General features: G+C 53.7%; 43 protein-coding genes and 1 pseudogene (2 of these 44 cut by a window edge). 16 read left to right on the top strand and 28 right to left on the bottom strand.

The features are described from left to right. The 6 genes from A6A26_RS12230 to cmoM all read right to left on the bottom strand — a co-directional run. Nucleotides 1-506, bottom strand: partial view of a peptidoglycan L,D-endopeptidase MepK gene (locus A6A26_RS12230; protein ID WP_013025254.1) — the 5' portion only. Its footprint begins 43 nt before the window's first position; 506 of the gene's 549 nt are visible here — the first part of the coding sequence; the start codon lies at nucleotides 504-506; its stop codon lies beyond the left edge, outside the window. A gap of 186 nt (nucleotides 507-692) precedes the next feature. Beyond that, nucleotides 693-2510 (bottom strand): L,D-transpeptidase, encoded by a 1818-nt coding sequence (gene ldtD, locus A6A26_RS12225; protein WP_063878958.1) that lies wholly within the window; start codon nucleotides 2508-2510, stop codon nucleotides 693-695. A gap of 169 nt (nucleotides 2511-2679) precedes the next feature. Then, complete coding sequence (mukB, locus tag A6A26_RS12220; RefSeq protein ID WP_063878957.1) at nucleotides 2680-7146, bottom strand: chromosome partition protein MukB; 4467 nt, start codon at nucleotides 7144-7146, stop codon at nucleotides 2680-2682. After that, nucleotides 7143-7868 carry a chromosome partition protein MukE gene (gene mukE, locus A6A26_RS12215; protein ID WP_063878956.1) on the bottom strand — a complete coding sequence of 242 codons (726 nt, stop codon included), beginning with the start codon at nucleotides 7866-7868 and terminating at the stop codon, nucleotides 7143-7145. Before mukE ends, mukB begins: the two co-directional genes overlap by 4 nt. Next, nucleotides 7849-9171, bottom strand: coding sequence for a chromosome partition protein MukF (mukF, locus tag A6A26_RS12210; RefSeq protein WP_063878955.1), 1323 nt, complete (start codon nucleotides 9169-9171; stop codon nucleotides 7849-7851). Before mukF ends, mukE begins: the two co-directional genes overlap by 20 nt. Further along, nucleotides 9168-9953, bottom strand: coding sequence for a tRNA uridine 5-oxyacetic acid(34) methyltransferase CmoM (gene cmoM, locus A6A26_RS12205; RefSeq protein ID WP_063878954.1), 786 nt, complete (start codon nucleotides 9951-9953; stop codon nucleotides 9168-9170). Before cmoM ends, mukF begins: the two co-directional genes overlap by 4 nt. A 125-nt stretch (nucleotides 9954-10078) precedes the next feature. On the opposite strand from cmoM, the gene elyC reads away from it, so the two are divergent. After that, on the top strand, nucleotides 10079-10855 hold the full coding sequence (gene elyC, locus A6A26_RS12200; RefSeq protein ID WP_063878953.1) for an envelope biogenesis factor ElyC: 777 nt from the start codon (nucleotides 10079-10081) through the stop codon (nucleotides 10853-10855). Nucleotides 10856-10978: 123 nt separating this feature from the next. On the opposite strand, the gene kdsB is transcribed toward elyC, so the two are convergent. The 11 genes and pseudogenes from kdsB to serC all read right to left on the bottom strand — a co-directional run bounded on the left by kdsB (nucleotide 10979) and on the right by serC (nucleotide 23962). Next, nucleotides 10979-11728, bottom strand: coding sequence for a 3-deoxy-manno-octulosonate cytidylyltransferase (kdsB, locus tag A6A26_RS12195; protein WP_063878952.1), 750 nt, complete (start codon nucleotides 11726-11728; stop codon nucleotides 10979-10981). Continuing rightward, entirely contained in the window at nucleotides 11725-11907 is a 183-nt protein-coding gene (locus A6A26_RS12190) for a Trm112 family protein (protein ID WP_013025246.1), read from the bottom strand. The genes kdsB and A6A26_RS12190 overlap by 4 nt, the downstream gene beginning before the upstream one ends. An 85-nt stretch (nucleotides 11908-11992) precedes the next feature. Beyond that, nucleotides 11993-13210, bottom strand: coding sequence for a winged helix-turn-helix domain-containing protein (locus A6A26_RS12185; protein ID WP_063878951.1), 1218 nt, complete (start codon nucleotides 13208-13210; stop codon nucleotides 11993-11995). Between the two features lie 24 nt (nucleotides 13211-13234). After that, nucleotides 13235-14236 (bottom strand): tetraacyldisaccharide 4'-kinase, encoded by a 1002-nt coding sequence (gene lpxK, locus A6A26_RS12180; protein WP_063878950.1) that lies wholly within the window; start codon nucleotides 14234-14236, stop codon nucleotides 13235-13237. Further along, the gene (msbA, locus tag A6A26_RS12175) at nucleotides 14233-15981 is read right to left on the bottom strand and encodes a lipid A ABC transporter ATP-binding protein/permease MsbA (protein WP_063878949.1); all 1749 of its coding nucleotides are present in this window, start codon (nucleotides 15979-15981) and stop codon (nucleotides 14233-14235) included. The genes lpxK and msbA overlap by 4 nt, the downstream gene beginning before the upstream one ends. Before the next feature lie 34 nt (nucleotides 15982-16015). Beyond that, nucleotides 16016-18272 (bottom strand): annotated as a pseudogene (locus tag A6A26_RS12170) (DNA internalization-related competence protein ComEC/Rec2). Nucleotides 18273-18473: 201 nt separating this feature from the next. Further along, nucleotides 18474-18758: an integration host factor subunit beta gene (gene ihfB / locus A6A26_RS12165; RefSeq protein ID WP_003849360.1), complete on the bottom strand. Its 285-nt coding sequence runs from the start codon at nucleotides 18756-18758 to the stop codon at nucleotides 18474-18476. 82 nt (nucleotides 18759-18840) lie between these two features. After that, complete coding sequence (rpsA, locus tag A6A26_RS12160) at nucleotides 18841-20514, bottom strand: 30S ribosomal protein S1 (protein ID WP_026021040.1); 1674 nt, start codon at nucleotides 20512-20514, stop codon at nucleotides 18841-18843. 121 nt (nucleotides 20515-20635) lie between these two features. Beyond that, nucleotides 20636-21316 (bottom strand): (d)CMP kinase, encoded by a 681-nt coding sequence (gene cmk / locus A6A26_RS12155; RefSeq protein WP_063878948.1) that lies wholly within the window; start codon nucleotides 21314-21316, stop codon nucleotides 20636-20638. A 192-nt stretch (nucleotides 21317-21508) separates the two neighbouring features. After that, the gene (gene aroA, locus A6A26_RS12150) at nucleotides 21509-22795 is read right to left on the bottom strand and encodes a 3-phosphoshikimate 1-carboxyvinyltransferase (protein WP_063878947.1); all 1287 of its coding nucleotides are present in this window, start codon (nucleotides 22793-22795) and stop codon (nucleotides 21509-21511) included. Nucleotides 22796-22876: 81 nt separating this feature from the next. Next, nucleotides 22877-23962: a 3-phosphoserine/phosphohydroxythreonine transaminase gene (serC, locus tag A6A26_RS12145; RefSeq protein ID WP_063878946.1), complete on the bottom strand. Its 1086-nt coding sequence runs from the start codon at nucleotides 23960-23962 to the stop codon at nucleotides 22877-22879. A 310-nt stretch (nucleotides 23963-24272) separates the two neighbouring features. On the opposite strand from serC, the gene ycaO reads away from it, so the two are divergent. The 4 genes from ycaO to pflA all read left to right on the top strand — a co-directional run bounded on the left by ycaO (nucleotide 24273) and on the right by pflA (nucleotide 30537). Then, nucleotides 24273-26036, top strand: a complete 1764-nt coding sequence (ycaO, locus tag A6A26_RS12140) for a 30S ribosomal protein S12 methylthiotransferase accessory factor YcaO (RefSeq protein WP_063881144.1) — start codon at nucleotides 24273-24275, stop codon at nucleotides 26034-26036. 376 nt (nucleotides 26037-26412) lie between these two features. Beyond that, complete coding sequence (focA, locus tag A6A26_RS12135; protein WP_063878945.1) at nucleotides 26413-27273, top strand: formate transporter FocA; 861 nt, start codon at nucleotides 26413-26415, stop codon at nucleotides 27271-27273. A gap of 72 nt (nucleotides 27274-27345) precedes the next feature. Then, nucleotides 27346-29628, top strand: coding sequence for a formate C-acetyltransferase (gene pflB / locus A6A26_RS12130; RefSeq protein WP_063878944.1), 2283 nt, complete (start codon nucleotides 27346-27348; stop codon nucleotides 29626-29628). A gap of 168 nt (nucleotides 29629-29796) precedes the next feature. Next, the gene (gene pflA, locus A6A26_RS12125; protein WP_063878943.1) at nucleotides 29797-30537 is read left to right on the top strand and encodes a pyruvate formate lyase 1-activating protein; all 741 of its coding nucleotides are present in this window, start codon (nucleotides 29797-29799) and stop codon (nucleotides 30535-30537) included. Nucleotides 30538-30652: 115 nt separating this feature from the next. Here pflA and A6A26_RS12120 read toward each other — a convergent pair whose 3' ends face one another. The 6 genes from A6A26_RS12120 to lrp all read right to left on the bottom strand — a co-directional run bounded on the left by A6A26_RS12120 (nucleotide 30653) and on the right by lrp (nucleotide 39735). Beyond that, a complete protein-coding gene (locus A6A26_RS12120; protein WP_063878942.1) occupies nucleotides 30653-31807 on the bottom strand; it encodes an MFS transporter in 1155 nt (384 codons plus the stop codon). Between the two features lie 322 nt (nucleotides 31808-32129). Then, on the bottom strand, nucleotides 32130-33422 hold the full coding sequence (serS, locus tag A6A26_RS12115) for a serine--tRNA ligase (protein ID WP_063878941.1): 1293 nt from the start codon (nucleotides 33420-33422) through the stop codon (nucleotides 32130-32132). A 90-nt stretch (nucleotides 33423-33512) separates the two neighbouring features. Beyond that, nucleotides 33513-34856 (bottom strand): replication-associated recombination protein A, encoded by a 1344-nt coding sequence (locus A6A26_RS12110; RefSeq protein ID WP_063881143.1) that lies wholly within the window; start codon nucleotides 34854-34856, stop codon nucleotides 33513-33515. A 7-nt stretch (nucleotides 34857-34863) separates the two neighbouring features. Continuing rightward, complete coding sequence (lolA, locus tag A6A26_RS12105) at nucleotides 34864-35475, bottom strand: outer membrane lipoprotein periplasmic chaperone LolA (protein ID WP_063878940.1); 612 nt, start codon at nucleotides 35473-35475, stop codon at nucleotides 34864-34866. Between the two features lie 182 nt (nucleotides 35476-35657). Beyond that, complete coding sequence (locus tag A6A26_RS12100) at nucleotides 35658-39122, bottom strand: DNA translocase FtsK 4TM domain-containing protein (RefSeq protein ID WP_063878939.1); 3465 nt, start codon at nucleotides 39120-39122, stop codon at nucleotides 35658-35660. A gap of 118 nt (nucleotides 39123-39240) precedes the next feature. Continuing rightward, nucleotides 39241-39735, bottom strand: coding sequence for a leucine-responsive transcriptional regulator Lrp (gene lrp / locus A6A26_RS12095; protein ID WP_006118610.1), 495 nt, complete (start codon nucleotides 39733-39735; stop codon nucleotides 39241-39243). Between the two features lie 525 nt (nucleotides 39736-40260). Here lrp and trxB point away from each other — a divergent pair. From trxB to infA, 5 genes are all read left to right on the top strand, one after another. Continuing rightward, nucleotides 40261-41226 carry a thioredoxin-disulfide reductase gene (gene trxB / locus A6A26_RS12090; RefSeq protein WP_063878938.1) on the top strand — a complete coding sequence of 322 codons (966 nt, stop codon included), beginning with the start codon at nucleotides 40261-40263 and terminating at the stop codon, nucleotides 41224-41226. A 136-nt stretch (nucleotides 41227-41362) separates the two neighbouring features. Further along, a complete protein-coding gene (gene cydD / locus A6A26_RS12085; protein ID WP_063878937.1) occupies nucleotides 41363-43132 on the top strand; it encodes a heme ABC transporter permease/ATP-binding protein CydD in 1770 nt (589 codons plus the stop codon). Beyond that, entirely contained in the window at nucleotides 43132-44862 is a 1731-nt protein-coding gene (gene cydC / locus A6A26_RS12080; RefSeq protein WP_063878936.1) for a heme ABC transporter ATP-binding protein/permease CydC, read from the top strand. Before cydD ends, cydC begins: the two co-directional genes overlap by 1 nt. A 33-nt stretch (nucleotides 44863-44895) precedes the next feature. Further along, nucleotides 44896-45588 carry a leucyl/phenylalanyl-tRNA--protein transferase gene (aat, locus tag A6A26_RS12075; protein ID WP_063878935.1) on the top strand — a complete coding sequence of 231 codons (693 nt, stop codon included), beginning with the start codon at nucleotides 44896-44898 and terminating at the stop codon, nucleotides 45586-45588. A 343-nt stretch (nucleotides 45589-45931) separates the two neighbouring features. Next, nucleotides 45932-46150: a translation initiation factor IF-1 gene (infA, locus tag A6A26_RS12070; protein WP_002211347.1), complete on the top strand. Its 219-nt coding sequence runs from the start codon at nucleotides 45932-45934 to the stop codon at nucleotides 46148-46150. 94 nt (nucleotides 46151-46244) lie between these two features. Here the strand turns inward: infA and clpA are convergent, their stop codons facing one another. After that, complete coding sequence (gene clpA / locus A6A26_RS12065) at nucleotides 46245-48521, bottom strand: ATP-dependent Clp protease ATP-binding subunit ClpA (RefSeq protein WP_063878934.1); 2277 nt, start codon at nucleotides 48519-48521, stop codon at nucleotides 46245-46247. A 53-nt stretch (nucleotides 48522-48574) separates the two neighbouring features. Beyond that, nucleotides 48575-48895: an ATP-dependent Clp protease adapter ClpS gene (gene clpS, locus A6A26_RS12060; protein WP_063878933.1), complete on the bottom strand. Its 321-nt coding sequence runs from the start codon at nucleotides 48893-48895 to the stop codon at nucleotides 48575-48577. Between the two features lie 318 nt (nucleotides 48896-49213). Between clpS and cspD the strand changes: the two genes are divergently transcribed. Further along, entirely contained in the window at nucleotides 49214-49438 is a 225-nt protein-coding gene (gene cspD, locus A6A26_RS12055) for a cold shock-like protein CspD (protein ID WP_024470922.1), read from the top strand. Nucleotides 49439-49509: 71 nt separating this feature from the next. On the opposite strand, the gene A6A26_RS12050 is transcribed toward cspD, so the two are convergent. Continuing rightward, complete coding sequence (locus tag A6A26_RS12050; RefSeq protein ID WP_063878932.1) at nucleotides 49510-51159, bottom strand: ATP-dependent nuclease; 1650 nt, start codon at nucleotides 51157-51159, stop codon at nucleotides 49510-49512. A gap of 136 nt (nucleotides 51160-51295) precedes the next feature. On the opposite strand from A6A26_RS12050, the gene A6A26_RS12045 reads away from it, so the two are divergent. The 3 genes from A6A26_RS12045 (at nucleotide 51296) to ltaE (ending at nucleotide 55164) form a co-directional block, all read left to right on the top strand. After that, nucleotides 51296-52195, top strand: a complete 900-nt coding sequence (locus tag A6A26_RS12045) for a LysO family transporter (protein ID WP_063881142.1) — start codon at nucleotides 51296-51298, stop codon at nucleotides 52193-52195. A 122-nt stretch (nucleotides 52196-52317) separates the two neighbouring features. Beyond that, nucleotides 52318-54039 (top strand): ubiquinone-dependent pyruvate dehydrogenase, encoded by a 1722-nt coding sequence (gene poxB, locus A6A26_RS12040; RefSeq protein WP_063878931.1) that lies wholly within the window; start codon nucleotides 52318-52320, stop codon nucleotides 54037-54039. 63 nt (nucleotides 54040-54102) lie between these two features. Continuing rightward, nucleotides 54103-55164 carry a low-specificity L-threonine aldolase gene (gene ltaE / locus A6A26_RS12035; protein WP_244915444.1) on the top strand — a complete coding sequence of 354 codons (1062 nt, stop codon included), beginning with the start codon at nucleotides 54103-54105 and terminating at the stop codon, nucleotides 55162-55164. A gap of 23 nt (nucleotides 55165-55187) precedes the next feature. Here ltaE and A6A26_RS12030 read toward each other — a convergent pair whose 3' ends face one another. Next, the gene (locus A6A26_RS12030; RefSeq protein ID WP_063881141.1) at nucleotides 55188-56012 is read right to left on the bottom strand and encodes an N-acetylmuramoyl-L-alanine amidase; all 825 of its coding nucleotides are present in this window, start codon (nucleotides 56010-56012) and stop codon (nucleotides 55188-55190) included. Next, complete coding sequence (locus A6A26_RS12025) at nucleotides 56009-56329, bottom strand: heavy metal-binding domain-containing protein (protein WP_063878929.1); 321 nt, start codon at nucleotides 56327-56329, stop codon at nucleotides 56009-56011. Before A6A26_RS12025 ends, A6A26_RS12030 begins: the two co-directional genes overlap by 4 nt. Before the next feature lie 105 nt (nucleotides 56330-56434). Between A6A26_RS12025 and A6A26_RS12020 the strand changes: the two genes are divergently transcribed. Then, nucleotides 56435-56974, top strand: a complete 540-nt coding sequence (locus A6A26_RS12020) for a lipoprotein (RefSeq protein ID WP_063878928.1) — start codon at nucleotides 56435-56437, stop codon at nucleotides 56972-56974. 238 nt (nucleotides 56975-57212) lie between these two features. After that, nucleotides 57213-57671: the 5' portion of an arginine ABC transporter ATP-binding protein ArtP gene (gene artP, locus A6A26_RS25485; RefSeq protein ID WP_156506657.1), read on the top strand. 270 nt of this gene lie beyond the right edge of the window; the window shows 459 of its 729 coding nt (coding positions 1-459); it begins with the start codon at nucleotides 57213-57215; the stop codon falls past the right edge of the window.

Here is a 57671-nt window from a genome sequence, read left to right as displayed (position 1 = left end):
CTGCTGGGGTAATATCCTACACCACCGGCTCGCATTTTTAATGCGGCTTTGCGAACATTCGCCAACGTCACCCCTTCAATATGAAAATCCATCGCCTGGCCTTTGGTGTGGTAACTGTGTTTTGCCACACCAGGTCCCGATTCCCGCAGCATATTGTTCGTCGCCAGTGAGCGATAACCGGAGACGAGCTGAACGGGTTTGCGCGTTTCCAACAGCGCCTGAAGACGATAGAGCTGGTCAAACAGATGGGGATCGATACTTTTTGTTTTATTGGCACGGTAGTCGCGGAAAAAGTGGTTCAGGCGTGACAATTCACTTTTGTCGTAACTTTTACCGTTAAAAAATTCAGTTTTAAGGGTTTCACCAGTGTGAAGATTATTGAGCGTTAAAATCCGTGGACGTGAAGTGGACAGTGAAGCCATCGCGGTCTCTGGCAGTAAGGCCAGACCGGCAGCGGCACTTCCGCAAAGCAGCAGTTTGCGACGTAAAGAATCGATTGTAGACATGGAGCGGTTTACCTGAAAACAGAGTCAAAGACATGTGCAAAAAACGTACTGGCGGAACCATAACTTCCTGGCGCTAGCACGTCAACCCATTATGGGCAAGTTTGGAAGGCGGCTCCAGATAAAGCCGCCTTAATGACAGGACTGAATCACACAGAGGCCGTGCGACTAACGATTAAAAATCAACCATTAGAGCAACAACTGTTGCGCACGGCTTAAGACCTGGCTGGCTGAACGCGCCGTATTATCATAATTGTAAATATCTGTACGGAACTGCGTTTTACCGTCATCCGCGACCCAGGCCGTTAAATAATACAGGTTAACCGGGATGCGATGGCGAATAGGCACATAGCGCGTGTCACCCTGCTTAAGCGTGTCAGAGATACGGGCATCGTTCCAGCCGACATCCTGCAACAGAATACCCGCCAGTTCTGAGGCTTTATTGACGCGCACGCAGCCCGAGCTTAGCGCACGAATATCGCGCTGGAACAGGTTGTGGTTCGGCGTATCATGCAGATAAATCGCATCCGAGCTTGGCATATTAAACTTATAGCGACCCAGCGAGTTGGTTTGACCAGGTGCCTGACGTATGCGGTAAGGGAAAGAAGACGCGGACACCATGCTCCAGTCAATCATGCTGGGATCGATGACTTCAGAATCGGCACTCCAGCCAGACAGCAGGGTATAACCGTGCTTATACAGATAGGTGGGGTCCTGTTTCACCTTAGGAATAATGTCCTGACGCACCAGGTTGGTCGGCACATTCCACGGCGGGTTCAGCACCACATTATTCAGTGCGCTTCGCATCAACGGCGTTTTACGATCTGGCCGGCCCACGATAACCCGGGAGGACAGAACTTTTGTGCCGTTGCTGTAATAGTTCAGCGAGTAGTTGGGGATGTTAACCATAATGCCGTTGTGCATATCATCCGGCAGCAGGCGCAGGCGCTGAATATTCAACGCCAGTAAAGCAGCACGCTGCTGGGGTGAGACATTCAGCCATTCACGTGTGCGCAGGCCAATCGCCCCATCGGCGTCAAGTCCCTGCCACTGCTGAAAGCGTTTTACCGCCGCCACCAGGTTGTCATCATAGACGTTCACACCGCCCGGTGCCGCGGGGGCATTTTGCACATTGCCTGAAACATCGGGCGTGGTGGCGGGTATATCATTAACCGTCACTGCCGAAGGACTCACGGCGACAGGCTGCTCGCTGTGGCTGGCAGGAACGGGCGCGGTGGGAACGGCATCCTCGTTGGGCGCAGGTACGGCAACCTGAGCGCTTAACATACCGCTGCGGCGTAATATTTCGCGTAAGGCCGGCACATCGTCACTGACCTGTCCAGGTCGTAAGGTGTCACGATTTTTAATTTGCGGCCAGGGCTGTTTATCTTCAAGCAGACTCTTCAGCGCCTTGTGCATCAAAGGATACTGCGGATGCTGCGGCACCAGTGAATTGACAAAGGCCAGCGAACTGCCCGCATTCACCGCATTCTGCCATGCATTGATCACGGACACCGACGGTACCGCCAGCTTGTAAGGGACGGTGCTGTACAGCCAGGTTTCCCCCTGAACAGGCACCGTTGACACAAACTGCAAATAGCCCAGCATCGCATCGGACAGCGTTACATCGCGGGCGAAATCTGTAATAGTCGGATCGGTCAGGCGATCGACCCAGCGGGTAAACTGCGGCTGGACGCCGGAAAGCGCAACTTCCGCCAGCTGCTGCTGAAACTTTTGCACGGCGTCAGGATCTTGCCAGATCGGCTGCATATTTCGCGCGGCATACAGGGCAGCCAGTGAAGCGCCATAAAAAGGTTGGTTATCGCCTGAAAAAGCCTGTCGGATCTTCTGCTGGCTCTCGCTGACGGACAGGGCTGCATGCGTCATTTGCGTGCCCGGCATGGCAGCGATGATAGCGGCCTGAGCCATGGCACAAGGAATCAGCGTTAGTGCCAGCGCAAGCCACGAACTAACCTGATGAATTTTTAAGCTTTTATTCAGTAACATCCCTGCCCCCTTCATTAATCTACCGCGCAGCATGTCAGGAAACGGCTGCGATCGGGCTGTTACCCATATTATTGAGTATACGAATAAAAACGGCATTTGCCTCCTGTGACAAATGCCGTTACCAGATTAACCAATGGCGCTGTTTTTGACTATCTCTGCATCATGAATATTATGTCGTGGTTTCGCTTGCTGGATCGGCTTCGCTACTGCGTTTCGCAGGCAGCGGATCGGCGGCGAATCCGCGTAATCCCACCACGTGAACGTGCTCGGTATTATTAAATACTTTACGCATCAGTTTATAAGTGGTGCCCTTCTCCGGGCTGATATTCTCAGGTGCCGCAATAACCAGCTGCATCTCCAGACGCTCACAGAGTTCAAACAGCGTCGCGATAGAGCGTGCATCCAGACGTGCGGCTTCATCCAGGAACAGCAGACGGCAAGGTGAAATATCTTTACCACGCAGGCGGCGTGATTCCTCTTCCCAGCTCTGAACGACCATAACCAGAATCGACATCCCGGTACCAATCGCCTCACCGGTAGACAGCGCACCACTTTCTGCGCGCAGCCAGCCGTCCGAACCACGATTGACCTCGACTTCCATCTCCAGGTAATTACGGTAGTCCAACAGCTCTTCACCAATGGTCTGCGGCGTACGCTGGCCCATATCAATATGCGGATTCAGACGTTGATAGAGCTTCGCCAGCGCTTCCGAGAACGTGAGTCGGTTGCTGTTAAACAGATCCTGATGCTGTTCATGCTCTTCAGACAACGTATCCAACAGCATCGCGTGGGTTTCCCGCACGTTAACGTTAAGCCGAACGCTGCGCACCTGACCAAAGCTAACGGTTTGTAACCCCTGGTTCAGCTGACGAATACGGTTCTGTTCACGCTGAATCGTTTTACGAATAATATTCGCCACGCTGCGTGAACTGATCGCCAGAGTTTGCTCACGGGCCGTCAACTCCTCCGTCAGCCGATTGAGTTCAATCTCCATCTGTTCGATGGCTTCAACCGGATCGTCGGTGCGAATAATATCCTGACGGATACGTTCGCGCAGATGTTGATACACGGCGATGAAAAACTGAATCTTACGTTCCGGACGTTTAGGATCTTCAGACAAACGCAGCACGTCGCGCAGATGTTCGTTATCCGCAACCGCCAGGCGCAGTGCGCCCAGTGCCTTATCCGACATGGAGCGCAGTTCATCGCCACTGAGATAAGCCAGTTCACGGCGATGCAGACGGCGTTCCACCCCGTTGTCTTTAACCAGACGCAGTACCAGGCACCAGCCCGCTTTGGCGCTGACCACCTGTTCACGGTTCTGGTGATAGTTACGTTCAAGCTGGCGCAGCTTTTTCTGCAGGTTGTCCATCTCTGCTTCGCAGAAGGTGAGCTGTTTCTCCAGCTGATTGCGGCGGGCGCGGTTGTGGCTCAGCGCCGTATAAAGCTCGTCACGGCGGATTCGCGCGCGTTCTTCCGCACTGGCATCGGCCTGAACCCCAATGTCCTGCATTTCCTGCTGCAGCTCTTTCAGCATGTCGCGCTTGGCATCATAAGCACTTTTTAACGATGCCAGCACCTGCGAATACTGCGTCAGCTGCGACTGATGCGCGCGCAGACGTTCACGCGTGCGGCTCCGTTCGGCTTCGGCCTGCTCCAGCCGCTGCCGCAGTTTATCGCTCAGGTCGTTGTTGCCGCCCAGCATGCCAGCCGAATCGTCATAACTAAAATGCGCCCGGCGCTGTACCACTTCCGTCAGGGCAAACGCCTGCTGACGCGCATTGCGCTGCTGTTGCTGCGCCTGCTGGTAATCCGCCTGCAGCTGTTCGTGCTGTTCAGGATCGCTTTGCAGTACCGCAATCATCGGCTCAAGTTTGGCCAGTTTCGTCCCATGTAAATGCAGGAAACGTGCGGCTTCCTGCGCCTCTTCGACCTGCTCGCGAATCTCTTCACAACGATCCGCCAGGGTCTCATCCAGCAACAGGTTAATGCGCGGCAACAGGCGGTTAAGCTGTGCGACGCCCTCTTTGGCCAGCTCAAACTGCTGACGCTGCTGCTGATTGTTGCTTTCATGTTGATTGAGCGCACGTTCCAGCTCACCGCGACGGGCGCCGAGCTGACGGATTTGCGCTTCAGGATCGTCATCGAAGGCCACCGCAAGGTGACTGCCGATAAAGCGGCTGAAAGACTGGTGTAAACGTTGCGTCTTCTGAACGTCAAAAGATAACGTGGCATAGCGTTCCGCCAGGCGATCGCGCTCATTGTTAAGCAGCTCGAGTTGGTTTTCGCGTGCCGCCCGACCAAATAAAGGAATTTTTGGGAAGCGGGAATAGCGCCACTGACGCTCGGCAACTTTCACCACGACCGCGTTTTGTAGCTCGTCTACGCTGAACACGCTGTCATCGAACGACTGGGGGTCCCCTTCAATCAGGTACAGATCTTCCGGGCACTCTTCTAAGCCATCCAGTTGCTCGCGCACCAGCGACAGGTCGGGCACCACAATGGCGTGGCGCGACGGGCCATACAGCGCGGAGAAGTAAGGTGCATCGTTCAGCGTCACGTCATCATAAATTTCTGACAGCAGTACGCCGCCAAACCGTTCGGCAAGCTGATTCAGACGGGGATCTTCGGCACCGCCCGGCTGGCTGAGACGTTCAATTTGCTGCTCAATTTCACGTTTGCGCGCCGCCACTTCGTCACGTTCAACGGTGGTTTCACGCTCGCGTTCCAGCAACTGCTGCATGTATTCGGTCACGTCCTGGCTGCTGGCCAGTTCCTGACCGGTTTGCTCACTGAGCTGAGTCAGGATTTCTTGTGCTGCCAGCCAGTGCGGCGCGCGCGCGGTCAGCGACGTGATGCGTTCGCGCAGCTGCTCAAGTTCCTGGCGCATCATCATGCGCTGTTCGCCCGCGTCAGCCACGCTGCTGTTGAGCTGCTCGATTTGCGCTTCGAGTTCACGCTGCAAACCTTCCAACGCATCAGGCTCGTAATGCTGGCCCTGACGTTTACAGAACTCTGCCAGCAGACGTTCGGCTTCCTGTTGTTCGCGCAGGCGCTGTTCAAGCTCATTCAGGCGCAGACGCAGTGACGAAAGTTGATCGGCATGGTGACGCTGATTGCTGGCATCGCGCAGCAGGTCGCGGCCGACTTGCCACGCCTCTTTGCGGCTGACGTCACCGGCAATGCTGGTGACCAGCGACAACGCCTGCTCAAACTGGCTGTGAGCCGCTTCCGCTACGCTCAGCTTCTGCTCAAGATGCAACAGTTGCCCCGTGGCTTCTTCTTCTTTCGCCTGGAAGCTGGCCTGCCATTCGGCAGCATTTTCAATATTCAGATCCGGCAACTGGCACAGCGATCGCGCACGTTCCAGCGCCTGTAATGCCTGTTGGTACTGGATCGCCCGGGTTTGTTGCACATCCAGCGCCTGCTGAAAATCGGCCAACTGACTTTTCAGCTCATCGACTTCCAGTTCGGCCGCCTCGGCGCGGGCCTCATTTTCTTCCTGGATTTCACGCGCTTCGGCAACCACTTCGCTCTGCTCTTCCAGACGCAGCGTAAGATCCTCGATATCGCTGTCATACCGGGTAATCTTCTCTTGCTGGCGCATCGCCGTTTGCACCAGATTCAGGTGATCGCTGGCTGCCTGATAATCGATTTCGAGATCGCTTTCCGCCCCGCTGTGTTCGGCCAGCTCACGCGCCATTTCCACATGACGGAACTGTTCAGAGGCCAGCTGTTTGCGGCTGCTGAACAGCTCATTGCGCAGTTGTAAGGCGCTGTCAAGATGAATGCGTCGCTCATTGGCGTGACGCATGTAGTCTGCCGAAACGTAGCTGGTGGCTTCAGAAATCAGATGCTTGAACAGGTCACGATCGGACTGCGTCACGCGGATGGCTTCCAGCGTCATGCGGTTTTCGCGCAGTGCCGCTTCCATATCCTGAAACGCTTTGCGCACGCCGCTGTTTTCCGGCAACAGGTAATCGCGCAGAGAGCGGGTAATCGCACTGGAGATACCGCCGTAAAGTGACGCTTCGATCAGGCGATAAAACTTGCTGCGATCGCTGGCTGAACGCAGGCGACGCGGCACGACACCGAGATCAAACATCATGGCATGATAGTCGGTGACCGAGCTGTACTGACGGAACTGGACGCCTTCCAGTGCCTCAACGCGTTCTTTTACCTCGTTAAGCGGTAAAACACGTGCCTGACGGCTGTTAAGGATTTCCGTGAGCATATCGGTAGGCAGCGTATCCGTGGGCAGCCCATGAATACTGAAAGGCTTGATATCGACCTTCTTATCACGTCCGGCGATCTGCTGCAGTCTGACACCCACGACAACGCGTTGATGACGGGAATTGACTACGTCCAGCATGGCATAGCAGACGCCGGCGCGAAGTTTACCGTGCAGGCCTTTATCGCGTGAACCCGAGGTGGCGCCGGCTTCGGTAGTGTTACGGAAGTGCAACAAGGTTAAGTCAGGAATCAGCGCCGTGACAAAGGCCGCCATGGTGGTTGACTTACCTGCCCCGTTCCCACCCGACAGCGTGGTGACCAGTTCATCAAGATCAAAGGTTCGGGCAAAGAAACCGTTCCAGTTGATCAGCGTTAGCGAACGAAATTTGCCGCGTTCAATCATGCCTGTTCTTCCTCCGCGATATCACCCGCATCGCTGTCATTCTCTTCACTGTCTTCTGCCTCAGTCGTGGCCGTTGCGTTGTCCAGCAACATTGCCTCGCCGTCACGAATCAGGCGCAACTGCGCTTCCCGCGGATCATCACCGCTGCGCACATCGGCACCAAAGCGAAAAACAGACTCGATAATACGAAACTTGCTGCTGTCATTGCCAAAGAACCACACCATACCAAGACGACGCAGGCGGCTTAAGGAAGCCCGCATTTTTTCCTGCAGCTTGGCACGATCGAGATCCGAGCCGGTTGAGCGCTGGTTAACCAGCTTCAGCAGTTTGCTTTCATCAGCCAGGGACAGCAGCTCGTCATACAGCTCCTGCTGGGTAAAAATACCTTCGTTCGCCAGACGTTCCGGGCTGAGATAGAGATAGCACAGGATTTTACCGACCATCATATCCAGCTCAGACAGGACAGAGCGAGGAATCAACGTGGTTGAGCGTGGACGCAGATAGAAGAATCCCTCTGGCGCGCGGATCAGCTCAACGTTATAGCGCGTATAAAACTCTTCCAGATACTGCTGGTAATCCATCAGAAAAGCGTGGTTATCCAGCTCTTCAATGCCAATGTGGCGTCCGGCACGCAACTGACTGTCCAGCGCCGGAAAAATCGGATTTGCCAGTGCCTGTGCCAGTTTAACCGGCATCACTTGTTCAATATTTGTCGATGACATGTGCCTGCACCTTGGCTCCGTAATCATTAATGGCTTGCCATTCCACAGGCAAACCGGCTAAATCGGCTTCCGCTACGCCGAGTCGCACCGCCTGATCCACTACGATGCGCGCAAGGTCAAAGTGACGCGCGCGTGGGTATTGGGCCAGATAGTCGCGCATTACCACGGCGAGGTTGAGCGGTTTTTGCTGCGTTTTGTAACTCTCTAAGGCTTCTTCAATCATGGCCGCCAGCTGCTCGCGAATTTCATTAAATTCTTCAAATTCCAGCTCGGCAGGCAGTTCGCCCATGACTTCGTCATTACGCAGCGTCAATTCGTCATCACGCATATCGTAAAGACGTTCGGCGTTGGCATAGGTCAACGCCCAGGGCGCATCAAAATAGTTCTGTACGGAAACCCGCAACCGCTGAGCAAAAACGCGGTTTTTGTCCATATCGATGGCAGTACGAATAAATTTGTGGACGTGGCGATCGTAGCCAATCCACAGGTCGATGGCCTGCTGCCCCCAACTGGTAATGCGGTCGAGTTTACTTTGCAAATCGAAGACCAGTTTATCGACGAAGCCCAGATCCGGGCTATCCAGCGTCGCATCCTGAATACGCAGCAGATTTTCCTGCAGCTTGTCGCCCGCCGCCTCAAGCGTATCCTGCAGCTCGCGCAGTGTACCTGAGGTTTCCGACAGCAACATTTCACAGCTTGAAATTGCGGCTCGCCAGTCTTTGTTCAGCAGTTCAGCAATATCGGATTTCACCGCCTGCTGTTGCTCATCCATCAGGCGCTGTGTCATATCAATGCTGTCGAAGATTTCGGCCACCGAGTATTTCAGCGGCGCGAACACGTTGCGGTGCCAGTGAAATTCGTCGCCATTTTCCTGAGCGGCATCCGCGGCACGCTTCAGTTCCGCAGCAACAATGGAAAGTTGCATAGACAGACGCAGCGTGGAGAACTCACGCTGGCGGATATAGTAATCGGTGATGCCGATGGCCAACGGCGTCAGGCGATAAATGGCATTGCCCTCGGTTAACTCACTGGTAAAGCGATTTAACAAGCGCTGACGCACCATATCGTTGATGGCGTTGTTGGCACGCACCAGGACGGTTTCACTGGTTTGCTCAAAGGCTTTGCTGACGTGACGAAACGCATCAATCAGATCACCTTCGCTCATCTCTCCGTCCATGCGCTCGCCATTTAGCGTGGCGATAGCCAGCAAAAAAGCCAGACGTTCAACTGGCAGCGCAAGGGAGAAGTCATTCTTGCGCGCCCAGGATACCAGTTCCGGTACCGTCTGGGAAAATTCACTCATAATTCGTCCTTCTGCCCGGGTTTGCGCGCGGTCACGTGGATGTAACGCCCTAAGCTTAAAAAGGGTTCCTGGCGGCAAAAGCGCCGCTCCATCTCAATAATTTCGTCGTCACTCTTCGGCTCGCCTTTAGGCGGCTTCATATAATCGCTGAATACACGAATCCCGGCACGCCGTTCAATCTGGAAACCACAGGCTTCCAGCCAGCGATACACATCATCGGGATCGCGAGGATAATCCGGTGACAGCGTGCGCTTCTTGCGTTTGGTTAAGTTGGTACGCAGATAGCCAAAATTGCCCAACGTCAGGGTGCGTAATGTTAAACCATGCAGGTTGTAAAACATCAACGACAGCACGCCGCCGGGCCGCAGTGTATCAAACAAGGCTTTTAACACGGCTTCAGGTTCAGCAACCCACTCAAGCACAGCGTGAAACAATACCAGATCCACCGGCTTAACCAAATGTTCACCGACCTGCTGCGCGCTAATTTGTTTGAATTGCATGTGGTGGCTCACACCCAGCGCCTGTGCATTTTCCTGCGCGCGGCGTAACATTTCACCTGACAGATCGCACAGCACGACCTGATGGCCCCGCGCCGCCAGCCCGCTGGAAATTTGCCCTATACCGCCGCCCGCATCCAGCACGCTCAGGGAAGAGGAGGACAGGCTGGGAAGAATCGTTTCCAGCTCATCCCACAGGATGGCCTGACGCACCTGGCCTTTGGTTGTGCCGTAAATATTTTGCGAAAATTTATCCGCGAGATCGTCAAAGTTACGATCCTGCATGGCGTGGACTCCGGTATGCTGCGGTGAAACATATGCTATTTTGTCACAGGTACAGTAAGAATGAAGCTTTCATCCCATTCTTGTGCTCTGGCTGCTGTTTTTTCGGACAACAAGAGGTTTTTTAAATGTTTTTTATGCTGAAAAAGGCAGTGGGTAACGTATTACTTCCCCTGCCTTTTCTGCTTTTACTTATGGCAGTGGGCATTTTACTGCTTTGGTTCAGTCGCTGGCAGAAAAGCGGCAAAATAATCATCTCAACCAGCTGGCTGGTGTTATTGCTGATTAGCCTACAACCCGTTGCAGACCGCCTGCTGCTGCCGGTGGAGTCGCACTATCCGACCTGGAATGGCAGCCAGAAAGTGGATTACATCGTGGTACTGGGCGGAGGTTATACCTATAACTCTGCATGGGCACCCAGTTCAAACTTGTTGAATAACAGTTTGCCCCGGGTGACAGAAGGCGTGCGCCAGTGGCGGCGTAACCCGCAGGCAACAATGATATTTACCGGTGCCGCTGCAGGGCATAACCCCAAAAGTAATGCATGGGTGGCCGCACAGGTCGCCGAAAGCCTTGGCGTACCTTCATCACATATCCATACGTTGGATCAGCCCAAAGATACTGCGCAGGAAGCCCAGGCGGTCAGCGCCCTGATCGGTCATCAACCCTTCCTGTTGGTCACATCAGCGAATCATATGCCGCGTGCCATGCGTTTTTTCCAGCAGGCAGGACTCGACCCGACGCCCGCGCCGGCTAACCAACTGGCGATTACCTCCCCGTTAAACTGGTGGGAGCGTGCTTTCCCTTCTCCTCTGTGGATGGGCCACAGCGAGCGCGCTATCTATGAAACGCTGGGCAGCCTGTTACAGCGCTTTAAAACCTCCGCTGAGGGCACAGGCGCGTAAACATGCTGAGTGATACGCCCCATAACGCGCGTATCCCTCAACCATGGTTTTCTGTTTGGGGCCATATCTGGACAGGTGCATCCTCAGGCAAGCGCCGCGCGGGGTAAAGCGCGACGGCTCGACTCAGCCGTGCATGGCAGCACGAACGCGGATCAGATCCTCTGGCGTATCGACGCCAACGCCCGGTACCGTTTTTGCTACCGCGACATGAATCTTTTCGCCATACCACAGCACGCGGAGTTGCTCGAGAAGTTCGATCTGCTCAAGTGGACAAGGTGCCCAGCCTACGTAACGACGAATAAACCCTGCGCGGTAGGCGTAAATGCCAATGTGACGTAACAGCGTATCGCCGATCCGATCGCGCGATTCAGCATAGCGCTCACGGTCCCAGGGAATGGTCGCGCGTGAGAAATACAGCGCGTAGCCTTTTGCATCCATAACGACTTTAACGGCATTGGGATTAAATGCTTCTTCCGCATCGGTAATCGGCACGGCCAGCGTCGCCATACCTGCTTCAGAATGCGCCAGGTTGGTCGCTACCTGATGCACGATTTCCGCCGGGATCATGGGCTCATCGCCCTGAACATTGACGATAATTTGATCGTCTGCAAACTGATACTTCTCAATCACCTCGGCAAGACGTTCCGTGCCTGAATGATGGTCGGCGCGCGTCATGCAGACTTCGCCCCCTGCCGCTTCGACAGCGCTGGCTACATCAGGGTGGTCGGTCGCCACGATCACCCGGCTGGCACCGGATTCTCGTGCACGCTCCATCACATGTACCACCATCGGCTTGCCATGAATATCGACCAAGGGTTTACCGGGTAAACGGGTTGAGGCATAACGAGCAGGAATGATGGCAATAAAACTCATGGATGGATCTCTTCAACCGATAAGGTACGGGCTTCATTTTCCAGGAGAACCGGAATGCCATCGCGCACAGGGAAAGCCAGCGCATCCGGCTTGCAGATCAGTTCTTGCTGTTCGTTGTTGTAGTACAGCTTGCCATTGCAAACCGGGCAGGCAACGATTTCGAGTAAACGGTGATCCATATTTCCTCCATCACGGACCGAGAGCGTAAGCGCTAAAGCATATCACAGCACTGACAAGAGCGGGTAAACCGCACCGGGTGCGGCATCACGGATTATCCAGTTGCCACAACGTTGGCCAGTGCGCCAGTAACGCTGAGGGTGCCTGCTGAATCGCGACCGTCTCTGCGCCCTGCCAGCGCGCAAAGCGGGTTATTGCGCGTTGGGCATCCTGCAAAAATGCCGCAGTGAGCGGGACGTTTTGTTCCAGCCAGATATTTTTGATTTCAAGCTGGCGCGATGCGCGGAGCATCCGTGCATCAAGCCGGGCTTTAATTTGGCCGCGATGCAGCAAGGGTAAGACAAAGTAGCCATATTTACGCTTAGCGGCTGGCGTATAGCATTCAATACGGTAGTCAAAACCAAAGAGTTCCAGCGCCCGTTTCCGATCCCAAACCAGGGGATCGAACGGGGATAACAGCGTGGTATGTGTCGCTTTCAACGGCGTCGCTAATCCGGGCAGCGCACTCTGATGCAGCCACATTTCTCCCATGCCGTTAACCTCGACCGGAATAATTTCTCCGGCCTCCTGCGCCCATTGCATAAACACGTTGACGGGTGCACGTTTCAGCCGGTAATAATCCGCCAGCCACTCACGGCGAAAAATCCCCAGGCTGCGTGCGCTGTTTATAAGCATTAATCGGGTTGCTTCGTCCTCGCTGATGGCATGGATCGCATCCTGCCAGTCAGGCATCACCCGGGCGCGTAAATCGTAGACACGCTGAAAATTTCGCCGTTCCGACACCATCAACTCACCGGCACTAAACAGGTTTTCAAGATGCCGCTTGTGCGGTTTCCAGGCCCACCATCCGGGTTTATGATTTTTTCCGCTGGCAAAATCGGCCGATCTTACCGGTCCGTTATCGCGGATATACGTCAGTAACTCGGCGATCTCCTGCTGATATTCGGCAGCCCACTGCGCACTGTATTTCCAGCCCAGACGTTCGGGCGACAGCATGCGATGCCGCAGTAGTTTGTAATCGTTGCGCGGAATAAAGCAGGCTTCATGGGCCCAGTACTCAAATATCTCGCCCTGAGCAAGAGCCTCATCCAGCCAGGAGGGCGGATAGTCGCCTAAACGACTAAACAGCACCAGATAAGGGCTTCGGGCAACTACATTGATGGTGTCGATTTGCAGCAAAGACATCTGGGTAATGCAGTCTGGAATGTCCTCACGGCGTGCCCGGCGGGCAGCGGGACGAAGCAGGCCCTGCGCCGCGAGTTGAATATTGCGGGCCTGCTGTAGCGAAAGTGAATGTGTGCTCATTCTCTTCCTTATCTGAAGGGGATTTTAGTGCGATGCCCGGTGTGAATACGTGCCGCAAAGGCGTTCTAAATCGTCTAACAGTACCGTTGCCGCTTCAGCTGGCAGATGGGCATCTACCGGTAAATACCACCAGGCAGGTTGCGCGAATGCGCGACACTTTACCGCATCTTTTTCGGTCATCAGCAGCGTCTGCTCAGGCAGCAGCAGACGTGAAAGTTCGTCTTCACTATAGGCATGGTGATCGGCGAAGGCGATTTCCGCCACGGGCGTTAAACCCTGCTGTTTTAAGGTGTTAAAAAAGCGAGGTGGATGCCCGATTCCCGCCATCGCGACAACGTCATGAAACGCGCTGAGTGGACGTTGCTCACCGCTAAGAAGGTGGATCGCCATGCCCGGGCGCAGTTGCATGGCAATTTCACCCTGCTGCGGTTCGCCGCCGTTGACGATAATGGCATCTACCGTATTCAGGCGCGAAGCACGTTCACGCATCGGACCCGCGGGTAGCCACCAGCCATTACCAAAACGGCGCACACCATCGACCACCACGATTTCCCGATCGCGCTGCAATGCGTAATGCTGCAGGCCATCGTCGGTGACAATCAAATCCAGTGAGTGATGTTCCAGGAGCGCCTCAATGGCATCACGACGACGAGGGGCGACGGCCACTGGCGCAGACGTGCGCTGAGCGATCAGAACAGGTTCATCCCCTGCCTGTTCGGTCGCAGTGTCAGCCGTAACCCGCAACGGATAACTGTCTGCTTTGCCGCCATAGCCGCGCGAAATCACACCCACCCGTAATCCGCGCTTTTGCAGGGCTTCTACCAACCAAATCACCACTGGCGTTTTACCGTTCCCACCAGCAGTCAAATTGCCCACCACGACCACAGGCAGCGGCGCGCGCCAGCTTTTACGCCAGCCGCGTTGAAAACTGAAGCGAATCAATGCCGTGATAGCACCGTACAGCACACTGAGTGGCCATAGCAGTAACCACAGGGGCGATCGGCCACTCCAGATGCGCTCAATCATTGGCCAAATTGCATTTTATGAAGTTGTGCATAAGCGCCTTTTTCCGCCAGCAACGCTGCATGCGTGCCGCGCTCAATGATTTTGCCCTCTTCCACCACCACAATTTCATCCGCTTTTTCGATAGTAGACAGGCGGTGTGCAATGACCAGGGAGGTACGGTTTTTCTGTAACTCGTCCAGCGCCGACTGGATGGCACGCTCAGATTCCGTATCCAGTGCAGAGGTCGCCTCATCAAGAATCAGGATTGGGCAGTCGCGCAGCAGCGCGCGAGCAATAGCGATACGCTGGCGCTGACCGCCAGACAACAGCACGCCGTTCTCACCGATCACGGTATCCAGGCCTTTATCCATTTTATTGATAAAATCCATGGCATGGGCCATGGTCGCCGCCTTTTCAATTTCCGCGCGGCTGTACTGCTCGCTTCGCGCGTAGGCGATGTTATTGGCGACGGTATCATTGAACAGGTGCACATTTTGCGACACCAGTGCCACCTGATTACGTAATGAGGATAAGGTGTACTCGCGCAGGTCGTGACCATCCAGCAAAATGTCGCCCTGCTGAATATCATAAAAACGCGTCAGCAGGCTTGCAATGGTGGATTTACCCGAGCCTGAGCGACCAACCAATGCCACCGTTTTTCCTGCTGGCAGCATCAGATTAATGTCTTTCAATGCTGGGGTTTCACGACCGGGATAGGTAAATGTCACATTACGGAACTCGACATCGCCTTTGGCGCGGGTAATTTCACGCTTACCGGTGTCAATTTCCTGTTCGCTGTCCAGGATTGAGAACAGCGTCTGGCAGGCTGCCATACCGCGCTGGAACTGAGCATTGACGTTAGTCAGCGACTTCAGTGGGCGCATCAGGGCTATCATCGAGGAGAACACAACCGTTATGGTACCGGCGGTCAACGTATCCATTACGCTTGGGAAACTTGCCGCATAGAGGACGAAGGCCAGGGCCAGAGAGGCGATCAGCTGAATGACAGGATCGGAGATCGAAGACGCTGAAACCAGCTTCATGCCCTGCTGGCGCATACGGTTGCTGACCTTAGCAAAGCGCTCAGATTCAATTTCCTGACCACCGAAAATCAGCACTTCTTTATGCCCTTTCAGCATTTGCTCAGCGCTGGTCGTCACCTGCCCCATGGTGTTTTGCATCGATTTGCTGATGTTACGGAAACGTTTTGACACCATGCGAATGGCAAATGAAACGATGGGGGCCAGCACAATCAGGATCAGTGACAGCTGCCAGCTGTAATAAAACATCATGATAAACAGGCCAATAATCGATGCACCCTCACGTACCACCGTCACCAGCGCACCTGACGACGACGAGGCAACCTGCTCAGAATCATAGGTGATGCGCGAGAGTAGCGTGCCCGTGGACTGTTGATCGAAGAAGGCTACCGGCATGCCCATCATATGACTGAAGAGGCGGCGACGCATATTCATGACTACATTGCCCGACACCCATGAAATGCAGTAGCTGGAGATATAGCTGCTCACGCCACGAATCAGCATCAAGCCAATGACTGCCAACGGCATCCACAGCATTACGGACCTGTCCGCTTTACCGAAGCCGTCATCCAGCAAAGGCTTCAACAGGGAGAGCATTAACGTATCGCCTGCGGCATTAATAATCAGGGCCGTAGCCGCCACAATTAAGCCAGCTTTGTTGGGTGCGATCATCGGCCAGAGTCGACGGAATGTCTGCCACGTTGAGAGATCTTTATCTTGATGCATTATTTATTCACGTTGTTGGAAATAGCCGGTCATTCTACCTGGATTCGCGTTTGACGCCAAACCACTGATGATACCAACGGGGCATTAATTGCTCTCTGAGGGTAAAAACCTGTATTTTTCCCTTATTAACCCTGATGCTTATCTGTCCGGATTGCCCCGTATCGAGCCAGTCATAGCCATATTCATGGTAATGCCGCAACACAGGTTTCGCCGGCATGCGCCATGCATTATAGCGTGCCAGCGACGCCATCGCGGTGCTACCGGCGACGCTGCGCAGCAGTAAGCGAGACGACGAGGTACGGCTGCCATGGTGAGGAACCTGCAGGATATCAGCCTTAAGCTGCTGCTTTTCCAGCCTGACCAGTTGCTTTTCAGCCGGGCTTTCAAGATCGCCGGTTAATAACAGCCGGACTTTTCCATCATCCACCCTCACCACGCAGGAGTCGTTATTTTCGCCCGCGTTCGGCGCGGTGAGCGGCCAGAGCACCGTAAAATTTAGCTGTTTCCAGCGCCATGCGGCACCGCGAACGCAGGGTAAATGCTGGTGGCCCGTTAAACCGCTGCGGACCTTCATTGTGGGCCAGTGTTGCAGAATGGCAGATAACCCACCGGTGTGATCGAGGTGCTTGTGGCTCAGTATGACCTGCTGCAATTTAAGACCTTTGCGTTGCATCCAGGGAATAATAATCCGTGTTCCCGCATCACTGTTTTGCCAGCGCGGCCCCGTATCGTACAACACAGCCTCACGGCCCTGACTGATTACCACGCTCAAACCATGCCCGACATCCAGCATATCAATGCGCCATTCCCTGTCCGGTTTATCGTGGCGGGAGAACACCAGGGCCAGTGCGACAGCACTGCAGCTCCACGGCAGGCTGAATAGTACGCCAGTGCGCCAGACAAGCAGACCGCCCCAGACGATGAGCATATAAAAACGTCGCCCCTTGTAGCGGCCACCAGCCTGGCGGCAACAGAGCCAGGCCGGTTAACAGAAGACGAAGCGACACATCTGCCGCCAGCCAAAGCCACATGGATAATTCCGCTACCGGCAGCAGCATCGCAAGCAGTATCAACGGCACCGTGATGAATGACACCACCGGGATGGCCAGCAGATTCGCGATTAGCGCCGTCATACTGATGCCATTAAATAAACTCGCCTGTAGCGGCAGCATCAAAATCATCATCCCCAACTGCAGGTGGAGGAGCTGTATTGGCAACCAGCGGCGTGCGTGGCGAAAGCGCGCCGCCAGTGGAAACCAGTGATACCAGGTCAACAACATGCCAACGGCCAGCACCGAGAGCCAGAAGCTGTCCGAGAGCACCGTCAGCGGATCGATAGCCAGCAGTGAACCTACGCACAGCGTCCAGACTTGCCAGCTACTTAACTGCACGCCAATGAATCGTGTTACGGCCCAGAGAGTCAGTGCCAGCAATGCCCGCTGCGCAGGTGCATGAGCCCCCGAGAGCCAGGTATACAGCGCGGCAAAAATCCAGCTAATGACCACGGGATACCGATAACCAATACGGCGGGCCGGAAACAGAATCTGGCTACCCCGTGCCAGTAACCATCCCGTTCCTGCTGCCAGCGCGATGTGCATGCCTGAAATAGCCATCAAATGTACGGTGCCCGTGTCACGCAATAATTGCCGGGTAGCTTCACTCAGGTTGTCCCGGATACCAAACGCCAGTGCTTCAAGCGTGGCGGAGGCAGGCAACAAACCGTTTTGCTGGCGATGATAATGTATAAAACGCCAGCGCCAGCTGCAGGATGGATGCGTGATGACCTGCGAAATAATGCGTCCTTGTACAGGTGCATGGTTCGCCATGGCGAAACGCTGTGCATCAAAATCGCCTTCGTTGAGCCGGGCATGCACCGCCCTCAGCCTGAGCATCATTTTCCAGCGCTGACCCGGGCAATATTCACTGCTGTCACCCGGCAACGAGAGCCAGGCAAAGCGAGGTGGGAAAAACCTCTGGTTGCCCTCTTTGAGCAGTCTGACTCTGATGCGGGAATGGGTCTGATGTACATCCTCAATTTGCACATCGAACATCGCTGGCCGGGCAATCATCTTTTCGGTGTCGTTTACCAGAGATTGTGCATTGAAAAGCGACCATGCAGCGAGCAGCAGCGTCACGCCTGTCATACGCACGTAGCGGTGAGGCAACTGCATCAGGCAACCGCCACTCAGGAGCAACAGCACCGTTAATAACGGCGGCGGAAGCCGGGGTAATAGCAGTAAAGGTAAACTGCTCACCGCAGCGATTCTTGCCAGTGCAATCCATGTCAACATAATGCATCTCGCTCTTGTCGTAGCGCGAGTATGCCGCAGAGCTATTCTTGATAAAGCAGGCTATGGGCGAAATGAGGGAAGCGTCGAAGTGAATATCGGCGGTTGCAGTCGTGCGGCTTTTTTCTGGAAGAGAGGTTCAGTGTCAAAATCAGGCAAAAAAAACGACATCCGGAGATGTCGTTTAGGCGGTTCGGTATCGGCTTAGCCGTAAATGTTGGCACGATCACGCAGCTCTTTACCTGGCTTGAAGTGGGGAACGTATTTACCTTCCAGATCCACTTTGTCACCCGTTTTCGGGTTACGGCCAGTGCGCGGAGCGCGATAATGCAACGAAAAGCTGCCGAATCCCCGGATTTCAATGCGTTCGCCCTGTGCCAGCGTAGTGGCCATGTGCTCAAGCATCTCTTTGACTGCATCCTCAACGACTTTCGCCGGTATATGAGTGTGCTGTCCCGCCAGCCTTTCAATCAGTTCTGACTTGGTCATGTAACCTCCGGTTAATCCCTACAGGAATGTATGACAGCTTTTACCGAAACCGGGCGAATAAATCCGCCCGGTGCAAGGTCGATTACTCGCCTTTAGCCGCTTTGAACGCTTCAGCCATAGCGCTAGAGAAGTTGCCTTCTTCCTGTTTGGTGTTAACAGTGTTGATGGCTTCTTTCTCGTCAGCCTGGTCTTTCGCACGAACAGACAGGCTAACAACGCGGTTTTTACGGTCAACGCCGGTGAATTTAGCTTCAACGTCGTCGCCTACGTTCAGAACCAGCGTAGCGTCTTCGATGCGGTCCAGTGAAGCTTCAGAAGCGCGCAGGTAACCCTCAACGCCGTCTGCTAATTCAACTGTAGCACCTTTAGCATCAACTGCAGTCACTTTACCGGTGACGATGGCACCTTTCTTGTTCAAAGTGATGTAGTTGTTGAACGGATCTTCTGCCAGCTGTTTCACGCCCAGAGAGATACGCTCGCGCTCTGCATCAACCTGCAGTACAACGGCAGCGATTTCGTCGCCTTTTTTGTACTCACGAACGGCTTCTTCGCCAGTCGCGTTCCAGGAGATGTCAGACAGGTGAACCAGACCGTCGATGCCGCCGTCCAGGCCGATGAAGATACCGAAGTCAGTGATTGACTTGATTTTACCTTCAACGCGATCGCCTTTGTTGTGGGTCTCGGCGAACTGCTGCCATGGGTTAGATTTGCACTGCTTCAGACCCAGGGAGATACGACGACGCTCTTCATCGATGTCCAGAACCATAACTTCAACCACATCGCCTACGTTTACAACTTTAGACGGATGGATGTTTTTGTTGGTCCAGTCCATTTCTGAAACGTGTACCAGACCTTCAACGCCTTCTTCGATTTCCACGAAGCAGCCGTAATCAGTCAGGTTGGTTACACGACCAGTCAGCTTAGTGCCTTCTGGATAGCGCTTAGCGATAGCCACCCATGGATCTTCGCCCAGCTGCTTCAGACCCAGTGATACACGGGTACGCTCGCGGTCGAATTTCAGCACTTTAACGTTGATTTCATCGCCAACATTCACGATTTCGCTTGGATGCTTAACGCGCTTCCAGGCCATATCAGTGATGTGCAGCAGGCCATCAACGCCGCCCAGATCAACGAATGCACCGTAGTCAGTAAGGTTCTTAACGATACCTTTAACTTCCATGCCTTCCTGCAGGTTTTCCAGCAGCTGATCGCGCTCTGCGCTGTTCTCAGATTCGATAACCGCACGACGTGAAACCACGACGTTGTTGCGTTTCTGATCAAGCTTGATCACTTTGAATTCAAGCTCTTTGCCTTCCAGGTGCAGCGTGTCACGCACTGGACGCACATCAACCAGTGAACCTGGCAGGAACGCACGGATACCGTTCAGCTCAACTGTGAAGCCACCTTTGACTTTGCCGTTGATAATACCGGTAACAGTTTCAGCTTCTTCGTAGGCTTTTTCCAGCGTGATCCAAGCTTCATGACGCTTAGCTTTCTCACGGGACAGCAGAGTTTCACCGAAGCCGTCTTCCACTGCGTCCAGAGCAACGTCAACTTCGTCACCAACCTGGATTTCCAGTTCGCCGGCTGCGTTTTTGAACTGCTCTGCAGGAATTGCAGATTCAGATTTCAGGCCCGCATCAACCAGAACAACGTCTTTGTCGATAGAGACAACGACGCCACGAACGATGGAACCCGGGCGGGTTTCGATTTCTTTCAGGGATTCTTCAAATAGTTGAGCAAAAGATTCAGTCATATTGATAATCTTAGGATTCTTCAATTTAACGTCCATCTGACTTCATGTCGGATGGGGTTGTTTCACATGCCCTGCACCGGGTCCATGGCACAGGGTTAATAAATTCGTTTACGCCAAAATATCAGATGCCCAGCGTCTTTCGGGCATAATTCAGCGCCTTATCAATAACTTGCTCGATAGACATCTGTGTTGAATCCAACACTAATGCGTCTTCAGCAGGCACCAATGGCGCTATAGCGCGGTTGCGATCGCGATCATCGCGCTCTTTTATCTCGGCTAAAAGGCGATCAAAGTTAACATTAAAGCCCTTATCCTGCAACTGTAGCATACGTCGCTCTGCACGCACTTCCGGGCTGGCATCAAGGAAAATCTTGACGGGGGCGTCGGGGAAAACAACGGTGCCCATATCACGGCCATCGGCAATTAAGCCGGGGCCTTCGCGAAAAGCACGCTGGCGGCGCAATAGTGCCTCACGGACGCGGGGAAAAGCGGCAACGCGCGAGGCGGTGTTGCTGACTTCCTGGGTCCGAATTTCGCTGGTGACTTCTTCACCTTCCAGAATGACCTGCATCTCGCCGTTCTGAGAGATAAAGCGCACATCCAGGTGAGCAGCAATGGGAACCAGTCCCTCTTCAGACTCAATATCGACCTGATGATGTAATGCGGCTAAGGCCAAAACACGATAGATCGCGCCGGAATCCAGTAAATGCCACTGCAAGGCTTCCGCCATCGCTTTGCACAGGGTGCCCTTTCCCGCGCCACTTGGCCCATCAATAGTTATGACCGGGGCAGTTGCTGTCATCATTCCCTCCTGTTGCTGCGCGCATTTTGGCCAGTTGGCCGTCACAAATGTCGGCCATTATACGCTGCCCTGCGACGCTTCGTTACCCTTTAGAGGGAAGGTGATGCGAAATTTCGCCAGAAAAAGGACTTTTCTGGCCTGCTGAATGGGAATGAGAAACAGGCCCGGCAAAATACTCACCGGGCGAGGAGATCAGGCATTCTGGCTGATTTTTGCCAGTTGCTCGAAATAATCAGGGAAGGTTTTTGCAGTACAGCCAGGATCCAGAATGGTAACAGGCGTATCTGATAACGCCACCAGCGAGAAACACATTGCCATACGGTGATCGTTATAGGTTCCGATCGCGGCATGCGTCAGCTGAGCCGGAGGCGTAATACGGATATAATCGTGCCCTTCTTCGACTTCAGCCCCGACTTTACGCAATTCTGTTGCCATAGCCGTCAGGCGATCGGTTTCTTTTACCCGCCAGTTATAGATGTTACGCAGTTGGGTGGTGCCCTGAGCAAACAGTGCAGCTGTCGCAATCGTCATAGCCGCATCAGGAATGTGATTCATATCCATATCGACAGCCTGCAGTTTGCCCGCCGTACAGGCGATGTAATCATCACCCCACTCGACGGATGCGCCCATTTTTTCCAGAACATCAGCAAAGCGAATATCGCCCTGTACGCTGTTACGACCAATACCGGTCACGCGCACAGTGCCACCTTTAATCGCTGCCGCCGCAAGAAAATAGGAGGCAGAAGATGCATCGCCTTCCACCAGGTAATCTCCCGGTGACTGATACTGCTGTTTTCCTTTAATCAGGAAGTGCTGGTAGTTTTGATTTTCAACCTCAACGCCAAAGCAGCGCATCAGGTGCAGCGTAATATCGATATAAGGCTTAGAGACCAGATCGCCTTTAATGCTGATTCGCGTGTTCTCTTCAGCTAAAGGGGCCATCATCAGCAACGCGGTCAAAAACTGACTGGATACGCTGCCGTCTACGGTGACTTCACCGCCAACAAAGCCACCACGCAGGCGAACAGGCGGATAATCTGTATTCTCAAGGTAATCAATCTGGGCGCCCCCCTGACGTAACGCATCGACCAGATGCCCAATCGGCCGCTCTTTCATTCGCGGCTCGCCCGTGAGCACCACATCCTGCGCCCCAAGGCAGAGCGCCGCTGCCAGCGGGCGCATGGCCGTGCCAGCATTGCCCAGGAAAAGCTCAACCGGTTGTGCAGCCAAAAGAGGGCCGCCCTTTCCTGTCACTTCGCAAACGGTACGATCGTGGGAAAGGGTGAAATCCACGTCCAGAGCCTTGAGCGCATTAAGCATGTGCTTAACATCATCACTGTCCAGCAGGTTAGTGAGTCGGGTTTTACCCTTCGCCAATGCGGCCAGCAGCAACGCACGGTTTGAAACACTCTTGGAACCGGGCAAATTAACCGTGCCATTAACGCGAGCAATGGGCTGAAGGGTCAGGGAATCTTGCATGTGAAACTCAATCCTCAAAAAAACGACAACTCCGCCGGATGGCGGAGTCGGGTGTCAGCAGTCCCGCTGACTGGGGAATAATCAGCCGTGGCGACGTTCGAAATCAACCATGAAGTCTGTCAGCGCTTTAACGCCTTCCAGCGGCATGGCATTGTAAATGGATGCCCGCATGCCGCCGACAACGCGGTGGCCTTTTAACGCGTGCAAACCGGCTTTTAATGACTCGTCCAGGAACAGGCTGTCGAGTGACGCATCCGCCAACTGGAAAGGAATATTCATTCGCGAGCGGTTTTGCAGCGCAACATCGTTACGATAGAAATCACTCTTGTCGATCAGATCGTAAAGCAAGCCCGCTTTTGCCTGATTAATTTTCTCAATTTCGGCCACACCACCTTTCTGCTTCAGCCACTTAAACACCAGTCCACTCAGGTACCAGGCGAAGGTGGGCGGTGTATTGAACATCGAATCATTTTCTGCCAGAACGCTGTAATCCAGGATAGAAGGCACGCTCTTATGGGCTTTACCTAACAGATCGTCCCGGACAATGACCAGGGTAATCCCCGCCGGGCCAATATTTTTCTGCGCACCCGCGTAAATCACGCCATAGCGACTGATATCGATAGTGCGGGATAAAATCGTGGAGGAGAGATCGGCAACGACGACTTTGTTGCCAAAATCAGGTTCTTCATCAATGGCAACGCCGTCGATGGTTTCGTTAGGACAGAAGTGCAAATAGGCGGCCGTGTCACTGACATCCCACTCACGCATCGGCAGAATGGCACGCTTACCCTCAAGGGTGGTTTTGACATCCAGGGTACGTGGCGAGCAATATTTAGCCGCTTCTTTAATAGCGCTGTGCGCCCAGTAGCCGCCGTCGGCATAATCTGCACTGGTGGCGCTACCCAGCAGGTTACCCGGTACCGCAGCAAACTGCGCGCGTGCGCCACCATGGCAGAATAAAACTTTGTAATTAGAGGGTATTTTTAGCAGATCGCGGAAGTCCGCCTCTGCTTCCTCAGCCACCTGAATAAATTCTTTACTGCGGTGACTGATCTCCATTACGGAAGTTCCCAGGCCGTGCCAGTTTGTCAGTTCTTGTTCTGCACGGCGGAGCACTTCGCTCGGCAGCATCGCTGGCCCAGAGCTAAAATTATAAATTTGCGTCATTTCCCTCACCACTGTCATATAAAACGGTTATGAATAACGATTCGGTTTTATCACTGCATTCTGGTGGCTGCAATCATAAATCTAACACCGGTCACATTTTTCCAGCACATCGCACCGAAGGTTATATTACCAATGCAATCCAACACGAAATATTGTGAGGCGAGTTCCTTTCGTTCAGTCTCGGCATTGGCAGATAAACCAGGGTATGAGAAAACGTCCGGTAAAATTGCCGCGCCTTGATAGCGAACAGGCAGCAAAAAACGTATCATTGCGCGCTTTACGCACCCTATTTTACAGAGAGAGCGGCACCATGACGCAAACTTTTATCCCGGGCAAAGATGCCGCCCTGGAAGACTCCATTACGCGTTTCCAGACCAAACTGCAGGATCTGGGCTTTAATATAGAAGAAGCCTCCTGGCTTAATCCCGTTCCACACGTCTGGTCTGTGCATATCCGCGACCGCGACTGCCCACTCTGCTTTACCAACGGCAAGGGTGCCAGCAAGAAAGCCGCCCTGGCTTCGGCGCTGGGTGAGTATTTTGAACGTCTGTCCACCAACTACTTCTTTGCCGATTTCTGGTTGGGTAACAGCATCGCTCAAGGCGATTTTGTCCATTACCCCAATGAAAAGTGGTTCCCCCTGCCTGAAGATGACAGCCTGCCAGAAGGCATTCTGGATGCGCGTCTGCGCGCCTTTTACGATCCTGAAAATGAAGTGGCTGCGTCAGATTTGATCGATCTTCAGTCGGGTAACCACGAGCGCGGTATTTGCGCCCTGCCTTTCACGCGCCAGTCCGATCAGCAAACCGTTTATATTCCGATGAACATCATTGGCAACCTGTACGTATCGAACGGCATGTCAGCCGGTAATACGGCCAATGAGGCACGGGTTCAGGGATTATCTGAAGTCTTTGAGCGTTACATTAAGAACCGTATTATTGCGGAGTCTGTCAGCCTTCCCACCATTCCTGAGTCGGTGATGGCACGCTATCCTGCCGTGGTGGAAGCCATTGCTCGCCTGGAGGCGGAAGGCTTCCCAATCTTTGCTTATGATGCGTCATTAGGCGGTAAGTACCCGGTTATTTGCGTCGTGCTGTTTAATCCTGCTAACGGTACCTGTTTTGCCTCTTTCGGCGCGCATCCGGACTTTGGCGTGGCGCTGGAGCGTACCGTCACTGAGCTGCTTCAGGGCCGTAGCCTCAAGGATTTGGACGTCTTTACGCCGCCTACCTTTGATGATGAAGAAGTGGCTGAACACGCTAACCTGGAAACACACTTTATTGATTCAAGCGGCCTGATTTCCTGGGATATGTTCAAAGAGACGGCTGATTATCCGTTTGTGGACTGGAAATTTGATGGCACTACCGAGCAAGAATTCAGCACGCTGATGGCGATTTTCGCGGCCGAAGGTCAGGAAGTCTATATCGCGGACTACGAGCACTTAGGTGTTTATGCATGCCGCATTATCGTGCCTGGCATGTCAGATATTTATCCGGCTGAAGACCTGCTGCTGGCTAACAACAGCATGGGCGCGGGCATACGTGAAACGCTGCTTGCCCTGCCTGGAAGCAACTGGAATCCGGAAGAGTATCTCGATCTGATTTCTCAGCTGGACGAAGAAGGTTTTGATGACTTCACCCGCGTCCGCGAGCTGCTGGGTCTGGCAACGGGTAAAGATAACGGCTGGTACACCTTACGCATCGGCGAGCTTAAAGCGATGCTGGCGCTGGCCTGTGGTGACCTGGATCAAGCGTTAATCTGGACAGAATGGACCATGGAGTTTAACGGCTCCGTTTTCAGCCCAGCACGTGCAAATTACTATCGTTGCCTGCAAACCTTGCTGCTTCTGGCCATGGAAGATGAGCGTAATCCACTGGAATATCATGCTGCCTTTGTACGCATGTATGGTAGTGAGGCTGTAGAAGCAGCCTCTGCGGCGATCAGTGGTGAAGCGGCCTTCAACGGGCTCCAGCCGGTGGACAGCGATCTCACCGCTTTCCCTGCCCACCAGGCGCTACTGGCGGCTTATGAGAAACTGCAGCGTGCTAAACGTCGCTACTGGGAAAACGCATAATTATTTGCGGCATTCTGTCAGATTAAGTTTGCGATAAACGCAAAGGCACTAATACTCATTAGTGCCTTTCTTTTTTACCCATTAAGCATTTCAGTTATTAATAGATCATCGTTTTTATTATCCAGAATAAAAACAACACAATAGAGATATTTTGTTAACAGCACAGTGACGTCGACAGCTGCAGCACCTCGTCAATTAAACAAAACCTGCATTATTTAAAATAAATTTAATTATTTATTTTCAATAACTTATTCAAAAAACCATTCTTTTTTGTCAGAATTTTTCCGCCATTGCCCGGCCGAACATGATCTAAATCAACTTCTACCTCTGTTGCCTTTGTTATTATTTTTTCAGACAACTTTTGGAGTGAGTTAGTGTGAAAGCTGACAATCCTTTTAACCTGTTATTACCCGCCGCGATGGCGAAAGTTGCTGAAGACGCTGGCGTTTATAAAGCAACCAAGCATCCCCTGACAACGACCTTTCTCGCGTTTACTGCGGGCATGTTCATCTCTATCGCTTTTGTGTTTTACATTACGGCCACCACCGGCAGCGGTGAAATGGCCTACGGTATGGCAAAACTCATCGGCGGTATCTGTTTTTCACTGGGCTTAATCCTTGTCGTGGTCTGCGGTGCCGATCTGTTCACCTCTACCGTGCTGATTGTGGTCGCTAAAGCGAGTGGCCGTATCACCTGGGGGCAACTGGCACGGAACTGGATTAACGTTTATTTAGGTAACCTGGCCGGTGCACTGTTTTTTGTGACACTGATGTGGTTTTCCGGTGAGCATATGGTGGCCAACGGCGCATGGGGTTTAAACGTGTTGCAAACGGCCGACCATAAAATGCATCACACGTTTATCGAAGCCGTTTGTCTGGGCATCCTGGCAAATTTGATGGTCTGTCTGGCGGTCTGGATGAGCTATTCAGGGCGCACCTTAACAGATAAAAGCCTGATTATGATTTTGCCGGTGGCGATGTTTGTTGCCTGTGGTTTTGAACACAGTATCGCAAATATGTTTCTGATTCCTTTCGCCATCATTATTCGTGATTTTTCTGGCCCTGAATTCTGGCAGGCCGCTGGCACGACCGCGGCCCAGTTCCCGGCCCTCTCTGTAAAAAACTTTATTTTCGACAATCTTATTCCGGTCACGCTCGGCAACATCATCGGCGGCGGCCTGTTAGTTGGATTGACCTACTGGGTAATTTACTTACGCGGTGGGCACGAAACGCACTAATCCTGTCTCGACGGTGCATCCCAATCCGATATACCCGAGAGCAAAAGTCTCCTTAAATAAGGCAGGTATAATATGACCGAACTTAACGCAAAACTCGCCTCAGCCTGGCAAGGTTTTACTGAAGGCGAATGGCAGAACAGCGTCAACGTACGCGACTTCATCCAGAAAAACTATACGCCGTATGAAGGCGATGAATCTTTTCTGGCAGGTGCCACCGAAGCCACAACCAAACTCTGGGAAAGCGTGCTGGAAGGCATTAAAGTTGAAAACCGCACTCACGCCCCCGTAGATTTTGATACCGATCTTGCTTCTACCATTACGTCCCACGATGCCGGTTACATCAACAAATCGCTGGAAAAAATTGTTGGCCTGCAAACTGAAGCCCCATTAAAACGCGCCATTATTCCCTTTGGCGGTATCAAGATGGTCGAGGGCTCATGCAAAGTTTACGGTCGTGAACTTGATGTCGCACTGAAAAAAACCTTCACTGAATATCGTAAAACCCATAATCAGGGTGTGTTTGATGTTTATACCCCAGACATTTTACGCTGCCGTAAATCCGGTGTATTAACCGGCCTGCCAGATGCCTACGGCCGTGGGCGCATCATCGGTGATTACCGTCGCATCGCGTTATACGGCATTGACTATCTGATGGCTGATAAGTTTGCTCAGTTTACTTCCCTGCAGAGCGATCTGGAAAATGGCGTAAACCTGGAAGCCACTATTCGTCTGCGTGAAGAAATTGCTGATCAGCATCGTGCGCTGGGACAGATTAAAGAGATGGCAGCCAAATATGGTCACGATATCTCTGGTCCAGCCACTAATGCCGTGGAAGCGGTACAGTGGACCTATTACGGCTATCTGGCCGCAGTAAAATCGCAAAATGGCGCGGCCATGTCGTTTGGTCGTGTTTCAACCTTCCTGGATGTGTTCATCGAGCGCGATCTCAAAGCAGGCAAACTGAATGAAGAGCAGGCTCAGGAACTGATTGACCATCTGGTGATGAAACTGCGTATGGTGCGCTTCCTGCGCACGCCTGAGTATGATGAACTGTTCTCTGGCGACCCTATTTGGGCTACTGAGTCGCTGGCCGGTATGGGTGTTGATGGTCGTACGCTGGTGAGCAAAACCACCTTCCGCTTCCTGAACACGCTGTACACCATGGGGCCGTCACCCGAACCTAATATGACCATTTTGTGGTCTGAAAACCTGCCGGTTAACTTCAAAAAGTATGCGGCGAAAGTGTCTATCGATACCTCGTCACTGCAGTATGAAAATGACGACTTAATGCGCCCTGACTTTGACAACGATGACTATGCGATTGCCTGCTGCGTCAGCCCGATGATCGTCGGCAAGCAAATGCAGTTCTTTGGTGCCCGCGCGAACCTGGCGAAAACCTTGCTCTACGCAATCAACGGCGGCGTGGATGAAAAACTGAAAATGCAGGTGGGTCCAAAAGAGGCCAAAATCACCGACGATGTGCTTGATTTCGACATCGTGATGGCACGTCTGGATCACTTCATGGACTGGCTGGCAAAACAGTATGTCACTGCATTGAACATCATCCACTTCATGCATGATAAATACAGCTATGAAGCGTCGCTGATGGCACTGCATGACCGTGATGTTTACCGCACCATGGCATGTGGTATTGCCGGCCTGTCTGTCGCTGCGGACTCACTGTCTGCAATCAAATACGCGAAGGTGAAACCGGTACGCGACGAAGACGGTTTGGCCATTGATTTTGATATTGAAGGTGAATATCCACAGTTCGGTAACAACGACCCACGCGTTGACGACCTGGCTTGCGACCTTGTTGAACGTTTTATGAAAAAAATTCAGCAACTCGAAACCTACCGTCACGCAGTACCGACCCAGTCAGTGCTGACCATTACCTCTAACGTGGTTTACGGTAAGAAAACCGGTAATACGCCAGACGGTCGCCGTGCAGGCGCGCCTTTTGGCCCAGGCGCTAACCCGATGCACGGTCGCGATCAGAAAGGTGCGGTGGCATCCCTGACCTCGGTCGCTAAACTGCCGTTTGCTTACGCAAAAGATGGTATTTCCTATACCTTCTCTATCGTTCCAAACGCGTTAGGTAAAGACGACAACGTGCGTAAAACCAATCTGGCAGGATTGATGGACGGTTACTTCCATCATGAGACCAGCATTGAAGGCGGTCAGCATCTTAATGTGAACGTCATGAATCGGGAAATGTTAATGGATGCGATGGATAACCCTGAAAAATATCCTCAGTTGACCATTCGCGTCTCCGGTTACGCCGTGCGCTTTAACTCGCTCACTAAAGAGCAACAGCAGGACGTGATTACCCGTACCTTTACACAGTCCCTGTAAGTACGTTAGCCACTACGCTTATCTGAGGCTCCTTCATGGAGCCTCTTATTCAAAGTCTGCTTTGGTGGTTGTCTGAGACACGGATAACCACCAGAATCGATTTCCTGTTCAGAGCACGCCAGAGAGTGTGCCACCTGCTCCGCAGGCTTACCTGGAGAATACATCGCAATGTCAGCCATTGGTCGCATCCACTCATTTGAATCATGCGGTACCGTAGACGGTCCCGGTATTCGGTTTATCACCTTTTTCCAGGGCTGCCTGATGCGCTGCCTTTACTGTCATAATCGTGATACCTGGGACACGCACGGCGGTAAAGAAATCACCGTTGAGGCGCTGATGGCGGATGTTCTGTCCTATCGTCACTTTATGAATGCATCAGGTGGCGGGGTTACCGCATCGGGTGGCGAAGCGATTCTGCAGGCCGAGTTTGTGCGCGACTGGTTTCGCGCCTGTAAAGCAGAAGGCATTCATACCTGCCTCGATACCAATGGCTTTGTTCGCCGCTACGATCCGGTTATTGATGAATTACTGGACGCGACGGATTTGGTCATGCTGGACCTCAAACAGATGAATGACGATGTTCACCAGATCCTGGTCGGCGTGTCCAATCATCGCACGCTTGATTTCGCCCGCTATTTACAGAAAAAAGGGAAACGTACGTGGATTCGTTTCGTCGTGGTGCCCGGCTATTCTGACGATGATGACACCGTCCATCGATTAGGCGCTTTTACTCAGGATATGGAAAACGTTGAGAAGATAGAGCTGCTGCCTTATCACGAACTGGGTAAACACAAATGGATTGCGATGGGTGAAGAGTACAAACTTGATGGGGTGAAGCCGCCCAGTAAAGAGACAATGGAGCGGGTAAAAAACATTCTCGCCAGCTACGGGCATGAAGTGATGTATTGATGACGATGCCGGGAATAGTCACCCCGCTCAATTCACCCCACTCACAGAAACGAATCACCCAACCCTCGGGCTGCGATGTGCCAACGAAGCACAGGGCAGCCCTCTGAGAAGTCGGTCAGGCATGCGCCACGGGCGTGGCATGATGATCGGCTTTACGCAACAGCATAACCAGGTAAACCAGCGCCACTGCCGCAATCATTACAAACAGCACGCGGTCAGAATAACTCTGCATCAGCATCGCGGTCATGCTTGGACCGGCCAGGCTGCCCAGCGTATAGCTTAGTAACAACGCCTGATTCATGGCCACCAGTTCGTGGTGTGCAACGGTTTCACAGGCCCACGACATCGCCACGGGATAAAGCGTAAAACCGGCCAGCCCCAGTACAAACAATGCGGGTGCCATCGCGGCATTGGTCAGCATCGCAATAGCGCCCAGGATCACCACAAATACCTGCACACGCAGCACCATCATGCGACCAAAGCGATCGGCCAGACGACCAATCGGCCACTGCCCGACAATGCCTGCACTGACCAGTAGCGCCATCCAGTAGCCAACGTTCGCGTCACTCATGCCCTGGTGGGAAAGATACAGCGGCATCAAACCATACAGCGAACCCAAAACAATACCTGAGATGATACAACCGTTGATGCCAAGGCGAGAACTGCGGCGACGCAGCATAGGCAAAATGCGTCCACCCGGCAGCGCTTCAGCTGGGTCGCTGTGGGTGGCAACCTGAGTGAAGATGAGCGGTAAAATGGCACAAATCACCGTCGCGGTTACCCAGGGGATCACACTTAACAACTCAGTCGAAAGCTTGCTCACCAGCAGTTGGCCGGCAACCGTTCCCAGGTAATAGACGATCATATAAGCAGCCAGCAGCTGCCCACGGTTGCGTACCGTGCCGCTACATAATAAAGCGCTTTCAACCACGACCCAGACTAACGCACAACCGATGCCCGCCGTAAAGCGTAACAGCGTCCATGACCAGAATCCCGACATCATCATCATGCACAGCGTGGCCCCGGCAAACAGACCGGTAGCCAGATAATAGCTACGGTTAAATCCATAATGTTTGATCAACCAGCCCGCCGTTAAGGTCCCGAGCAGATTGCCGGTATAATATGACGAACTCACTACGCCCACCTGCCAGGTAGCCAGAGCATCATGCGTCAGCCAGAGTGGAACCAACGTATTCAGCACAGCAATAGAAACTGTCATTAATAACAGGCCGCAAAGCAGCAATATCACAGGACGTGACCAGGTCGACATAGGGATTAAAAACCAAAAGAAATGAAGGAAATTGCGCGCAGTTTGCCATTGCGTTTTTTAAAGTCAACGGGGAGAAACAGGCCTCAGCACATTTTGCTGCCCGACAATTTAATTTATTTATCTTCAGTAAGTTAGCGGGATATTTTACGCCGATGAAAATAAAGCTATCTCTATGATAATGTAGATTTTTACGCTTCCGGCAGCGCGATACATCGATAACGTTTATTTGTGATAAATGCTTATGCGGTTCGTAGACATCGTTCCGCCATTTGGACCAAAAAAAAACCCAGCGGGCGCTGGGTTTTTCAGAGGATACGGGCGATTAACCAATAAATTCCAGGCCCTTCATATAAGGGCGCAGTACCTCTGGCACGGCAATGCGGCCGTCTTGCTGCTGGTAGTTTTCCAGCACCGCCACCAGGGTGCGGCCCACAGCCAGACCGGAACCATTTAAGGTATGGACCAGACGCGGCTTTTTATCCTGCTTATTACGGGTGCGGGCCTGCATACGGCGGGCCTGGAAATCCCCCATATTTGAGCAGGAAGAGATTTCACGGTACGTATTCTGCGCCGGTAACCACACTTCTAAATCGTAGGTTTTGGTGGCGCCAAAGCCCATATCGCCCGTACACAGCAGCACTTTACGGTAGGGCAGATTCAGCAGCTGTAAGACTTTTTCGGCATGACCGACCAACTCTTCCAGGGCATCCATTGAGGTTTCTGGCGCGACGATCTGTACCATCTCGACTTTATCGAACTGGTGCATACGAATAAGTCCACGCGTATCCCGGCCATAGGAGCCCGCTTCAGAGCGGAAACATGGCGTATGAGCCGTCAGCTTCAGCGGCAGGTTCTCTTCCTCGACGATTTCATCACGTACAAGGTTGGTCAATGGCACTTCTGCGGTAGGAATCAGTGCATAGTGGCTGCTTTCTGATTCCTCTTCCAGCGGTCGGGTATGAAACAGGTCTTCGCCAAACTTAGGCAGTTGTCCTGTTCCGTACAGGGTCGCGTGGTTAACCAGATAAGGCACATAGGTTTCCAGGTAGCCATGCTGCTCGGTGTGCAGATCGATCATAAACTGGCTGAGCGCACGGTGCAGGCGGGCAATCTGTCCCTGCATCACGACGAAGCGTGAACCGGTAAGCTTTACTGCCGCGGCAAAATCCAGCCCTTTCGCGGCTTCGCCCAGCTCAACATGATCTTTTACCTGAAAATCGAACTGGCGTGGCTCACCCCAGCGGCTGACTTCCTGATTCTCGCTGTCGTCTTTGCCCAGCGGCACTTCATCCGCAGGAATATTCGGCAGCGCCAGGCTAAAGTCGCGGATCTGATTTTGCAGTTCATCCAGTTCTGCTTTGGCAGCATCCAGGCGTTCGCCCAGGCTGTTCACTTCCTGACGCAGTGGCTCGATGTCTTCCCCACGTGCTTTGGCCTGACCGATGGATTTGGATCGGGAGTTACGCTCGGCCTGCAGGTTTTCGGTTTCTACCTGCAAGACTTTGCGACGCTCTTCGAGCGAACGCAGCATTTCCACATCCAGTTTGAATCCTCGGCGTGCCAGTTTTTCTGCGACTGCGTCTGGCTCATTACGCAGCAGATTGGGATCGAGCATGCTTATCCTGTGTATTTATGAGTTAAAAGAAGGGACGCATTCCTGCTGGAATGCGTTGAAAACATTGACCACATTACCGCAACGTCTGTTTTAGCGGTAGCGTTTTGTCTGGCTATTTTGATCGAGTTCAGTAAGCCAGGCCAGCTTTTCGCCAATTTTGCCTTCAAGACCACGTTGTGTTGGATGATAGTAACGTGTTTGTGCCATTTCAGGGGGGAAATAGACCTCGCCAGCCGCGTAGGCGTTGGCTTCATCATGGGCATAGCGGTAACTTTCACCCAGGCCCATCTCTTTCATTAGCTTAGTGGGCGCATTGCGCAAATGGTCGGGGACATCAAAATCGGGATGGTCGCGCGCATCACGCATCGCGGCCTTAAACGCGTTATAAACGGCGTTACTTTTTGGCGCGCAGGCCAGATAAACAATGGCTTGTGCAATCGCCCGCTCCCCTTCCGCGGGGCCGACGCGGGTAAAACAATCCCAGGCCGAAATCGCAACCTGCATACCCCGAGGATCGGCGTTGCCGACATCTTCAGAGGCAATCGCCAGCAGGCGACGTGCCACATAGAGCGGATCGCCACCTGCGGTAATAATCCGTGCGTACCAGTAGAGGGCAGCATCCGGTGCCGAACCGCGAACAGACTTATGTAACGCAGAAATAAGGTCGTAAAAACGGTCGCCCTTGTTATCAAAGCGGGCAGAACGCTCACCGGCCACCTCGGTTAACAGCTGTGGCGTTAATTCCCTTTTCCCGTCCGCGCGGGTTTCGGCCATATCCGCCATCATTTCCAGCGTGTTCAGCGCACGGCGCGCATCGCCGTTCACCAACTCAGCGATCATGCGCCGCGTATTATCCGGTAACAGGATATCGCTGTTGCCATAGCCTCGATCGGCGTCCTGCATAGCCTGGTCAAGTACCTGCTCGATGTCCTCTGTGGTCAGGGATTTGAGCAAATAAACGCGGGCGCGTGACAACAGGGCGGAATTAAGCTCGAAGCTGGGGTTTTCGGTCGTTGCACCAATAAAGGTGATTGTGCCGTCTTCAATATGCGGCAGAAAGGCATCCTGCTGGCTTTTGTTGAAACGGTGCACCTCATCCACGAAAAGAATCGTGCGACGGCCGGCCTGCTTGCTCAGGCGCGCACGTTCTATCGCTTCACGAATTTCTTTGACGCCTGATGTGACAGCAGAGATGCGTTCAACGTCCGCGTTGCCGTAGTGCGCGATAATCTCGGCCAGCGTGGTTTTGCCTGTTCCTGGCGGTCCCCAGAGAATCATTGAATGCAAATGGCCAGCCTCAATCGCGCGCGGCAGCGGTTTACCCGCAGCCAACAGGTGTTGCTGACCAATATAGTGCTTCAGGGTTTCTGGCCGCATACGCGCGGCCAGTGGTTTAAAATCTTCGCTGGAGAAATCCAGGGACAGGTTACTCACTACCACCTCACTGACGTTGATCATCCACCGTGACGCCTTTAGGCGGGGTGAAAGTGAATTTATCCGGGCTGATAGGGCCGTTTTTCTGGCTCTTTAACTGGTAGTTACTGCGCTGCCCATCCTGCTCTATGGCGCTGAACTGATTGATGGTGCCATCTGGTGTCACATCAATCGTGAACTGCTTGAGATTGCCATCGCTTTTCTTCGGCGTCAGTTCAAATTTGTCGCCCTGCTGCTTGACGTTATATTGCTTCCAGTCACTCGACTGATTACGGGCAATCAACATAAATGGCGTATTACTGGTGGCGTTTTTTAACAGGCTTACCGTGGCCTGTTCTACAAACGGGTTGTAGAACCATAACGATTTTCCGTCAGAGATAATGACGCTCTCGTCAGGCGCGGTCATGTGCCAGTTGAACAGGCTGGGGCGTTTAACCCACAGCTCACCTTCCCCGTCCTGCACGTTAGCACCGCTGCCATCGGTAACCTTTTGAGTAAAGCTGGCGTGGAAGCTGTTTACTTTATTTAAACGCTGTTGCAGGTCAGTCGATGCATCAGCGAAAGCGCTGGCTGAACCCAAAGCGGCCATCAGGCCGAAGGCGATTACGCGTAATTTCATCTGCTTAAATCCTTATTAAATCGTTTCCCGTTGATAACGATACTAAGCCTGGTCGCTGTCCTGCATTTAATACAGGAGAAAAAACCGAAAGCCTAATCAACTATGGGGGTTAACCGCTAAAAAACAATGAGCCAGCAAGAACTGGCTCATTGATTTATGTTTCAAAGCTTATCGCTCAGGCTCTACATATCATGTGGCGGTGGTGACAGGACTTCGCGGTTACCGTTATGACCCGGCGACGAGACAATTCCTTGTGCTTCCATCTGCTCAATGATGCGCGCAGCGCGGTTATAGCCGATACGGAACTGACGCTGAACGCCCGAAATAGAGGCGCGACGCTTGTCTACCACAAAGCCCACCGCCTGATCGAACAACGGGTCCAGTTCTTCATCGCTGTCGATACCGCCTGCACCTTCGCTCTCTTCACCTGCCGTAATGCTCTCAATGTATTGCGGACGGCCACGCGCTTTCCAGTCCTGCACAACGGCATGCACTTCCTGATCGCGCACAAAGGCACCGTGAACACGGACCGGCATGGAGGAGTTTGGCGGCATATAGAGCATGTCACCCATCCCCAGCAACGACTCCGCGCCGCCCTGGTCGAGAATAGTACGCGAGTCAATTTTACTTGATACGGTAAAGGCAATACGGGTCGGGATGTTCGCTTTGATCAGACCGGTAATCACATCCACCGAGGGACGCTGGGTTGCCAGCACCAGGTGGATACCTGCCGCACGTGCTTTCTGCGCCAGGCGGGCAATCAGCTCTTCCACTTTTTTACCCACGGCCATCATCAGGTCGGCGAACTCATCCACCATCACCACAATGTAAGGCAGTTTTTCCAGCACCGGTGGCGTCATGTCCATACTGTCGCCCGGTTTCCAGAACGGATCGGGGATTGGACGGCCCATCGCCTCCGCCTGCTCAACTTTCTCGTTGTAGCCCGCAAGATTACGCACGCCAAGCGCCGACATCAGTTTATAGCGGCGCTCCATCTCACCGACGCTCCAGCGCAGCGCATTCGCCGCATCTTTCATATCGGTGACGACTTCGGTGAGTAGATGCGGAATGCCTTCATAGACCGACAGCTCAAGCATTTTCGGGTCGATCATAATAAAGCGCACTTCTTCCGGCGTGGCTTTATACAACATGCTGAGAATCATGGCGTTCACACCGACTGACTTACCCGAACCGGTGGTACCCGCTACCAGTAAGTGTGGCATTTTCGCCAAATCGGCCACTACCGGCTGACCGGCAATGTCTTTACCCAGTACCACGGCCAGAGGTGAAGGATTGTCACGGAATTTTGGACAATCCAGCACTTCACGTAAGTAAACGGTCTGACGATGCTTATTCGGTAATTCCAGTCCGACATAGGGCTTACCGGGAATCACTTCAACAACGCGCACTGCCGTGGTCGACAGTGAACGGGCCAGATCGCGTGACAGGTTAGAAATACGCGCGGCTTTCACGCCAGGCGCCAGATCCAGTTCAAAGCGGGTAATCACCGGGCCTGGAGAAATGCCGACGACTTCCGCCTTAACACGATAATCGCCCAGGCGTGATTCAACCAGACGTGCCGTCTGCTCCAGCGCAAACATATCAACCGGCTCCTCTTCGACAGGCGGCGCGGTTAACAGATCCAGCGAAGGCAATGGCGTGGAGGGTTTTTCCAGCGGCTGCTCATGACGCATCAGGAAAGGGTGAATCAGGCTATCATGCAGCGACGGTTTTGTGTCTTCGACGGGTTCTGGCTGTTGAACAGGGGCCACGAAGGTATCCGACACCACGCTCTGTGTCGGCACCGTTCTCTGGGCTGCCGCCTGTTCTGGTGCGGCCTGCATTTGCTGCCACGGCTCATGTTTTGCCGCCACGTCATCCGTTTCAGGCGCAGCCGCAATGGTGAACAGCGGCTCAACAGGTCCATCGTCGACCAAATCTTTCATCGGTGAGAAATCAAAAGCCGCCGAGGTATCCAGATTGAAAACCGGTGCGTTGTTGTCGGGCTCCGCCTCATAGCGCTGTTGCTGCTGTTCGGCGAACTGACGTGCCAGCGATGCCTGTTGCAGTGCCAGTTCATCGTCCTCGTGCTGCTCATCCTGTTGCCAGCGCTCGCCATAACGCTGTTGCTGTTCCGACTGAAACGCGTGGCGTAACTCGGCCTGTTGCAGCGCGTCTTGCTCCTCTGCAGACCAGTCCGGGTTGTGCGTATCCTCAGGCACTGGCTGAGACGCGGGGCTTTCAGACAGCTTCGCTTTCTCTTCCGCCATGCGCTGCGAAGGCAGTTTGATCCCATAGGAGGCCAGTTCGCGTCGGGTCGGTAATTTCACCGGATTCGGCCGGGGCAGCGCCGGGCCAATCCCCTGCTTCACCTGAGGATTCGCCTGATTTTCAGGTACCGGTTCAAACAGGGGCGACATCGATGACGCCTGCTTTGCGGCAACGGCTGATGTCACCGCGCTGCTCAGCGTCGCGGCAGAGGCTGCCTCGCGCCAGTTGCCCATTTTCGGCTCATCATCCTCATAAGCCGTAAAGGGGCTTGAGGATGCAGGCGTTTCATCCGGCATTTCAAAACGGTACAGAGGTGGTTCGCTCACCGGTTTATCCTGCGGAACAGGATCAAGCGGCGCAGCATTGCGCGCGGGAGTAGAATAATGTGCTGCCGATTCCTGCGCGGACGCGGCGGCAAAATGGGCGGATTGTGCAGGTACAGCGCCCACTGGCTGAGCGACAGGGGCTACTGACTGTGCGGTCGCCGCACTGGACAGCGCCGGGGCAACGGCAGGCTGCTGGGTCGGCACCGCAGCGGACGCCACCGGCATATCGGAAGCGTCGACGGTTGCAGCGACGGCGGCGCGAGTGGCTGTTGCCGCCTTAGCCAGCAGCGGATCGTGCTCATCCAGATCGGGCTGAGCTTTACGCGGTGCGGCAAGCAAAACGTCATCGTCTTCATGCGGCTGAGCGTGAAGGACAGGCACAGCCTCTTCATGATGTTCTGCCTCATCCTCTTCCTGCCAGGGTTCGTCATGGCGTGAACGGTTGCTGGCAAAGGTCAGCACGCCCATAACAACGCCGCCGATTCTTTCCGCAATGGTTAACCATGACCAGCCGGTATAAAGCGTAATCCCGGCAGCCCAGATGCAGAGCAGTGTCAGCGTTCCGCCTGCTGGACTAAACCAGGGCGAAATCGCATTACTGACCAGACTGCCGATGACGCCACCCGATGCAAAATACCAGATGTCGTCAGCATTGAGTGCCGCCATACCGCAGGTGGTCACCACCAACGCCAGTACGCCGATTAAGCGTAAACCGATGGCGAAATAGTCAAAGTAGTCCTGATTATCGCGCTGGCGAAACGCTATCCAGCACAGCCCCAAAATCACCGGCGGAATGGCGTACGCCATCACACCAAAGATGAACAGTAAGGTATCAGCCAGCCACGCGCCTACCTTGCCACCAATATTATGGATAGGTTCATGCCAGGCCGTCTGCGACCAGCTCGGGTCGGAAGGATTAAAACTGACGAGGGAAACCATCAGATAGATGGCAAACAACGCCACCAGGATGAGCAACGCTTCCAGCAGACGGCGTCCACTGCTCAGCGACTGTAACGAAACGTCTTTATCTTCTGTGTATTCCTGGCTCAAGAGAACTCTCCAGGTGCCTGTAAAGTAAGAAACAACAGCGCCGGGCTCACCCGACGCTGGTCCTGTATGTATTCACAGGAGTGTACCGAAATTTCACAGGCTTTGCACCTGCCACGCATCAGCGCGTTTTGATCACCAGACGGTTACTCTGTTTGACCTCTTCCATCACCACGTAAGTCCGCGTGTCGTTTACACCTGGCAGGCGCAGCAAGGTTTCACCCAGCAGCTTGCGGTAGGCGGACATATCAGGCACGCGCGTTTTAAGCAGGTAGTCGAAATCACCAGAAACCAGGTGACACTCTTGAGTTTCCTCAAGTTTTTGTACGGCGGCGTTAAATTGTTCAAACACATCTGGCGCGCCACGATTCAGAGTAATCTCAACGAATACCAGTAATGAGGCGTCCAGGTAGTGAGGGTTAAGTTGCGCAGTATAACCAAGGATGAATCCCTGGCGTTCAAGACGACGTACACGCTCAAGACAAGGTGTAGGCGATAATCCTACACGTTTGGAAAGTTCCACGTTTGAGATGCGACCGTCTTTCTGCAATTCATTCAGAATGTTTCTGTCGATCCTGTCGAGGTCTTTACCGGGGCGTTTCTTATTATCTACCATTATTATTGTCTCTCTTAATTCCTTCCCTTTACCTGCCATCCCCTGAAAACGCTCATTGTTCGGGGCATTTTTTGAAGTGAAATAACAAAGTCTGAGTGCGTTCGCACCTATGTGTATGACGCATGTTGCCTGTCCACATCATGCGTCATGACCCATATCAGACGACAAAATTCGTTCGGCACATTGCCCAAAACCCGGCGGCAAAACCCGTTTTGTTCCGAAGATGTCATTCGCTTCTTACACTGTTTTCGCAAATGCGCAGGCGATTGTCAAAGTAAAATGTCTAAATTCAGGACAAGATGCCAGACACTTCGCTGGGTCACTGTTTTTAAATGAGTATTTTCGTGCGGCATGGTGCAACGAAATGAATTTTTGCCCCCTTTTGGCACAAGTGACAGGCGAAAAACGTATTCATCGTCTACGCCGTTTACAGCAATCGCCAACAAAAGCGCGCAAGTGTTGTCAATGATGCGGCTTATTCCCTACAATCGCAGACTATGTCAGGCGAATGAAACTGAGGAACGCATGAGTACGGCTAAACACAGTAAGTTGCTCATTCTGGGCTCTGGTCCAGCAGGTTATACCGCAGCCGTCTATGCTGCACGCGCAAATCTGAATCCGGTATTGATTACCGGGCTGGAAAAAGGCGGACAGCTGACCACCACGACGGACGTGGAAAACTGGCCGGGCGACCCGCACGATCTGACAGGTCCGTCGTTAATGGAACGCATGCACGAGCATGCTGAGAAATTTAACACTGAGATCATTTTTGACCATATTCATAGCGTTGATCTGCAGAATCGTCCGTTCCGTTTAACCGGTGACAGCGGCGAATACACCGCAGATGCGCTGATTATTGCCACGGGCGCGTCGGCGCGCTATCTCGGCCTGCCGTCAGAAGAGGCGTTTAAAGGCAAAGGCGTTTCAGCCTGCGCCACCTGCGATGGTTTCTTCTACCGTAATCAGAAAGTCGCCGTTATCGGCGGCGGTAATACGGCGGTAGAAGAGGCACTTTATCTGGCCAATATTGCCGCTGAAGTGCATTTGATTCACCGTCGCGACAGCTTCCGTGCGGAGAAAATTTTAATTGATCGCCTGATGCAAAAAGTCAGCAACGGCAACATCGTGCTGCACACTCATCGTACGCTGGAAGAAGTTGTGGGCGATCAGATGGGCGTGACCGGGCTGACGCTGCGTTCAACGCTGAACGATGAAACGGAAGCGCTGGAGGTTGCTGGCCTGTTTGTGGCCATTGGCCATAGCCCAAACACGGCGATTTTCGACGGTCAGTTAGCGCTTGAGAATGGCTATATCAAGGTGCAGTCAGGACTGCACGGCAATGCCACCCAGACCAGTATTCCGGGTGTGTTTGCCGCGGGTGACGTGATGGATCATATCTATCGCCAGGCCATTACCTCTGCGGGTACTGGCTGTATGGCTGCCTTAGATGCAGAGCGTTATCTTGATGGTCTGGTTAAGAACGATAAGTAAGTTGTTAATAACCTGATCTTAATTGTTTGAGGCGACTGTTTTTCAGTCGCCTTTTTTATTATCACCATGCTAAATTCATGCGCCAGGCGTGAGGGACTTGCCTCATTTCATTTGTCTTCGCCACAGTGGGTTTCGCATGAACAAATCGCGGCAGCAGCACCTTACCCGTTGGCTTCGTCAACAGCGCCATCATGCCGGTCCCTGGCTACGACTTGCCTCACTCTTAGGTTCAGCAGGCGCACTACTGATTATCATGCAGGCCTGGCTGCTGGCTTCGTTACTGCAGGCACTTATCGTCGAGCAGCAAGCGCCGCAATCCCTCCTGCCCCGCTTTATGTTACTGCTGTTGTGCTTTGTGCTGCGCGCGGTGCTGAACTATGCCCGCGAGCAGGCAGGCTTTCGGGCCGGTCAGGCCATCCGCCAGGCACTGCGTAAACAGGTTTTGGATCGTTTATCCGATCTGGGGCCCGCCTGGATACAGGGCAAACCCGCAGGCAGTTGGGCAACACTGCTTCTGGAACAAACCGAAGATATGCAGGCGTACTATGCGCGTTATCTGCCGCAGATGACGCTGGCAGCGGTAATCCCTTGCTGCATTCTGATTACCCTGTTCCCCCTGAACTGGGCCGCCGGATTGATTCTGCTGGCTACGGCACCGCTGATTCCGCTCTTTATGGCGATGGTGGGCATGGGCGCGGCCGATGCTAATCGCCGCAACTTCCTGGCCCTGGCACGCCTGAGCGGTGACTTCCTTGATCGCTTACGCGGACGGGAAACGCTGCGGCTGTTTCACCGGGCTGATGCAGAGAAGCAGGCAATTGCCGCCACGACGACAGATTTTCGTCAACGGACGATGGAGGTTTTACGCCTGGCCTTTCTCTCCTCCTCAGTGCTGGAGTTTTTTGCCTCATTAGCCATCGCCGTGGTGGCGGTTTATTTTGGTTTCTCGTACCTGGGCGAGCTGCATTTTGGCGATTACGGTAAAGGCGTCACGCTGTTTGCCGGGTTCCTGGTGTTGATTCTGGCCCCCGAATTCTTTCAGCCTCTGCGCGATCTTGGCACCTTCTATCACGCTAAGGCACAGGCAATCGGCGGTGCAGATGCCCTTGAGCGGTTTATGCAGGACACACCATCGTCAGACAGGGCCTCAGGTAATGTCGCGTTTAGCGCCACTTCGCCGCTGGAGCTGGTTGCTGACAACCTTGTGGTCTGCGCCCCCGGCGGCAAGGTTCTGTGCGGCCCTTTACATTTCACCCTACGGGCAAGCGGGCGCGTGGCGCTGGTCGGCAAAAGTGGTGCAGGCAAAACCGCGCTGTTAAATGCCCTGCTGGGGTTTTTACCCTATAAGGGTTCGCTCAAAGCCAATGGCATTGAGCTTCGCGACCTGGCACGACGCGACTGGCATCAGCATCTTGCCTGGGTTGGACAAAACCCACAGTTACCGGCCGCAACGTTGCGTGAAAATATCGTCATGGACGCGCCCCTGGATACTGAACGACTGGACAGGTTAACCGCCGCCTGTGGCATCAACGAATTCCTCCCCCGGCTGCCTGAAGGGCTGGATACCGCGCCTGGCGATGCCAGTAACGCGTTGTCCGTGGGACAGGCACAGCGTATTGCGGTAGCGCGAGCGCTGTACAAACCGGCTCAGCTATTGCTACTGGATGAGCCTGCCGCCAGCCTGGATGCGCTAAGTGAACATCACGTTATGCTGGCGTTAAATCAGGCTGCAACGCAGCAAACCACCCTGATGATTACGCATCAGATTGATTCGCTGCAAGACTGGGATGAAATCTGGCTCATGGAGGAAGGAAAACTGGTGCAGCAGGGCCACTGGCAGCAACTTACCTCACAGCCTGGGCCGTTCCGTGAATTGCTGCAACATCGTCAACAGGAGTGCATCTGATGTCTGCTCTGCGTCCTTTTATACGATTGTGGCTGCGTCATCCCTTCCGGCTGACGCTGGGAATGATTCTGGCCATCGTCACGCTGTTAGCCAGCATTGGCTTGCTGACCTTATCCGGGTGGTTTCTGGCGGCCTCGTCTGTCGCTGGCGTTGCGGGACTGTACAGTTTTAACTATATGCTTCCCGCCGCAGGTGTGCGCGGCGCGGCAATTATCCGCACGGCGGCCCGTTACTTTGAACGGCTGGTCACTCACGACGCGACGTTTCGGGTGTTAGAACATTTACGCGTTTTCACCTTCAGCCGTTTGATTTCGCTGGCACCCGCTCAGCTTGCAGCCTTTCGTCAGGCGGATCTGCTCAACCGCTTTGTCGGTGATGTCGACACGCTGGATCATCTCTATCTGCGGGTAATCTCACCGCTGCTGGGTGCGTTTATCGTCATTGTGGTGGTGACGGTCGGTTTAAGTCTGATTGACCTGCAGCTGGCTCTCACCCTGGGCGGTGCCCTGCTCGCCCTGCTCTGCATCTTGCCACCGCTCTTTTACCGCCTGGGCGCACCGGCGGGCGTTGCGATTACCCGTCAGCGTTCGCACTGGCGCGTGCAGTTAATGCACTGGCTGGCAGGTCAGGCTGAACTGACGTTATATGGTAATGCTGCAGTCTGGCGCACCAGACTCGACAGCAGTGAACAACAGTGGCAGGAGGCGCAGCGTCAACAAGAGCGTTTACAGGCGCTGGCGCAAAGTCTGTTACTGATATGCAGCGGCATGACGGTTACTGCGCTGCTCTGGCTCAGCGCAGAGAGCATTGCGCAGCAGCAACTTCCCGGGCCATTCATTGCGCTGGTGGTATTTTGTGCTCTGGCCGCTTTTGAAGCCCTGGCCCCGGTCGCGGGCGCATTTTTGCCACTGTCTCAGGTGATAACGGCGGCCCAACGCGTCAATGAAATTATCGAACAAACACCGGCGATTGTTTTTCCCTCTAAAACCGTTATCCCTTCTGGTGCATTACACGTAAGCCTACAGGCGCTTGATTTTTGCTATCCGGGACGCCCTGAAAAAGTGTTGAATCAGTTTTCATTAAGCATTGAGGCGGGAGAACACGTTGCACTGCTCGGACCGACCGGCTGTGGAAAATCGACATTGCTTGGGCTGCTTACGCGCGCCTGGGATAGTCAGCAAGGTGAGATCAGGTTAAACGCAGTTCCCCTTACTGAGTGGGATGAGGCGCAACTCCGGCAACGCATCAGCGTTGTCACCCAGCGTGTTCATCTGTTCAGCCAAACCCTGCGTGACAATTTATTGCTGGCCTGCCCCAACGCCAGCGACGAAACCCTGACTGCGGCATTAATGCAGACTGGTCTGCAGAACCTGCTGGATAACGAGGAAGGATTAAATGCCTGGCTGGGCGAAGGCGGTCGTCCGCTGTCTGGGGGCGAACTGCGACGTCTGGCGCTTGCCCGTGCCCTGCTGCATAACGGTGACCTGTGGCTATTGGATGAGCCAACGGAAGGCCTTGATGCTGCCACCGAGCAGCATATTCTCGCCTTGCTGCAGCAGCTTACGGCAGGCAAAACCGTCATTATGGTCACTCACCGTCTGACAGGCCTGGCGCAGATGGACAGAATTTGCCTTATGGACAGCGGCCGAATCATTGAGCAGGGAAATCATTCCGAATTAGTCGCAAAAGGTGGACGTTACTGGCGTTTCCAGCAACGCTTTGCGTTATAGTTTCGTGCAAAAGCTGATGGATAACGTAACGCGATGAGACTGGTTCAACTGTCACGGGAATCGTTGCTCTTTCCTCCCCCGGAAATGGCCCTGCGCGAGCCCAATGGTCTGCTGGCCATGGGCGGCGATCTTTCGCCTGCCCGTCTGCTCAGCGCCTATCAGCAAGGTATTTTCCCCTGGTTTTCGCCGGGCGATCCGATTCTGTGGTGGTCACCCGATCCCCGTGCGGTGTTGATCCCTGAACATTTTCATCTTAGCCGCAGTATGAAACGCTTTCATCAGCAATCGCCTTATCGCGTCACCATGAACGAAGCCTTTGCTGATGTCGTTGAGGGCTGTGCCGTGGGCCGCGAAGAAGGAACCTGGATCACCTTTGAGGTGAAACGCGCATGGCTGAAACTCTATGAGCTGGGCCATGCTCACTCCATTGAAGTCTGGCGCGGGCAACAGCTGGCAGGCGGCATGTACGGGCTGGCACTGGGCCAGATATTTTGTGGTGAATCCATGTTCAGCCTGCAAACCAATGCTTCAAAAACCGCACTATGGGTTTTTTGTCAGCATTTCATTAAGCACAAAGGATGTCTGGTGGATTGTCAGATACTTAATCCCCATACGGCATCGTTGGGCGCGGTCGAAATCCCGCGTGAGGCTTACCTGGAATCGGTAAAAAACCTGTCATCTCAACCCGTTGACAGCGGTTGCTGGCTCAACCAGACCCTTTTTTAAAGCTCGCGCAGATGTTTTGCACACACAAAGTCGGTTAAGTGCTATAATAGCGGCGTTTGGTATGTCGTCCGCGCTTGAATTTCAAGCCGGAATTGCCAGGCTGGGAATCTCATCGCACTCTCGGGACTGTTTCAATCGTGCGCGTGTTACCGGTTGATTCAGATTCTTAGCCCGCTAATCCCCCGCAGACGTCACATAAACACCCTAATTTAACCGACATGCTCGCGTTATAAGCGAAGCACGGCGATGCGTTGGCTTTATTGCCGACGGTTCTTTACATAACTCGTTGAATTGGGCATTATCTTGCCGGTTCAACTGAAAGGTAGTACACCCAGAGGATTCGATGGCCAAAGAAGACAATATTGAAATGCAAGGTACCGTACTGGATACGTTACCTAACACCATGTTCCGCGTAGAACTTGAGAACGGACACGTGGTTACCGCTCATATCTCCGGTAAAATGCGTAAAAACTACATCCGCATCCTGACGGGCGACAAAGTGACTGTCGAGCTGACCCCGTACGACCTGAGCAAAGGCCGCATTGTCTTCCGTAGTCGCTGAGTTGCGTTGATGCTATTGCCTCCAGCCGAGGCAATAAAAAAAAAGGCCGGATATTATCCGGCCTTTTCTCTTTCCGTCACACAGTGCTTAGTGCTTAGTGCACAGTGCCTTCCGCTTTACGTTTTTGCGCACTCAGGAAGTGATAGGTTAACTGGCCTTTCTCTTTATCCAGTGCAACCGATACTGAACCCCCTTCCACCAGCGAACCAAACAGCAGTTCATTGGCCAACGGTTTCTTCAGGCTTTCCTGAACGGTACGCGCCATTGGACGTGCACCCATCGCTTTGTCGTAGCCTTTCTCTGCCAGCCAGTCACGCGCTTCATCACTGACCTCAAGTGAAACGCCTTTAGCATCCAGTTGGGCCTGCAGTTCAACGATAAACTTGTCCACCACCTGATGAATGACTTCGGCCGACAAGTGGCTGAACCAGATAATGTTGTCCAGACGGTTACGGAATTCAGGCGTAAAGATTTTTTTAATCTCTTCCATTGCGTCAGTGCTGTTGTCCTGATGAATCAGGCCAATAGATTTACGCTCGGTTTCACGCACGCCAGCATTGGTTGTCATCACCAGTACCACGTTGCGGAAATCCGCCTTGCGACCGTTGTTATCGGTCAACATGCCGTTATCCATTACCTGCAGCAGCAGGTTAAACACATCCGGATGCGCTTTCTCAATCTCATCCAGCAGTACGACCGCATGAGGGTGTTTGATCACCGCATCAGTCAGCAGACCACCCTGATCAAAGCCAACATAGCCCGGAGGCGCACCAATCAGGCGGCTGACGGTGTGACGCTCCATGTACTCGGACATGTCAAAACGCAGCAGTTCAATCCCCAGCGCTTTCGCCAGCTGAACGGTAACTTCGGTTTTACCGACGCCCGTTGGACCAGCAAACAGGAATGAACCCACCGGTTTGCGATCCTGTCCCAGACCTGCACGGCTCATCTTGATCGCTTCGGTCAAGGCTTCGATGGCATTATCCTGACCAAACACCAGCATTTTCAGGCGGTCGCCCAGGTTTTTCAGCGTATCGCGATCGGTGGCGGACACGCTCTGCTCCGGAATACGCGCGATACGCGCGACCACGGTTTCAATATCAGCCACATTCACGGTTTTCTTGCGTTTGCTGGCTGGCATCAGGCGTGCACGGGCACCCGCTTCATCGATAACGTCAATGGCTTTATCTGGCAGATGGCGATCGTTGATATATTTCACCGCCAGTTCGACTGCCGCACGCACGGCTTTCGCGGTGTAACGAACGTCATGGTGCGCTTCATATTTGGTTTTCAGGCCGTTAAGAATCTGTACCGTTTCTTCTACCGACGGCTCGGTAATGTCGATTTTCTGGAAACGGCGCGCCAGGGCGCGATCTTTTTCAAAGATGTTGCTGAATTCCTGATAGGTCGTGGAACCCATCACGCGGATTTTACCGCTAGAAAGCAGTGGTTTAATCAGGTTGGCGGCATCGACCTGCCCACCCGATGCGGCACCCGCACCGATAATGGTGTGAATCTCATCAATAAACAGGATGCTGCTGTTATCCTGCTCCAGCTGTTTTAACAGGGCTTTGAAACGTTTCTCAAAGTCGCCACGGTACTTGGTACCCGCCAGCAGAGAGCCGATATCCAGAGAATAGATGGTGCAGTCCTTCATCACCTCAGGCACGTCACCCTGCACAATGCGCCAGGCTAAACCTTCCGCAATGGCCGTTTTACCGACACCGGATTCCCCCACCAGCAGCGGGTTATTTTTACGGCGACGGCACAGAACCTGAATAGTGCGTTCCAGCTCTTTATCGCGACCGATCAGCGGGTCAATTCCGCCAACGCGAGCAAGCTGATTAAGATTGGTGGTGAAGTTTTCCATACGTTCCTCCCCGCCTGCTTGCTCTTCGTTAACCGGGTTTTCAGCACCAGGTGCCTGGCCAGGTTCGTCTTTACGCGTGCCGTGAGAGATGAAATTCACCACATCAAGGCGGCTGACTTCGTGTTTGCGCAGCAGGTAAGCCGCTTGCGACTCTTGCTCGCTGAAAATAGCAACCAGTACGTTAGCACCGGTAACTTCACTGCGTCCGGATGACTGAACATGGAAAACCGCACGCTGTAGTACACGTTGGAAGCTGAGCGTCGGTTGCGTATCACGCTCTTCTTCGCTGGCAGGCAGCACAGGCGTGGTCTGTTCAATGAAGGCTTCGAGTTCCTGCCGTAGAGCCACAATGTCCACCGTACAGGCTTCCAGTGCCTCTCTGGCCGACGGGTTACTGAGCAACGCCAGTAACAGATGCTCGACGGTCATAAACTCATGACGGTGCTCACGCGCTCTGGCGAAAGCCATGTTTAAACTGAGTTCCAGTTCTTGATTGAGCATTAGGCACCTCCTCCAGTTAATCGCTCTGACCTGCTTCCTGTATGGAGAGAGGCTCAGGCTTTTTCAAGCGTACACAGCAACGGATGATGATTGTCCCGCGCGTAATTATTCACCTGCGCCGCTTTGGTCTCAGCGACCTCTGCGGTAAATACACCACAGATTGCTTTACCGTGGTAGTGAACTTTCAGCATCAGTTGCGTTGCACGTTCAATATCATAAGAAAAGAACTTTTGCAGAACGTCAATAACAAATTCCATAGGTGTATAATCGTCATTATTCAGAATGACTTTATACATGGAAGGCGGTTTTAACCCTTCGCGTACTTTTTCGTCGGCTAAGTGTTCAAAATTTAGCCAGTCATTTGTGTTTGCCATAGTGTTCCGTTGTGATTCTGTACATCGTCATCAAATCCAGGGTCATCTGTAGAGTTTAACACGTGTGTCAAGTGCACTGTCGCTAATGCATTCTCAGGCAAAAAACCCTGCACGCGACCTGTATCACAAAATTTCAAATAGCGTTAACTACCTCAAATTTTGATGATTTTTTCCCCACGTTGCCCGGTGCTTTGCTTGACGACCGTGGCAGTTTCTCTACATTCTACCTTCATAAGCTGATTGAGTTTTAATCAAACCCGACTCACGGCTTCAGTGACCTCACCTACTTATAAAATGTCTTGCGAGGGAAGTAAAAGCATGGAGACAGGTACCGTTAAATGGTTCAATAACGCCAAAGGTTTCGGCTTTATCTGTCCAATCGGGGGCGGAGAAGATATCTTCGCACACTACTCAACGATACAGATGGATGGTTACAGAACGCTAAAAGCGGGCCAGCAGGTTCATTTTGACGTTCATCAAGGCCCTAAAGGCAACCATGCCAGTCTGATTGTACCTGTTGAAGTGCAACAGGCCGTAGCCTGAGATCCCCCCAACGTTGGACCGCTCCGTCAAAAATGCCAGCCTGCCGCGCTGGCATTTTTACGCTGTAACCCCTATCCCGCTTTGCCCTGCGCCAGGGTAATCACCTGGGAAAACATCTCCCGTAGGCGTTCCGGGATTGCCTCGCTGCCGCGTTCGGCTGCTGCCATAGCGACCGTGATAGCCAGTTCAGGTTTTGATGCACGATGAATAGCTTTGGTAATAATACGCCTGGGATTAACAGGTACGTTTAACGGCAGGTGCGCTGCCTCATGATACACATCACTAAAGCCATGTTGGTAAAGGAACTGCTCCATATCCGCCGCCGGGAGCTGCGTCAGGTGATGCTTCTCGACATCATGAGGCTGGAGCTGGCTGCGCGCCGTGGCTGCATATTTTTTCCCTGCCATATCCCCGTCAGTCAGCACATGCCAGGCAATGCCCATACGTCGGGCAAATTTTAACAACGGTTTTAGCCCGGACTGTGCAAACTCAATGACTTTAATTCCTTCAGCGGCGAAGTGAAAACCGCATTGTCGCGCCATTTCGTTGATGATCCAGACTTCGGTTTCACCTTCAACCAGAAGCCAGCAGCGGGCAAACAGGGCTGAAGGCCGGTTGACTTTGATATGGAAGCCGATGCGGCGGCTCTCTTCCGCACTCAGCCCTTCGGGACCAATGCGCCATGCGGCCACGCGCGTTGGCTCACGTACCAATCGGCAAACGTTCTCCACCGCGACCTGAGAAAGCAGCTCTCCAGAATTGGTCGTCGCAATCTTCTGTAACGGGAGCAGCGTGAGAAGGTTCCATGCCACGGATAACATGATGGGATGCAGCCGGGTTTCCGGATCTTCAATCAGCAGCAAAGGCCGGGCGCCCGGAGCCAAAGGTTCGCTTCCTCGCGCCTGGACCAGCAAGCTAAACATGCGCAATAAAATAAGTTGGCGGCTGCGGACGTCCGTGGCGGCAATCAGGTGATTCAGCTGGTCCAGTGAACGCCAGCCCTGAATACCGTCACGTGATTGTGGATCGACGCGGTGCATCTGTCCGCCATTCTCAGGATGCTGAACCAGAAAGTAGTGTTCCATCAGCTGCTGCATGGTCTGTAATCCCTGACGCAGCATGTCATTACTCAATTGCTGTGGATGCTGTTCCAGATCCCGAGTCAGTTTATCCAGCTCTTTCGCCAGTTGATTCAGGGTGGACAGACGGGCATCAATACCGCTTTCGACCGGGCGAACACGTCGGCTAAAACGTGCATCGCGCAGCCGTAATACTGGATTCATGCGCAGCAGATAACTTATCGCCGCCGCACTTCCCTCTTCCGCTAGCACATGACCATGGCTATCGATAAAGCGCCGTGTTGAGGTGATCTGGCCGTCACGTCGCCGGGCGTGCACGCTGTAACTCAGTCGGCGTTGTCCCTGTTCGGCGGGTTGCCAGAACGGCTGTAGCAGGTCGCTGTTTTCTGCGTCGTCATCCCTGAAGTGGAAAACGACCGACAGGCGATGAACCCGATCGTCGACTTCGCCCGGCGTAAAGTGAAAATCGTCAGGAGAAAACACATACTCGCGCGAGTGGGGCGACAGCAGCAGGCTGAGCGCGTCCAGCAAACTGGATTTACCCCAGGCGTTTTCGCCAATCAGCAGGTTTATACGCGTCAGGGGTAAAGAGAGCTGATTAATGCCGCGAAATCCCCGGATATCGATATGTTCCAGAATCATAGCGTTTTTATCCTCTTTGTTGTCCGCAGAATGAAGCGGCTTCATCAGGCGGTCAAGTCACTTTGTTGTAAGGGTTTACTCACCCGGGCTTTTTCGCTAGCGTGTCGAGACTTTCGACATGGACGAACCGATCAATATGTATTCCGGACTCTTAATTATCCTGTTGCCCCTGCTGGCAGGCTGGCTGTTACCGCTTCGACACGTGACGTTTCTCAAGGCCGTCAACCGACTGTTAGGCTGGATGGTCTACGTCATTCTGTTTTTTATGGGCATCAGCCTGGCCTTTCTCGATAATCTCAGCAGCAATCTGCTTACGGTGTTTTATACTGCGGCAGTAACAGCGACATGCATTCTGCTATGTAACCTGCTGGCGTTGCATTGGCTGGAGCAACGGCTGCCCTGGCAGCACAGTCACAAACCGCAAAAGCTTCCTTCACGTCTGCATATGGCGCTGGAATCACTGACGTTATGTGGTGTGGTTGTCGTAGGCTTTGCGCTGGGCCTGACCCAATGGCCCTGGCTGCATCATGCCGCCGCCGCCAGTGAATATGCATTAATCTTTCTGCTCCTGCTGGTGGGCATTCAGCTGCGCGGTAGTGGGATGACGTTGCGCCAGATGGTCTTAAACCGTCGTGGCATGATGGTCGCGCTCGCGGTGCTGCTCAGTGCGCTGCTGGGGGGAATGATCGCGGCTCTGGTACTGGGACTGCCGCTGAAAACCGGGCTGGCCCTGGCCAGTGGCTTCGGCTGGTACTCTTTATCGGGGATTCTGATGACGGAAGCCTTCGGCCCGGTAATTGGCAGCGCCGCCTTCTTCAACGATCTGCTGCGAGAGCTTATCGCGATTATGTTGATCCCTGCGCTGATCGCCCGTCACCGCAGTACTGCACTGGGCTTATGCGGCGCAACCTCTATGGATTTTACCTTACCGGTTTTGCAACAGGCAGGCGGTACAGAAATCGTCCCGGCCGCGATTGTACATGGCTTTGTCATGAGCCTGCTGGCACCGGTACTCATCGCCCTGTTCTCCGCCTGACCGTCCAATTCAACTTTTGATGCAATTTTTTACGGTTGAGTTGAATCAGCGTCGTCTACGCTTCTTTGAGTTGTTTGATTCTGCTATCCCCTGGATGGCGACGGATTACCAAGGAGAAGAAGATGAAACAAACCGTAGCGGCGCTGGTGGCCAAAACCCTGGAAAACGCCGGCGTAAAACGTATTTGGGGCGTCACAGGTGACTCACTAAACGGCCTGAGTGACAGTCTGAACCGAATGGGCACCATTGAGTGGATGCCAACCCGACATGAAGAAGTGGCTGCCTTCTCGGCAGGCGCAGAGGCGCACGCCAGTGGCGAACTGGCGGTGTGCGCCGGCTCCTGTGGTCCCGGTAACCTGCATTTAATTAACGGGCTTTTTGACTGCCACCGCAACCGGGTGCCCGTACTGGCGATTGCCGCGCATATTCCCTCCAGCGAAATCGGCAGTGGTTATTTTCAGGAAACCCATCCTCAGGAGCTGTTCCGCGAATGTAGCCACTACTGCGAGCTGGTGTCGAATCCCGAGCAACTGCCACAGGTGCTGGGCATTGCCATGCGCAAAGCCATTCTGAATCGCGGCGTATCCGTGATTGTGCTGCCCGGTGATGTGGCGCTGCAGCCAGCACCGGAATCCGCACGCGCAGACTGGTATCCGCCGCAGTTGCCGGTCGTGCTACCGTCCGCCGATGAGCTGTCTACCCTGGCGCAAACCCTGAACGGCGCGACCAATATTACGCTGATGTGCGGCAGTGGTTGTGCGGGTGCACATCGTGAAGTCGTCGAGTTGGCGGCGATGCTGAAAGCGCCAGTTGTGCATGCGCTTCGCGGTAAAGAGCACATCGAATACGACAATCCCTATGATGTCGGCATGACCGGGCTGATTGGTTTCTCCTCAGGCTTTCATGCCATGATGAATGCGGATACCCTGGTGCTGCTTGGTACCCAGTTCCCTTACCGCGCCTTCTACCCTGAAAAAGCGAAAATCATTCAAATCGATATTAACCCCGGCAGCCTGGGCTCGCACTGCCATGTGGATCAGGCCTATATCGGCGATGTCAAAACCACGCTGCGTGCTCTGCTGCCCAAACTGCAGGTCAAAACCGAGCAGCGTCACCTGGACAGTGCACTGAAGCATTATGCCGAGGCGCGTAAAGATCTGGATTCGCTGGCAACAGCCAATGATGACCAGCCGATTCATCCGCAATATGTGGCACAACAAATCAGTGAGCTCGCCGCCGACGACGCGATTTTCACCTGCGATGTGGGAACCCCAACCGTGTGGGCAGCACGCTATTTGAAAATGAACGGCAAACGCCGCCTGCTGGGTTCCTTTAACCACGGTTCAATGGCAAACGCGATGCCACAGGCGATGGGCGCACAGTCACTTAACCGTGACCGCCAGGTCGTGGCGCTATGCGGCGACGGCGGATTCAGTATGCTGATGGGCGATTTCCTGACTGTTGCCCAGTTGAAGTTGCCGGTAAAACTGGTGATTTTCAACAACAGCTCTTTGGGCTTTGTCGCCATGGAAATGAAAGCGGGCGGTTACCTCACCGATGGCACCGACCTGCACAATCCTGATTTTGCCGCCATTGCTCAGGCCTGCGGCGTGAAAGGCATTCGGGTGGAGAAAGCCTCCGAGCTGAATGGCGCGCTGGAACAGGCCTTTGCTCACGATGGCCCGGTCCTGGTGGATGTGATTACCGCGAAAGAGGAACTGGCGATGCCGCCAGAGATTAAGCTGGAGCAGGCCAAAGGGTTTAGCCTGTACATGTTGCGCGCCATCATAAACGGTCGCGGTGACGAAGTACTTGAACTGGCAAAAACTAACTGGCTGCGGTAAAACAGATGGATGTTTCAGGCGGGCTTTCCGCCCGCCTGGCTTTCCGCTGCCCAGGAGCACAATGTGATTGATCTACGCAGTGATACCGTAACCCGTCCCAGCGCTGCCATGTTACAGGCGATGATGACGGCTGAAACCGGCGATGACGTTTATCGGGACGATCCCACCGTTAACGCACTTGAAGCCGAAGCGGCACGACTGAGCGGCAAAGCCGCTGCGCTGTTTTTGCCAACCGGTACGCAGGCCAACCTGGTGGCGTTAATGAGCCACTGCCAACGCGGTGAAGAGTACATTGTGGGCCAGCAGGCACATAACTATAAGTACGAAGCGGGCGGCGCAGCAGTGCTGGGAAGCATTCAACCTCAGCCCATTCTCGCTGCCGCCGATGGCAGCTTGCCGCTGGATGTGGTGGCCGAATTTATCAAACCCGACGATATCCATTTTGCGCCCACCCGACTGCTTAGCCTTGAGAACACCCATCATGGCAAAGCCCTGCCCGCAGCCTATCTGGAGCAGGCGTGGCATTTCACCCGCGAGCATAAGCTGGCGCTGCACATTGACGGGGCGCGTATTTTTAATGCCGTCGTGGCGCAGCAAACCACCCTTGAAAACCTTGCCCGTTATTGCGATACGTTAACCATCTGCTTGTCGAAAGGCCTGGGCGCGCCCGTGGGTTCGCTGCTCTGTGGCGATGCGGATTATATTGAACGTGCGCGCCGCTGGCGCAAGATGACAGGCGGCGGTATGCGCCAGGCTGGCGTGCTGGCCGCGGCTGGACTGTATGCGCTGCAACATAACGTTGCGCGTTTGCAGACCGATCACGAGAATGCCGCCTGGCTGGGACAGGAGTTGCAGAAAATCGGCGTCGAGGTGACCGAGCAGCAGACAAATATGCTGTTCGTGCGCGTGCCGTCAGACCAGGTTAACGCTCTGGGCCAGTGGATGAAATCCCATGATGTCCTGATGAGCGTCGGTCCCGTCACCCGAATCGTCACCCATCTGGATGCTGAGCGCCCGGTGCTGGAAAAGGTACTGGCCTACTGGCGGGCGTTTTTAGCGCAGCATCGTCCCGATGCCGCCGTCAACACATCTACCCTGTCGGCGTCCCCTTACGCGGGTCGCTAGATTGGAAGCGCAGTAACCGCCGGTTATTGCGCTTCCCCATATTTTTCCAGCAGCGCCTCCGCAATCGCCAGCGTTTCAGCATCCGCGAACCCCTGATAGTGAGCAGGACGGAAATGCATCTGAAAAGCCGCAATCAGGTTCTGTTGCTCACGCGCCGTCATTCCTTCAGTTACCTGATAGCCGTAACGCTGCAAACGATCAAGCAGGAGGGGAACCGGAACGGCTGCTTCACGATCCTGCCCGGCTAAGTAAAAAGCGACACGTTGCGGATCGGGCCAGGCCCCAATGCCCTGTTCAGCCAGCTGCTGCCACGGAAACTGCGGGCCTGGGTCCTGTTTACGCTGAGGGGCGATATCACTGTGGCCCACGATATTTTCCGGCGCAATACCATAACGTCGGGTGATGTCGTTGATAAGGGCGATGAGGGCGCGGATTTGCCCAGGCGGAAAAGCTTGCCACGTCAGCCCGGTGAGCGTCCGGCGATAGCCGTTATTGACCAGCTCGATACCGACGGATGTGTCATTGATGCGGGTTGCGCCGCGCCAGAAACTTGGCCCGGCGTGCCAGGCCAGATCCGTCTCCGGTACCAGTTGCCAGATAATGCCCTGGCCCTTACGCTGCGGCGGCTGGCGGGGAATAAGATAATGGACGCTGACCTCACGATCGGTCAGCGTCGCCAGAGAAGAGGAAAAATCCTCGGCGGTATAATGTATCACCACCACTTTAACCCGTGGTCGCGCGCCCTGTGCAGGGTGACGCAGATCGACCCAGTAGCCTGGTCGCGATTCTATGCCCGACTGACAGCCCACCAGCAGCCAGACCGTCAACAGTAGCAGCAGCCGTTTCAACAAATAATAACCGCCGTGCCCGTCACGCTCACCATGAGCATACTGCTGTCTTTACCCACGGTTTCGTAATCGATATCTATGCCGACAACCGCATTGGCCCCCAGCGCGTTGGCCTGCTCTTCCAGCTCTTTGAATGCGATCTCCCGCGCCTTGCGCAGTTCTTTTTCATAAGCGCCCGAGCGGCCGCCGACGATATCGCGGATACCGGCGAAAAAATCGCGGAAAATGTTAGCACCGAGAATCGCTTCCCCGGTCACTACGCCACAGTAATCCGTAATACGGTGGCCTTCCAGCGTGGGCGTCGTCGAAAATTTCATCCTGTTCTCCCGTTGCGTAAACCGACCAAAGGCTCTTTCACCTAAAAGCAGAACTATACTCTATGTTAAAAAGGCACCTTGCCAGAGAACAATAAGGAAATCGAGATGAGAAACAAAGGTTTTGCGCTTTTGCTCCCGGCCGCGCTACTGCTGAGTGCCTGTACGACAGTAGAGCCGGTAACCAAGGATAATGGCCCACGAACCGCCCCTTGCATTGAAGGCGGCCCGGACACCGTGGCACAAAAGTTCTATGATATGCGGATTGAACATCCTACCTCCGGTCTGCCTGATAGCACGACACTGGCAAACTATCGTCCCTACCTGAGCGAAGGGCTTTATCATTCGCTTCAGGAAGCGAGTCAAAGCCAAAATGCCGCCAAATGGCGCAACGGCGATGTGTTCTCCAGCCTTGCTCAGGGGCCCGCTCAGGCTGACGTTGCCGATGCATCAACCATCCCGAACCGGGATGCCCGCAATATTCCGCTGCGGGTAAAAATGAGCCGCGACAATAAGCAGTGGCAGGATGAAGTGCTGATGATCCACCAGGGCAGTTGCTGGGTGGTGGACGATGTGCGCTATGTCGCAGAGGGATCGCATCCCGCAGGCGGTTCGCTGAGCCAGATGCTTGAAAAGGCGAAAAAATAAACCCTGTTCGTTCTCACGTCTGATTCACTTTCACGTCTGAAAGCGCCGGCCTGAAGGCCGTGCGTTTTCAGACGGCATCCTGTCTGCTTTCCAGAAACGCCTGCCGGTCACCTCACAACATCTTGTGCTAATCTTTTGGGTGTTTACCGCTTATTCGTAAATTTTAAGCCACCTTAATTGCATAACTATTTTGGTGACGTTAAAATCCGCAAAACTAATAGCTATTCAAAATTGGCGCATGAGTATTCAACTAAACGCGATTAATTGTTTCTACGGTGCTCATCAGGCGCTGTTTGATATCAACCTGGAGTGTCCGCAGGGCGAAACGCTGGTGCTGCTTGGCCCAAGTGGCGCAGGCAAAAGCTCGCTGTTGCGTGTGCTGAATCTGCTTGAGCATCCCCGTTCCGGTCAGTTGCACATTGCAGGTAATAATTTCGACTTCAGCAAAACCCCTTCTGAGGCCGCGATACGTGAACTGCGTCAAAACGTGGGAATGGTTTTCCAGCAGTACAATCTCTGGCCGCACCTGACCGTGCTGCAAAACCTGATGGAAGCCCCCTGCCGCGTACTGGGTTTAAGCAAAGCCGATGCCCGGGCCAGAGCCGACAAACTGCTCGATCGCCTGCGTCTCACTAGCTACAGCGACCGCTTTCCTCTGCACCTTTCTGGTGGACAGCAGCAGCGCGTTGCCATTGCC

The organism is Pantoea sp. OXWO6B1, assembly GCF_001641135.1.
Classification (GTDB): Bacteria; Pseudomonadota; Gammaproteobacteria; order Enterobacterales; family Enterobacteriaceae; genus Pantoea; species Pantoea allii.
Note: the sequence above shows the minus strand (reverse complement) of the source record. Positions and strands in the feature narration are given on the sequence as shown.

Coding starts and splice junctions, on each gene's coding strand:
- cydD (WP_063878937.1), top strand. CDS start 41,363: ATGAACAAATCGCGGCAGCAGCACCTTACCCGTTGGCTTCGTCAACAG.
- infA (WP_002211347.1), top strand. CDS start 45,932: ATGGCCAAAGAAGACAATATTGAAATGCAAGGTACCGTACTGGATACG.
- serC (WP_063878946.1), bottom strand. CDS start 23,962: ATGACGCAAATTTATAATTTTAGCTCTGGGCCAGCGATGCTGCCGAGC.
- mukB (WP_063878957.1), bottom strand. CDS start 7,146: ATGATTGAACGCGGCAAATTTCGTTCGCTAACGCTGATCAACTGGAAC.
- elyC (WP_063878953.1), top strand. CDS start 10,079: ATGTTTTTTATGCTGAAAAAGGCAGTGGGTAACGTATTACTTCCCCTG.
- pflB (WP_063878944.1), top strand. CDS start 27,346: ATGACCGAACTTAACGCAAAACTCGCCTCAGCCTGGCAAGGTTTTACT.
- aat (WP_063878935.1), top strand. CDS start 44,896: ATGAGACTGGTTCAACTGTCACGGGAATCGTTGCTCTTTCCTCCCCCG.
- mukF (WP_063878955.1), bottom strand. CDS start 9,171: ATGAGTGAATTTTCCCAGACGGTACCGGAACTGGTATCCTGGGCGCGC.
- pflA (WP_063878943.1), top strand. CDS start 29,797: ATGTCAGCCATTGGTCGCATCCACTCATTTGAATCATGCGGTACCGTA.
- A6A26_RS12045 (WP_063881142.1), top strand. CDS start 51,296: ATGTATTCCGGACTCTTAATTATCCTGTTGCCCCTGCTGGCAGGCTGG.
- A6A26_RS12190 (WP_013025246.1), bottom strand. CDS start 11,907: ATGGATCACCGTTTACTCGAAATCGTTGCCTGCCCGGTTTGCAATGGC.
- kdsB (WP_063878952.1), bottom strand. CDS start 11,728: ATGAGTTTTATTGCCATCATTCCTGCTCGTTATGCCTCAACCCGTTTA.
- A6A26_RS12020 (WP_063878928.1), top strand. CDS start 56,435: ATGAGAAACAAAGGTTTTGCGCTTTTGCTCCCGGCCGCGCTACTGCTG.
- ycaO (WP_063881144.1), top strand. CDS start 24,273: ATGACGCAAACTTTTATCCCGGGCAAAGATGCCGCCCTGGAAGACTCC.
- cmk (WP_063878948.1), bottom strand. CDS start 21,316: ATGACAGCAACTGCCCCGGTCATAACTATTGATGGGCCAAGTGGCGCG.
- ldtD (WP_063878958.1), bottom strand. CDS start 2,510: ATGTTACTGAATAAAAGCTTAAAAATTCATCAGGTTAGTTCGTGGCTT.
- cmoM (WP_063878954.1), bottom strand. CDS start 9,953: ATGCAGGATCGTAACTTTGACGATCTCGCGGATAAATTTTCGCAAAAT.
- cydC (WP_063878936.1), top strand. CDS start 43,132: ATGTCTGCTCTGCGTCCTTTTATACGATTGTGGCTGCGTCATCCCTTC.
- lpxK (WP_063878950.1), bottom strand. CDS start 14,236: ATGATTGAGCGCATCTGGAGTGGCCGATCGCCCCTGTGGTTACTGCTA.
- msbA (WP_063878949.1), bottom strand. CDS start 15,981: ATGCATCAAGATAAAGATCTCTCAACGTGGCAGACATTCCGTCGACTC.
- poxB (WP_063878931.1), top strand. CDS start 52,318: ATGAAACAAACCGTAGCGGCGCTGGTGGCCAAAACCCTGGAAAACGCC.
- aroA (WP_063878947.1), bottom strand. CDS start 22,795: ATGCAAGATTCCCTGACCCTTCAGCCCATTGCTCGCGTTAATGGCACG.
- trxB (WP_063878938.1), top strand. CDS start 40,261: ATGAGTACGGCTAAACACAGTAAGTTGCTCATTCTGGGCTCTGGTCCA.
- lolA (WP_063878940.1), bottom strand. CDS start 35,475: ATGAAATTACGCGTAATCGCCTTCGGCCTGATGGCCGCTTTGGGTTCA.
- A6A26_RS12025 (WP_063878929.1), bottom strand. CDS start 56,329: ATGAAATTTTCGACGACGCCCACGCTGGAAGGCCACCGTATTACGGAT.
- A6A26_RS12050 (WP_063878932.1), bottom strand. CDS start 51,159: ATGATTCTGGAACATATCGATATCCGGGGATTTCGCGGCATTAATCAG.
- ihfB (WP_003849360.1), bottom strand. CDS start 18,758: ATGACCAAGTCAGAACTGATTGAAAGGCTGGCGGGACAGCACACTCAT.
- serS (WP_063878941.1), bottom strand. CDS start 33,422: ATGCTCGATCCCAATCTGCTGCGTAATGAGCCAGACGCAGTCGCAGAA.
- clpA (WP_063878934.1), bottom strand. CDS start 48,521: ATGCTCAATCAAGAACTGGAACTCAGTTTAAACATGGCTTTCGCCAGA.
- A6A26_RS12120 (WP_063878942.1), bottom strand. CDS start 31,807: ATGTCGACCTGGTCACGTCCTGTGATATTGCTGCTTTGCGGCCTGTTA.
- lrp (WP_006118610.1), bottom strand. CDS start 39,735: ATGGTAGATAATAAGAAACGCCCCGGTAAAGACCTCGACAGGATCGAC.
- mukE (WP_063878956.1), bottom strand. CDS start 7,868: ATGTCATCGACAAATATTGAACAAGTGATGCCGGTTAAACTGGCACAG.
- clpS (WP_063878933.1), bottom strand. CDS start 48,895: ATGGCAAACACAAATGACTGGCTAAATTTTGAACACTTAGCCGACGAA.
- A6A26_RS12185 (WP_063878951.1), bottom strand. CDS start 13,210: ATGAGCACACATTCACTTTCGCTACAGCAGGCCCGCAATATTCAACTC.
- rpsA (WP_026021040.1), bottom strand. CDS start 20,514: ATGACTGAATCTTTTGCTCAACTATTTGAAGAATCCCTGAAAGAAATC.
- cspD (WP_024470922.1), top strand. CDS start 49,214: ATGGAGACAGGTACCGTTAAATGGTTCAATAACGCCAAAGGTTTCGGC.